This window comes from Aquimonas voraii (assembly GCF_900101825.1).
In the GTDB taxonomy this organism is placed as follows: domain Bacteria; phylum Pseudomonadota; class Gammaproteobacteria; order Xanthomonadales; family Xanthomonadaceae; genus Aquimonas; species Aquimonas voraii.
Window position 1 is genome coordinate 343,374 of the sequence record NZ_FNAG01000001.1, and the last position, 56,020, is coordinate 399,393.

General features: G+C 68.9%; 48 protein-coding genes and 3 tRNA genes (2 of these 51 only partly in view). 17 read left to right on the forward strand and 34 right to left on the reverse strand.

The features are described from left to right. Positions 1-275 carry the 5' portion of a bifunctional hydroxymethylpyrimidine kinase/phosphomethylpyrimidine kinase gene (gene thiD / locus BLP83_RS01435; RefSeq protein WP_091237951.1) on the reverse strand. 556 nt of this gene lie to the left of the window's left edge, so 275 of the gene's 831 nt are visible here — the first part of the coding sequence; the start codon lies at positions 273-275; its stop codon lies off the left edge, out of view. Positions 276-560: 285 nt separating this feature from the next. On the opposite strand from thiD, the gene BLP83_RS01440 reads away from it, so the two are divergent. Further along, entirely contained in the window at positions 561-1,676 is a 1,116-nt protein-coding gene (locus BLP83_RS01440) for a hypothetical protein (protein WP_091237952.1), read from the forward strand. 133 nt (positions 1,677-1,809) lie between these two features. On the opposite strand, the gene rnt is transcribed toward BLP83_RS01440, so the two are convergent. Next, positions 1,810-2,484 carry a ribonuclease T gene (gene rnt, locus BLP83_RS01445; RefSeq protein WP_091237954.1) on the reverse strand — a complete coding sequence of 225 codons (675 nt, stop codon included), beginning with the start codon at positions 2,482-2,484 and terminating at the stop codon, positions 1,810-1,812. 133 nt (positions 2,485-2,617) lie between these two features. Between rnt and BLP83_RS01450 the strand changes: the two genes are divergently transcribed. Continuing rightward, positions 2,618-3,301: a M24 family metallopeptidase gene (locus tag BLP83_RS01450; protein WP_091237956.1), complete on the forward strand. Its 684-nt coding sequence runs from the start codon at positions 2,618-2,620 to the stop codon at positions 3,299-3,301. Between the two features lie 187 nt (positions 3,302-3,488). On the opposite strand, the gene BLP83_RS01455 is transcribed toward BLP83_RS01450, so the two are convergent. Continuing rightward, the gene (locus tag BLP83_RS01455) at positions 3,489-4,190 is read right to left on the reverse strand and encodes a PP2C family protein-serine/threonine phosphatase (RefSeq protein WP_091237958.1); all 702 of its coding nucleotides are present in this window, start codon (positions 4,188-4,190) and stop codon (positions 3,489-3,491) included. Between the two features lie 256 nt (positions 4,191-4,446). Here BLP83_RS01455 and BLP83_RS01460 point away from each other — a divergent pair. Continuing rightward, positions 4,447-4,537, forward strand: a tRNA-Ser gene (locus BLP83_RS01460). A gap of 102 nt (positions 4,538-4,639) precedes the next feature. Here BLP83_RS01460 and BLP83_RS01465 read toward each other — a convergent pair. From BLP83_RS01465 to BLP83_RS01475, 3 genes are all read right to left on the reverse strand, one after another. Further along, positions 4,640-5,176 (reverse strand): DUF2062 domain-containing protein, encoded by a 537-nt coding sequence (locus BLP83_RS01465; RefSeq protein WP_091237960.1) that lies wholly within the window; start codon positions 5,174-5,176, stop codon positions 4,640-4,642. Positions 5,177-5,345: 169 nt separating this feature from the next. Continuing rightward, positions 5,346-5,972 (reverse strand): thioredoxin family protein, encoded by a 627-nt coding sequence (locus tag BLP83_RS01470; protein ID WP_091237962.1) that lies wholly within the window; start codon positions 5,970-5,972, stop codon positions 5,346-5,348. 31 nt (positions 5,973-6,003) lie between these two features. Further along, a complete protein-coding gene (locus BLP83_RS01475; protein WP_176763960.1) occupies positions 6,004-8,163 on the reverse strand; it encodes a protein-disulfide reductase DsbD family protein in 2,160 nt (719 codons plus the stop codon). Between the two features lie 232 nt (positions 8,164-8,395). Between BLP83_RS01475 and pdxH the strand changes: the two genes are divergently transcribed. The 4 genes from pdxH (at position 8,396) to BLP83_RS01495 (ending at position 12,843) form a co-directional block, all read left to right on the forward strand. Then, complete coding sequence (pdxH, locus tag BLP83_RS01480; RefSeq protein ID WP_091237965.1) at positions 8,396-8,989, forward strand: pyridoxamine 5'-phosphate oxidase; 594 nt, start codon at positions 8,396-8,398, stop codon at positions 8,987-8,989. After that, entirely contained in the window at positions 8,986-9,801 is an 816-nt protein-coding gene (locus BLP83_RS01485; protein ID WP_091237967.1) for a cobalamin-binding protein, read from the forward strand. The genes pdxH and BLP83_RS01485 overlap by 4 nt, the downstream gene beginning before the upstream one ends. A 230-nt stretch (positions 9,802-10,031) precedes the next feature. Further along, positions 10,032-11,315 (forward strand): polyhydroxyalkanoate depolymerase, encoded by a 1,284-nt coding sequence (locus tag BLP83_RS01490; RefSeq protein WP_091237969.1) that lies wholly within the window; start codon positions 10,032-10,034, stop codon positions 11,313-11,315. Between the two features lie 64 nt (positions 11,316-11,379). After that, entirely contained in the window at positions 11,380-12,843 is a 1,464-nt protein-coding gene (locus tag BLP83_RS01495; RefSeq protein WP_091237970.1) for a hypothetical protein, read from the forward strand. A gap of 75 nt (positions 12,844-12,918) precedes the next feature. Here the strand turns inward: BLP83_RS01495 and dnaE are convergent, their stop codons facing one another. Continuing rightward, positions 12,919-16,458: a DNA polymerase III subunit alpha gene (dnaE, locus tag BLP83_RS01500; RefSeq protein ID WP_091237971.1), complete on the reverse strand. Its 3,540-nt coding sequence runs from the start codon at positions 16,456-16,458 to the stop codon at positions 12,919-12,921. Between the two features lie 142 nt (positions 16,459-16,600). On the opposite strand from dnaE, the gene proB reads away from it, so the two are divergent. The 4 genes from proB to BLP83_RS01520 all read left to right on the forward strand — a co-directional run bounded on the left by proB (position 16,601) and on the right by BLP83_RS01520 (position 23,476). Continuing rightward, on the forward strand, positions 16,601-17,722 hold the full coding sequence (gene proB / locus BLP83_RS01505; protein WP_091237973.1) for a glutamate 5-kinase: 1,122 nt from the start codon (positions 16,601-16,603) through the stop codon (positions 17,720-17,722). After that, a complete protein-coding gene (locus BLP83_RS01510; protein WP_091237974.1) occupies positions 17,719-18,999 on the forward strand; it encodes a glutamate-5-semialdehyde dehydrogenase in 1,281 nt (426 codons plus the stop codon). The genes proB and BLP83_RS01510 overlap by 4 nt, the downstream gene beginning before the upstream one ends. 236 nt (positions 19,000-19,235) lie before the next feature. Continuing rightward, the gene (locus tag BLP83_RS01515) at positions 19,236-21,251 is read left to right on the forward strand and encodes a diguanylate cyclase domain-containing protein (protein ID WP_091237976.1); all 2,016 of its coding nucleotides are present in this window, start codon (positions 19,236-19,238) and stop codon (positions 21,249-21,251) included. After that, positions 21,248-23,476 (forward strand): GGDEF domain-containing protein, encoded by a 2,229-nt coding sequence (locus BLP83_RS01520; RefSeq protein ID WP_091237977.1) that lies wholly within the window; start codon positions 21,248-21,250, stop codon positions 23,474-23,476. The genes BLP83_RS01515 and BLP83_RS01520 overlap by 4 nt, the downstream gene beginning before the upstream one ends. A 211-nt stretch (positions 23,477-23,687) precedes the next feature. Here BLP83_RS01520 and BLP83_RS01525 read toward each other — a convergent pair whose 3' ends face one another. From BLP83_RS01525 to yjgA, 18 genes are all read right to left on the reverse strand, one after another. Next, positions 23,688-24,446, reverse strand: a complete 759-nt coding sequence (locus BLP83_RS01525) for a GGDEF domain-containing protein (protein ID WP_176763961.1) — start codon at positions 24,444-24,446, stop codon at positions 23,688-23,690. Positions 24,447-24,705: 259 nt separating this feature from the next. Then, positions 24,706-25,347 carry a ribonuclease HII gene (gene rnhB, locus BLP83_RS01530; protein WP_091237981.1) on the reverse strand — a complete coding sequence of 214 codons (642 nt, stop codon included), beginning with the start codon at positions 25,345-25,347 and terminating at the stop codon, positions 24,706-24,708. After that, positions 25,337-26,500: a lipid-A-disaccharide synthase gene (gene lpxB / locus BLP83_RS01535; protein ID WP_091237982.1), complete on the reverse strand. Its 1,164-nt coding sequence runs from the start codon at positions 26,498-26,500 to the stop codon at positions 25,337-25,339. The genes rnhB and lpxB overlap by 11 nt, the downstream gene beginning before the upstream one ends. Then, on the reverse strand, positions 26,500-27,273 hold the full coding sequence (gene lpxA, locus BLP83_RS01540; RefSeq protein ID WP_091237984.1) for an acyl-ACP--UDP-N-acetylglucosamine O-acyltransferase: 774 nt from the start codon (positions 27,271-27,273) through the stop codon (positions 26,500-26,502). The genes lpxB and lpxA overlap by 1 nt, the downstream gene beginning before the upstream one ends. Continuing rightward, positions 27,270-27,737, reverse strand: a complete 468-nt coding sequence (gene fabZ / locus BLP83_RS01545; RefSeq protein ID WP_091237985.1) for a 3-hydroxyacyl-ACP dehydratase FabZ — start codon at positions 27,735-27,737, stop codon at positions 27,270-27,272. Before fabZ ends, lpxA begins: the two co-directional genes overlap by 4 nt. Next, a complete protein-coding gene (gene lpxD / locus BLP83_RS01550) occupies positions 27,734-28,780 on the reverse strand; it encodes a UDP-3-O-(3-hydroxymyristoyl)glucosamine N-acyltransferase (RefSeq protein ID WP_091237987.1) in 1,047 nt (348 codons plus the stop codon). Before lpxD ends, fabZ begins: the two co-directional genes overlap by 4 nt. After that, positions 28,777-29,349 (reverse strand): OmpH/Skp family outer membrane protein, encoded by a 573-nt coding sequence (locus tag BLP83_RS01555; RefSeq protein WP_091237988.1) that lies wholly within the window; start codon positions 29,347-29,349, stop codon positions 28,777-28,779. The genes lpxD and BLP83_RS01555 overlap by 4 nt, the downstream gene beginning before the upstream one ends. 34 nt (positions 29,350-29,383) lie before the next feature. Next, complete coding sequence (gene bamA / locus BLP83_RS01560; RefSeq protein WP_091237990.1) at positions 29,384-31,759, reverse strand: outer membrane protein assembly factor BamA; 2,376 nt, start codon at positions 31,757-31,759, stop codon at positions 29,384-29,386. Between the two features lie 157 nt (positions 31,760-31,916). After that, a complete protein-coding gene (rseP, locus tag BLP83_RS01565; protein WP_091237992.1) occupies positions 31,917-33,272 on the reverse strand; it encodes an RIP metalloprotease RseP in 1,356 nt (451 codons plus the stop codon). 29 nt (positions 33,273-33,301) lie between these two features. Then, positions 33,302-34,471: a 1-deoxy-D-xylulose-5-phosphate reductoisomerase gene (locus BLP83_RS01570; protein WP_091237993.1), complete on the reverse strand. Its 1,170-nt coding sequence runs from the start codon at positions 34,469-34,471 to the stop codon at positions 33,302-33,304. Beyond that, positions 34,468-35,289, reverse strand: a complete 822-nt coding sequence (locus BLP83_RS01575) for a phosphatidate cytidylyltransferase (RefSeq protein WP_091237995.1) — start codon at positions 35,287-35,289, stop codon at positions 34,468-34,470. The genes BLP83_RS01570 and BLP83_RS01575 overlap by 4 nt, the downstream gene beginning before the upstream one ends. Then, the gene (uppS, locus tag BLP83_RS01580) at positions 35,286-36,044 is read right to left on the reverse strand and encodes a polyprenyl diphosphate synthase (protein ID WP_091237997.1); all 759 of its coding nucleotides are present in this window, start codon (positions 36,042-36,044) and stop codon (positions 35,286-35,288) included. The genes BLP83_RS01575 and uppS overlap by 4 nt, the downstream gene beginning before the upstream one ends. Positions 36,045-36,070: 26 nt before the next feature. Then, a complete protein-coding gene (frr, locus tag BLP83_RS01585) occupies positions 36,071-36,628 on the reverse strand; it encodes a ribosome recycling factor (RefSeq protein ID WP_091237998.1) in 558 nt (185 codons plus the stop codon). A gap of 106 nt (positions 36,629-36,734) precedes the next feature. Continuing rightward, positions 36,735-37,463, reverse strand: a complete 729-nt coding sequence (pyrH, locus tag BLP83_RS01590) for a UMP kinase (protein ID WP_091238000.1) — start codon at positions 37,461-37,463, stop codon at positions 36,735-36,737. Between the two features lie 355 nt (positions 37,464-37,818). Further along, positions 37,819-38,238, reverse strand: coding sequence for an RNA-binding S4 domain-containing protein (locus tag BLP83_RS01595; protein ID WP_245679928.1), 420 nt, complete (start codon positions 38,236-38,238; stop codon positions 37,819-37,821). Next, a complete protein-coding gene (gene htpG / locus BLP83_RS01600; RefSeq protein ID WP_091238002.1) occupies positions 38,235-40,124 on the reverse strand; it encodes a molecular chaperone HtpG in 1,890 nt (629 codons plus the stop codon). Before htpG ends, BLP83_RS01595 begins: the two co-directional genes overlap by 4 nt. A 77-nt stretch (positions 40,125-40,201) precedes the next feature. Further along, entirely contained in the window at positions 40,202-41,359 is a 1,158-nt protein-coding gene (locus BLP83_RS01605) for a methyltransferase domain-containing protein (RefSeq protein WP_218121164.1), read from the reverse strand. A 45-nt stretch (positions 41,360-41,404) separates the two neighbouring features. Beyond that, positions 41,405-41,989, reverse strand: a complete 585-nt coding sequence (yjgA, locus tag BLP83_RS01610; RefSeq protein WP_091238004.1) for a ribosome biogenesis factor YjgA — start codon at positions 41,987-41,989, stop codon at positions 41,405-41,407. A gap of 73 nt (positions 41,990-42,062) precedes the next feature. Here yjgA and pmbA point away from each other — a divergent pair, with 73 nt between their 5' ends. The 6 genes from pmbA (at position 42,063) to BLP83_RS01640 (ending at position 45,358) form a co-directional block, all read left to right on the forward strand. Then, positions 42,063-43,388, forward strand: coding sequence for a metalloprotease PmbA (pmbA, locus tag BLP83_RS01615; protein WP_091238006.1), 1,326 nt, complete (start codon positions 42,063-42,065; stop codon positions 43,386-43,388). A 92-nt stretch (positions 43,389-43,480) separates the two neighbouring features. Further along, positions 43,481-43,906, forward strand: a complete 426-nt coding sequence (locus BLP83_RS01620) for a DUF4870 domain-containing protein (protein ID WP_091238008.1) — start codon at positions 43,481-43,483, stop codon at positions 43,904-43,906. Between the two features lie 111 nt (positions 43,907-44,017). Next, positions 44,018-44,506, forward strand: coding sequence for an NUDIX hydrolase (locus tag BLP83_RS01625; RefSeq protein ID WP_091239387.1), 489 nt, complete (start codon positions 44,018-44,020; stop codon positions 44,504-44,506). Positions 44,507-44,716: 210 nt separating this feature from the next. Next, positions 44,717-44,926, forward strand: a complete 210-nt coding sequence (csrA, locus tag BLP83_RS01630; RefSeq protein WP_091238009.1) for a carbon storage regulator CsrA — start codon at positions 44,717-44,719, stop codon at positions 44,924-44,926. 81 nt (positions 44,927-45,007) lie between these two features. Then, a tRNA-Ser gene (locus BLP83_RS01635) sits at positions 45,008-45,100 on the forward strand. Between the two features lie 181 nt (positions 45,101-45,281). Beyond that, positions 45,282-45,358: transfer RNA gene (locus BLP83_RS01640), tRNA-Arg, on the forward strand. Between the two features lie 290 nt (positions 45,359-45,648). On the opposite strand, the gene BLP83_RS01645 is transcribed toward BLP83_RS01640, so the two are convergent. The 9 genes from BLP83_RS01645 to purB all read right to left on the reverse strand — a co-directional run. Then, entirely contained in the window at positions 45,649-46,323 is a 675-nt protein-coding gene (locus BLP83_RS01645; protein ID WP_091238011.1) for a LuxR C-terminal-related transcriptional regulator, read from the reverse strand. After that, positions 46,320-47,024, reverse strand: coding sequence for a sensor histidine kinase (locus BLP83_RS01650; RefSeq protein WP_218121165.1), 705 nt, complete (start codon positions 47,022-47,024; stop codon positions 46,320-46,322). Before BLP83_RS01650 ends, BLP83_RS01645 begins: the two co-directional genes overlap by 4 nt. Positions 47,025-47,045: 21 nt before the next feature. Further along, on the reverse strand, positions 47,046-49,445 hold the full coding sequence (locus tag BLP83_RS01655; protein WP_091238014.1) for a serine/threonine-protein kinase: 2,400 nt from the start codon (positions 49,443-49,445) through the stop codon (positions 47,046-47,048). A 24-nt stretch (positions 49,446-49,469) separates the two neighbouring features. Beyond that, entirely contained in the window at positions 49,470-50,369 is a 900-nt protein-coding gene (locus BLP83_RS01660; RefSeq protein ID WP_091238015.1) for a hydroxymethylglutaryl-CoA lyase, read from the reverse strand. Positions 50,370-50,384: 15 nt separating this feature from the next. Beyond that, a complete protein-coding gene (locus tag BLP83_RS01665; protein ID WP_091238017.1) occupies positions 50,385-51,008 on the reverse strand; it encodes a hypothetical protein in 624 nt (207 codons plus the stop codon). Continuing rightward, positions 51,008-53,014, reverse strand: a complete 2,007-nt coding sequence (locus BLP83_RS01670) for an acetyl/propionyl/methylcrotonyl-CoA carboxylase subunit alpha (protein ID WP_091238019.1) — start codon at positions 53,012-53,014, stop codon at positions 51,008-51,010. Before BLP83_RS01670 ends, BLP83_RS01665 begins: the two co-directional genes overlap by 1 nt. A gap of 115 nt (positions 53,015-53,129) precedes the next feature. Continuing rightward, positions 53,130-54,080, reverse strand: a complete 951-nt coding sequence (locus BLP83_RS01675; RefSeq protein WP_091238020.1) for a GNAT family N-acetyltransferase — start codon at positions 54,078-54,080, stop codon at positions 53,130-53,132. Positions 54,081-54,128: 48 nt separating this feature from the next. Beyond that, positions 54,129-55,355, reverse strand: coding sequence for a cupin domain-containing protein (locus tag BLP83_RS01680; protein WP_091238022.1), 1,227 nt, complete (start codon positions 55,353-55,355; stop codon positions 54,129-54,131). Between the two features lies 1 nt (position 55,356). Then, on the reverse strand, positions 55,357-56,020 hold the end of the coding sequence (gene purB, locus BLP83_RS01685; protein ID WP_091238024.1) for an adenylosuccinate lyase. The gene runs 710 nt beyond the window's last position; the window shows 664 of its 1,374 coding nt (coding positions 711-1,374); the start codon falls outside the window, past its right edge; it ends in the stop codon at positions 55,357-55,359.

Below are 56,020 nucleotides of genomic sequence, written 5' to 3' on the forward strand. Positions count from 1 at the left end.
TCCGCCAACATGCCGATCTTGATCGCCCGCACATCGAAGTCCTCCAGCAGGCAGCGGATCTGCTCATGCAGGAAGCCGAGCGAGGGGAGCTCCACCGCGCTCACGCCTCGTGTCGTCTGCGCGGTCAGGGCGGCGATCGCCGTGAGTCCGTGCACGCCCAGCGCGGCAAAGGTCTTGAGGTCGGCCTGGATACCCGCGCCGCCGCCGGAGTCCGAGCCAGCGATGCTCAGCACGGAGGGGGGGCGTTCGAGGAGGGTGTTGTGGATATGAGACATCGTTGCTGGCTCAGGCATGCGTGGAGGCGGCGTTGGCGTTCCAGGGGCGTCCCCTGAGCGAAGGCGCAGCAGCTCAGGGGCGGGTCTGGAGGTCGGATCGCTGGTGGAACGGGGAGGGGAGGATCGGGTGTTGCGTGCGCGCTGCGGGTGCTTGTGCGGCTGTTGTGTTTTGTCCATACTGCGGCGGCCGCCCTGCAGCCGGGTGGTTCTCACAGGGGAATTCCAACGGTGCACCGCCGCCACGCAACGCAATCCGGATCGCTACGCCCGCGGGCGCTGTCGGCCTTGGTCGTTCCGCTGCTGCTGGTTGCGCCGTTCGCCGTCGCGAGCGAAGCGTCCTCCGAATCTCAGGGCTGGCGCGAGTATGCCCGACTGAGCCTGCAGGGCGATCTGCAGCAGAGCTTGGGCCGCATCGACGAAGCCTCGGGCCCACCCCAGCCGCGCGCGGACACTGCGCTGCTCAGCGAGGCGGTCGGTCGCCTCACGCTTTCTGTGCAGGCCGCGTTCGCGCCCGCGCCCTTGGCATCGGCCTTGGGCGGACACAAGCCCACGTACGCCATGGAAGCGCCGCTGACTCGATTCGCTGTCGAAACCTCGCGCTTCAGCACGACCTCCTTCTCGCCGCAGGTACAGACCCGGATTGGTTCCACCTCCGAGCTCCGCTTCGGCCTCACCGTGGCCAGCCAGCGCTTCGCGACGCCGGGCTTCGGCGAAGTGCGGGCCTCCAGCCAGTGGCTGCCGCAGATGGGCATGCGTTCCTCGGCGGGAGCGACCGAGCAGTCCTACGGGCAGGGTGTGCATTTCGGCTTCGACTCGGATCTCGGTGAGCGACTCGTTGTCGGCCTCAACCTGCAGTCGCGGGTCGACATGGACGCCTTCAAGACCTACCGCGGCCTGTTCTCGGAGCCTGGCGATTTCGACATGCCCGCGCGCACCGGGCTGAGCCTCGGGCTCAAGCCCGTGCAGGGCCTCGCACTGCACATCGGTGCCGAGCGGGTGTTCTACAGTGAGGTTGCAGCCTTCACTACCTATGCTCTGCCGAGCCAGCTGCTGGCCCTGCTGGGAGACGGCTCCGCGCCGGTGTTCGCTTGGCGCGACCTGAACGTGTACTCGGCGCGGGCCGAACTTGCCGATGCCACAGGCGGTCAGTGGGGTCTGGAAGTCACCACCCGTCAGCAGCCCTCGCCAACCTCCGCACTGTTTGACCTCGCGCTCCGCGAGCTTTACTCGGGCAATCACGTCGCCGCGCGCTACCAGCGGCAGGTCGGTGAAGACAGCTCTTTCAGCATCGGCGCGAGCTATGCGCCGGCGCAGTACATCTTGGGGCCCAACCCCTTCCGCAACCGCTATCGCGAGGGATCGCAGGTGGAGGTGGAGCTCAACTGGTCGGTCGCTTTCTAGTTTTCCACCCTGCCTCTGGCAGGGCACTCCTGAGGACTCAAGTTAACAGGGCTTGATCTCGAAGGGCTCCACGCAGGTGGGGCCCTCTTTTTTTGTTTGCTCGACTGGGCCGAGCAATCCGCTTCGGATCTGCTCAGGGGGCCCCATCGTCGCCGGCCAGCAGGGCTTCATCGACGCTGCCGGCGTCGAGGCTGGACAGCGTGCGCCAGCGGTTCACGATCGTGCAGAACAACTCGGCCGTGCGCTCGGTGTCGTAGACCGCGGAGTGGGCTTCCGCGCTGTTCCAGGCAATGCCGGCCGCTTGCACCGCGCGGCTCAATACCGTCTGCCCGAAAGCGAGCCCCGCGAGTGTGGCCGTGTCGAAACAACTGAAGGGGTGGAAGGGATTGCGCTTGTGGCCGGTGCGCCGCACTGCCGCGTTGAGGAAGCCCAGGTCGAAGGCCGCGTTGTGGCCCACCAGCACCGCGCGCTGGCAGCCGTAGCGCTTCACCGCTGCGCGGATGGGAATGAACAGGTGGTCCAGCGCCGCACGCTCGTTGAGCGCGCCGCGAAAGGGATGGTCGACATCGATGCCGGTGACTTCGAGCGCCTTGGGGTCGATCTCGGCGCCCGGGAATGGGATCACGTGGGTGGACACCACGCTGCCCGGAAAGACCCGGCCCTCCGCGTCCATTTCGATGGGCGAGGCGGCGATTTCGAGCAGCGCATGGCGCTCCGCATCGAAGCCACCGGTCTCGACATCGACGACGACGGGCAGGAAGCCGCGGAATCGCGCGGCCATGGAGCGTGCGGGCTGGGGCGTGGTCATGCGGGGCCCGGCCCGCCGCGCGTGCGATCGTGTTTCATCGCGCGGCAGGATAACAGCTTGGGTCGGCGGCGCCGGCTTGACTGCGGCGGGCGGGCTGCACAAGGTGCGCGCTCATCCAATGCGTGGAGTGTCGATGATTTCGATCCAGCCCTGGGGCGCCGGCCCCCATCCCGGTGAAGGTGTGGGACCGGGTTTCGACGCCGCTCGTCTGCTGGCGGCGCGCGAGCGTTCCCTTGAGGCCACGCGCCGCATCGCCGCACGACTGTGTCCCGGGATGCGCGAGGACCAAGCCAATCGCGTCGCCGATCAGGTCTTCGAGGAACTCGGCTTCGAGCGGATCTGGCATCCGACCCACATCCGTTTTGGCCGCAACACTCTGAAGCTGTACAAGGAGGCCTCGGACCCGGAGGTGGTGCTCGGTGAGAATGATCTGTTCTTCATCGACATCGGCCCGGTCTGGGACGGCCACGAGGGCGACTACGGCGATACCTTCGTGCTCGGCGATGACCCAGCGCATCACGACATTGCCGCCGCGGCCCGCGAGCTGTTCGAGGTGGTGGCCGAGCAGTGGCGCAGCGGCTGCAGCGGTCGCGAGCTCTATGCTTTCGCTGAGCGTGCGGCCGAACAGCGCGGCTATGCACTCAATCTCGGTGCGCCGGGGCATCGGCTCGGGGACTTCCCGCACGCCGTGCACAAGGCCTGCAAGCTCGCAGCCGCCGAGTTCGCGCCGGCGCCCGGCCTGTGGGTGCTGGAGATCCAGATCCGCCACCCGACCCGCCCGATTGGTGCCTTCTTCGAGGACCTGCTGCTGGCCTGAGCGGGGAGCGCCTGCGGGACCGGGGCGGGCCTCGGCAGCCTGTTGAAAAACAGCCTGCTAGCCCGGCCAGGGATGGCCGGGACGAGAAAGCAAGCGCGTAAGCGATTGACGTGTCGTGAGGCGGTGCGGACCTGCGCCGGACCGCCGACTTGAAGAACTCCCCGGAAGGGAGCTTTTCAACAAGCTGTTAGTGCCGGCGCACCAGCACCACGGTGACATTGTCCGAGCCGCCACCGTCCAGGGCGGCGACGATCAGCTGGTCGACGCACTCCTGTGCGCTGAGGTCGCTGCGCGCCAGCGTGCGTTCGATCTCACCGTCGTCGACCTCTTCGGTGAGGCCGTCGCTGCACAGCAGCAGCTGCATGCCCGGCTTGAGTTCGCCGCTGATGGTCTCGACGCGCAGGTTGTCGGGGTCGGTGACGCCCAGCGCCTGCGTCACGACATTGCGGTGCGGGTGGCTGCGCGCCTGCTCGGCGGTGATCGCGCCCTGTTCGATCAGCTCCTGCACGTAGCTGTGGTCCTGCGAGAGTTGCTGCAGACGGCCGTTCCACAGGTAGGCGCGGCTGTCGCCGACCCAGGCGACCTCGAAGCGATCGCGCTGCACCCGCACGGCAGCCACGGTGGTGCCCATGGGCAGGGCATCGCTGCGCTGGCGGCTGTGGTCGATCAGCTCCTCGTCGGCGCGTTGGATCGCGGTGCTCAGCGACGCCCCGCCACGCACCTCGCGGACGATCGCATCGCGCGCCATTGCGCTGGCGACTTCGCCGAACTCGTGCCCACCCATGCCGTCAGCCACCAGCCAGAGGCCGAGCTCGCTGTCACCGTAGAAGGTGTCCTCGTTGTGTTCGCGACGCAGCCCGACGTGACTGAGCAGCCCGAATTCGATCATGCGTGCAGACCTGGAGTTGCGGATGTGGATGCGGGGCGCGCGTCTGCGCCGGCATCGCGAAGTGTCTGCAATCCTATACGGAGAAAGCCGCCGATGTCCGTCAGTGCCGCGGTGGCCTGCAAGCCGCGCTGGATACGTGCCCGGAAGGTCGCGGGGGGCGGAGGCCTTGCCGCGCTGCTCGGGCTTGTGCGGATCGAACGCGGTCCGTATTATGCGCGGCCTTGCAGCGCGGCCAGCCGCGCCGTGGGAACCACCTGGAGAGGTGGCAGAGTGGTCGAATGCGCCGGACTCGAAATCCGGTATACGCCTCCGGCGTATCGAGGGTTCGAATCCCTCCCTCTCCGCCAGATATGTACAAAGGCCACCGAGAGAAACTCGGTGGCCTTTGTCGTTTCCGGGCCTTGGCTCGAGTTTGAACGCGGTGGCGCGGGCGATGGCCCACTGGCGAATCAGGCGAGCGCCCGCTTGGCCGCGCGCGCCACGCGCTGGCGGCGACGCCGGCGCAGCACCGCGAACTTCCACAGCCAGCGCACTCCGAAATAGGCCAACGCGCTACCGATGCAGGCGAACAGGGCCAGCCCGGTGATGAGCGGTGCGCCGACCCCGTCAAACCAATGCAACCAGCCGCTGGCCGCCTCGGCCGCGGCGAGCGCGCCATGCACCTCGGCCTCACTCGGAGCACTGCCAAGCACCCAGCTGCCGACGAGATAGGCCGCGTAATAGACCGGGCCGAAGGTGAAGGGGTTGGTGACCAGAGTGCTGACCAGCGCCGTGGGCACGTTGGCGCGCAGCAGGATCGCCAGCGCACCGGCGAACAGGAACTGACCCAGCGGGATCAGGAAGCCGAAGAAGACGCCCACCGCCACGCCGAGGGCCACGCTGCGGCGCCGCCGCGTCCACAGCTTGCTGTCAGCGAGACGCGGCCCGAACAGGCGGCCCAGCTGGCCGCTGCGGATCTGCTCGGGGGTCGGGGCGCGGAAGGCCATGCGGGCGAATCACCGATGAGGGAGTGCGCGGCAGTCTAGTGTGGCCTGCGCCAACGCAGGCTGACGCAGCCGGCACTTTCGCCGAAGGTCGTGCAAGCCTTGGGCCAAGGCTGTTCTGGCGCACCCATGCCAAGGGAGGGCGGCGGCTGCCGCCCTCCGTTCGCCCGACTCAGGAGTCGGCGTACTTGATGCTGCAGCCGTAGGGCTGGGTCACCGCCGTGCTGATGCTGCCGCCCGCCGCGAGCTCGGACAGGCCGGTCGGCACGTATTGGGTCGCCTTCGGGATGTCGGCGACATCGGCGCTGGGGATGCTGTCGATGGCGCCGTTGTAGCGCAGCACGCCCTCGCCATCGATCACGTACATGTGCGGAGTCGTCTTGGCGGCATAGGCGCGGCCGACCGTGCCGTCGGCGTCGAACAGGTAGGCGGCGTTGGCGGCATTCCAGCCAGCGGCGATCTGCTTGGCCTGGTCGGCGCTGACGTGGCCCTGTTTGCCGGGGGCGGAGGAGTTGACGGTCAGCCAGACCACGCCGGATTCAGCGGCCTCACGCTGCTGCTTCTGCATGTTTTCGCCGTTGTAGTGCTTCTTGACGAAGGGGCAGTCGTGGTTGGTCCACTCCAGCACCACGGTCTTGCCGCGGAAATCCTCCAGCGAATGGGTCTTGCCGTCGGCGTCGGTCAGGGTGAACGAAGGTGCGGCGGCGCCGATCTCGGGTGCGGCGGAGGCGCTGCCGACAGTGAGGCCGAAAGCGGCGAGGCTGGCGAAGGCGAGGCGGGACAGGGCGATGCGGTTCATGCGGGTCTCCTGCTGCGTTGCTTGGGAAGGTTCAGCCGTCGGCGCGGGCCGGCGGCAGGGCTTCGAGCGCCTCGCGTACGATCGCGGGCGTCAGAAGTTGCGGCAGGACGATCGGCTCGCCCCGCGCGGGATACAGCACGTACAGCGGCACGCCGCTGCGGCCGAAGGATTCGAGATAGGCCGTGATGCCGGCGTCCTGACGGGTCCAGTCGCCTTTCAGATAGACCACCCCGCGCGTTCTCAGCGCGTCCGCGAACTCGGTCGAGGACAGGGCCACTCGCTCGTTGGCGAGGCAGGTGATGCACCAGTCCGCGGTCATGTTGACCAGCACCGGTCGGCCTTCGTCGCGCAGGGCCGCGAAGCGCGCGGGCGTCCAGGGCTCGTGCAGGGCGCCTGTTTCGGCCGCGCCTGCAGGGCCGACTTCGCGCGGCGCGAGCAGAGGCAGTGCCAGCGCGGAGACCATCGCCATGGCCGCGAGCGCACGCAAGGGCAGGGCGCCGCGCTCGCGCCCCTGCGCGCGCCGCAGCAGCCACAGGGCGAAGGCGATGGCGATGAAGCCGCCGCCGAGCGCGGTCAGCGCCAGCATGCCGGTCTGCCGGCCGAACACCCAGGCCAGCCAGAGCACGGTCAGGTACAGGGGAAACGCCAGCAGCTCGCGGAAGGTCTGCATCCAGGCACCTGGCCGCGGCAGCAGCCGCGCCAACGCGGGCACATAGCCCAGCAGCAACATCGGAAAGGCGAGGCCCAGCGCGAGGAAGGTGAACACCAGCAGGGCTTCGTGCGTCGGCAGCACCAGGGCTGCGCCCAGCGCCGTGCCCATGAAGGGCGCGGTGCAGGGGCTTGCGACTACGCAGGCCAGCACCCCGGTGAAGAAAGCGCCGCGACGGCCGCCGCCCTCGGTGAGCTGCTGGCCCATGCCGGTCATGCCGGCGCCGAACTCGTAGAGGCCCGAGAATGACAGGCCCATGGCGAACAGCAGCAGAGCGATGGCGGCGACGAAACCGGGCTCCTGCAGCTGGAAGCCCCAGCCGATGGCCTCACCGCCGGCGCGCAGGGCGAGCAGAAGGCCGGCCACGAGCAGCACGCTGGCGAGCACGCCCAGCGTGTACCACAGGCCATGCCGCCGCATTTCCGCCGCATCGTGCGCGGATTCGACGGCACCCAGCGCCTTCAGGCTCAGCACCGGGAACACGCAGGGCATCAGGTTCAGCACCAGGCCGCCGGCGAAGGCCAGCAGCAGGGCCAGCCACAGGCCGACGGGCGCGCCGGCCGTGTTCGAATCATTGAACCCGCTGCTTGCCTCGGTCGCCTCCTGACCGCTCGCTGCCGCTGCCGCTGAAACGGATGCGGCTTGGTGGCGCGCGAGCACCGTGTAGCCGCGATCGCCATTGCTCAGCAGCAGTTCGATCCGTTCGGGGGCGCTGGCAAAGAACTCGGAGCGCGCAACCTCGACGCGGAGTTCGTCCTGCGCGATCGAGAAGCGCGGCGGATCGGCATTGGCCAGTATCTGCGGCGTGGCCGGCATCAGGGTCCAGCCGTCGGCGCCTGTCGCGAAGGCCGCGGCCAGCGGTCCGTCGAGCCGGATTTCGATGGCCACGCCGCTGTTCTCGGCGCTGTACTGGGCTTCGACATCGACCCGCTGCGCCTGTCTTGCAGCGGCACGCTCGAAGGTGGCGGCCTGCGCGCTGCGCTGGGCGCGTTGCGCGACCGGCAGCGCCAGACGGTACTCGCCGCTGCCGGGGATGCACTCCAGCTCGCAGATCAGCCAGCTCGCCTTGAGCGTGATCGTGATCGAGTCCGCGGCGAAGTCCGCAGGCACCGCCACGCTGACCGGCAGCAGCTCGGTATGGCTGTAACCGAAGTTGACCAGCCCACCCGCGGGCTGGCGTTCCGGCAGCGGCCACTCGATTTCGCCTGCGACCAGCCCGTCGGGTAGCGTGAATTCCATCCGCGTGGGCAGGCCGGAGTCGCCGGGATTCTTCCAATAGGTGTGCCAGCCCGGGTCGTGCTCCAACAGCAGGCCGAGCTTGAGTGTCTGCCCGGGCACGGCCGCGTCGGCGGCGGCGACCAGGCGCGAGCGCAGGTGGTCGGTGAGCAGGGGCTCGGACTCGGCGGCGCTGCTCGCAGCGCCGACTAACGCCGTCGACAGGCCGAGCAGCAGGAGCAGAAAAGATCTGAACGATGCGAGCACGCGACAGTCCTTGGGGAAGTGTTGCGGGAGGCCTTGCCCCGGCAGCATGCGAGTGCCGCGCGTGACTCCCTGATCACCGGTGCAGGTTGCACAGGGCGCTACACTGCGCGCCTCCCCCGTTGGTACTGGCCGCGCGCACCTTGCGCGAACTCAAGTGCGCGCTTTCGCGCTGCCTCGACACTGTCTGCACGGTCTTTACACATCCCCAGCGATCCGTCACCCGGAGCCCCGCATGAGCGACCTCTACGCCGAAGCCTTGATCACGTTCCGCGACCTGCTGGACGAAGCCAGGTCCGTTGGTGACCCCGAGCCCACCGCGATGACGGTGGCGACTTGCGATGCCGCCGGCCGGCCCTCCGCGCGCACCGTGCTGCTCAAGGACTTCGACGAGCGCGGCTTCGTGTTCTACACCAACTTCAACAGCCGCAAGGGCCAGCAGCTGCAGGCCAATCCGCAGGCCGCCCTGCTGTTCCTGTGGAAGACCCTGCGCTACCAGGTGCAGGCCAAGATCGAAGGCGCCGTGCAACCCGTCAGCGCAGCCGAGGCCGACGCCTATTTCGCCTCGCGTCCGCGCGCCAGCCAGATCGGTGCCTGGGCCTCGCTGCAGTCGGAAACGCTGGACAGCCGCGCCACGCTGGATGCGCGCATCGCCGATATCGAGCGCGAGTTCGAGGGTCGCGAGGTCGCGCGACCGCCGCACTGGTCGGGTTTCCGCGTGGTGCCCGACATGATCGAGTTCTGGTACGGCGTGCCAGCGCGTCTGCACGACCGCCACCGCTACGAGCGCGTCGACGGCGAGTGGACCAAGCGCCTGCTGTATCCGTGAGCGCGCAGGCCCCGCGCGGACCGCGCCGCATCGTCTGCCTCACCGAGGAACCCACCGAAACGCTCTACCTGCTCGGCGAGCAGGACCGCATCGTGGGCATCAGCGGCTTTACCGTGCGGCCGAAGCAGGCGCGGCGAGACAAGCCGAAGGTGTCCGCCTTCACCTCGGCCAAGATCGAAGCGATCCTCGCGCTCAAGCCGGACCTCGCCATTGGTTTTTCCGACATCCAGGCCGACATCGCCGCCGAGCTGATCCGCCGCGGCGTCGAGGTGTGGATCGCCAACCACCGCAGCGTGGGCGAGATTCTCGACTACATCCGCCGACTGGGGGCGCTGGTCGGTGCGTCCGCCCGAGCCGAGGCGCTGGCCGACCGGCTTGCCGCCGGTCTGGACGCACTGGCGAGCACAGCCGCGAAGCTGCCGATGCGCCCCCGCGTCTACTTCGAAGAGTGGGACGAGCCGCGCATCAGCGGCATCCGTTGGGTTTCCGAGCTGATCGGCATCGCCGGTGGCGATGACATCTTTCCCGAGCTGGCTGCGGAATCCTTGGCCAAGCACCGCATCCTCGCCAGCGACGATCCGATCCTCGAGCGCGCGCCGCAGATTGTGTTCGGCTCCTGGTGCGGCAAGAAGTTCAGGCCCGAACAGGTGGCAGCACGTCCGGGCTGGAGCAGCGTGCCCGCCGTGCGCGATGGCTTCCTGATCGAGGTGAAGTCGCCGCTGATCCTGCAGCCCGGTCCTGCGGCGCTGACCGATGGCGTGGCCGAGATGGCGCGTCACATCCAGCGCTGGTCCGCTTTGCAGAATGCGTGAGTCTCGAGAGGCCGGGAATCGGACCATGGTCCGGTGCTTCCGTGACCGTCTGCACACGGTTTGACTCGGGCGAGCGTGGCATGATTGCTGCATCGCAGCAGTTACTGCGTGACCCATCGCCCGCCCGGCCCCCAAGGCTGGCTGCTACGCGACCACGCCCACGCCCCGACCAGAGGGCCACTGAGAGGGCGCACCGCGCGCGGGCCCGCTGCAGCACGAGGAGGCACCCAATGCTTTACCACCTGCACGAATTCCAACGCTCATTGCTGAGCCCGCTGGTCGCGTATTCCGAGGCCACCGCGCGCCTGTATTCCGACCACGGCAGCTGGATGTCCAAGCTGCCCGGCGCCGACCGTATGGCCGCCGGCTTCGAACTGATGTACCGCCTGGGCAAGGACTACGAAAAGCCCGAGTTCGGCATCCGCAGCGTGGTCGCACATGGGCACGAGATCCCGATCGTCGAGTACTGCGTGCTGGCCAAGCCCTTCTGCAAGCTGATCCGCTTCAAGCGCTTCAGCGACGACGCGGATGTGGTCAATGACCTCAAAGACGATCCGATCGTGCTGGTGGTGGCACCGCTGTCCGGCCACCACTCGACCCTGCTGCGCGACACCGTCAAGACCCTGCTGCAGGACCACAAGGTCTATATCACCGACTGGATCGACGCCCGCATGGTGCCGTTGTCGGCGGGCCCCTTCCATCTCGATGATTACATCGCCTACATCGAGGAGTTCATTCGCCACATTGGCGCCAAGAACCTGCATGTGATTTCGGTCTGCCAGCCCACCGTGCCGGTGCTGGCGGCGGTCTCGCTGATGGCCAGCCGGGGCGAGACGCTGCCGCGCAGCCTGACCATGATGGGCGGGCCGATTGATCCGCGCGAATCGCCGACCAAGGTCAATGATCTGGCGGTGAACAAGCCGCACAGCTGGTTCCAGAACACCGTCATCCACACCGTGCCGCCGAACTATCCCGGTGCCGGTCGCCGCGTCTATCCGGGCTTCCTGCAACATGCCGGCTTCATCGCCATGAACCCCGGCCGGCACATGAGCTCGCACTGGGATTTCTACGAAGACCTGGTGCGCGGCGATCTGGAAGACGCGGAGGGCCACCGCCGCTTCTACGACGAGTACAACGCCGTGCTCGACATGCCCGCCGAGTATTACCTGGACACCATCCGCGTCGTCTTCCAGCAGCACCTGCTGCCCAAGGGCGAGTGGGACGTGTCCGGCGAGCGCGTGCGCCCGCAGGACATCCAGGGCGTGGCGCTGATGACCATCGAGGGCGAACTCGACGACATCAGCGGCATCGGCCAGACCCGCGCCGCGCATCGCCTGTGTACCGGCGTGCCGGAAACGATGCGTGAGCACTACGAAGTGCCGGGTGCCGGCCACTACGGCATCTTCAGCGGCCGGCGTTGGCGCGAGACGGTCTACCCAAAGCTGCGGGACTTCATCCGTCGGCATGTGGCCAAGCCCGCTGACGAGTCGGGCGCCTCCCGCACCAAGCGTTGAGGCGCGAGCGAGTGTTTCGCCTCGGGCAGGTGCCCGGGGCTGTGCGCATATCCACGCTTGCCGCATGATCGCGCCCTCAACGCAGGAGAGCGACATGGTGGAGCAGCAGCAAAGCAGGGAAGACACTCGACCCGGGGCGGAGACGGTCGCGCTTTCACCTTTTCGGCTGCCCAGAGAAACCGCGCCGACCTGGGAGGTCGAGCTGCTGCTGTCGGGCGCGACTTTCTTCGCGCTCATGCAGGTGCCTGCCTGGCTCAGCGCCCAGCTCGCGTTCTGGGATTACCGCGTCACCGGCAGCCTGCAGGATGTCCTCAGCTTGGTCGGGGTGTTCGCCAAGGTCATCGCCTACATCCTGATCCTGACCCTGCTCGCTCACCTGATGACTCGCGCCCTGTGGGTGGCGGCCCTGGGCCTGCGTTCGGTCTACCCCACCGGGATCCGCTGGCGGAGTCTGCGCTACGGACCGCGCTTCCGCGCCGTCGCGAGGCGTGAACTTCCGACCCTGCAGCGACTGATCGACCGCAGCGACGATGTCGCCAGCCAGATGTTTGCGGTGGCGGCGCTGATGGTGGTGATGACACTGTTCTCGGTCGTTACCACGGCGGCCATGGCCTTGCTGGCCTGGCTGCTGGCTCTGCCCTTCGGGGGGCAGCATGTGGACTGGATCATGCTGGGCTTGGTCGCCCTCTGGCTGGGCCTGCATCTGCTCGCCAATCAGCTCGACAAGCGCATGTCGACGCGCTCTCCCCACTGGCGCTGGGCCCACTGGATCATCTGGGTGCAGCGCCTGCAGCTGCGCCTGCCGCTGGGGCGGATGACCACCGGCCTCATGCTGGTGTTTACCAGCCGCTTCGGCGTGGTTCGGGGCACCGTGGGCTTGATGATCCTGCTGTACGCCCTGATCGCGATGGCCTTCGTCGACATGCTGTGGGATCGGGCCCACCTCTCGGCCGGGGCCGCGCGCCTCATCACGCAGCTCGACGGCGCCCACGTGATCGAGAATGCGCACTACGCGGATCAGCGCGATCCGGTGGTGCATGCATCCACCCCGTACATCGGCAGTCTACGCGCGCGTGGTCCCTACCTGGAGCTGGTGATTCCTTATCAGGTGCAACAGCACCCGGCAGCGATTGAAGCGCTCTGCCCGGGCGCGGAGCAGGGCCTGCAGGCAGCCGCCGAAGATTCCCGAAGCGCGACGAAGTCCTTGAGCATGGAGGCCGAGACTGCCGAGCGTCTGGCGCGAGCAAAGGCCGCCGAAGCTGAAGCCGCCGAGCGCGTGCTCGCCTGCGTCGCGCGCCTGCACGCGCTGCGCCTGAACGGCATCCCGCTTGAGGTGCCCTACAGTTTCCATGTGGGCCCGGACTCCGAACTGCCGGGCTTTCTGGTGATGGTGCCAGTTGCCGATCTGCCTCCGGGCCGGCATGTTCTGGAACTGTCCCGGCTGCCCTATGCCGAGCGCGACACGCTTCTCGTGCATACCGAACAGCGGCCGGCGGGCGCGCCGCGTCAGATCGTGTTCTGGAAGTAGCACGGGCTCAGCGGGTCCAGACCCAGTGCGCCGCCGCTGACCCAAGCCGTGCCCGGCAGCGGGTGCCCCTGGGACTCAGCCCGCGGCGCGCCGCTCCGGCATCGGGGTGGGTTCGGGCTTCTGCAGGCGCAGCTCGACTTCGACGCCGGGAATCTCGCGCAGCATTCGGGGCAACAGCGGGGTGGGGCGCACGGCGAAGCCGCCGTCGCCGTACAGGCGCCCGCGTGCGCCGGGGATCATCAGCTCGATCTGCACCCCGGTGTGACCGGGACGGTGGCTGGCGAGCAGCTCTTCGACTCTGCTCAGCGCGTCCTGCGTACGGTTGTCGACTTTGAGCAGCAGGTGGCGGCTGTGCTTCGCACACAGCTCCTCCAGCGTCAGCAGGCGGCGCAGACGCAGGCTGTAGCCGTCGCCCATGCGGTCTTCCTGAAGGCTGCCCTCGACCAGCACGATCTCGCGGCTCTTGATCAGCGGCGCGTACTGCGCGCAGGCCTCGGAGAACAGGGCCGCCTCGATCTGCCCGCGGCCGTCCTGCAGCTGCACGAAGGCGCGGCTCTCGCCGCTGCGGCGCACATCGCCGACCACGCCGGCCAGCAGCACGCTGGCTTCGGTGCCACGGGCGAACTTGCGCTCCGAGTAGGCCTTGTCGAGACCGCCGAGATCGCAGGTGATGACCTGGCCCAACAAGTCACGCCAGGGGTCGATGGGGTGGCCGCTGATGTAGTGGCCGAGCACGCGGTACTCGTCCTCCAGCAGCTTCTCCAGGGGAAATTCTGGCACGCTCGGCAGTTCGGGCAGCACCGGCTCCGGCGCGCTGCCGCCCAGGTCGAACAGCGAGACCTGACCGACCTCGCGGGCCTTGGCCTGCTGATCACAGGCGCGCAGCACGTCGGGCAGCTGCTCCATCAGGCTGGCGCGGTTGGGGCCGAGACCATCCAGCGCGCCGGCGGCAATCAGGGTCTCCAGGCTGCGGCGGTTGCGGCGCAGGACTTCGACCCGTGAGCACAGGTCGTACAGGCTGGTGAACTCGCCCTTGCCGCGCGCTTCGACGATGGCCTCGCAGGCCTGGCGCCCCATGCCCTTGATCGCGCCGAGGCCATAGACGATCGAGCGCGGGGTGTCAGCCTCGAAGGCGTAGCTGCTGCGGTTCACGTGCGGCAGGGCGACGTCGAGCTTCATCACCCGGCATTCGGCCAGGAAGGTCACCACCTTGTCGGTCTTGTCCATGTCGGACGAGAGCACAGCGGCCATGAACTCGGCCGGGTAGTGCACCTTCAGCCAGGCCGTCTGGTAGGCGACCAGCGCGTACGCCGCCGAGTGCGACTTGTTGAAGCCGTACTCGGCGAACTTCTCCATCAGGTCGAAGATCGAGGTCGCGGTCTGCGGATCGATCTGCCGTTCGGCGCAGCCAGCTTCGAACTTGGCGCGCTCCTTGGCCATCTCCTCGGGCTTCTTCTTGCCCATCGCGCGGCGCAGCATGTCGGCGCCGCCCAGCGTATAGCCGGCCAGCACCTGCGCGATCTGCATCACCTGTTCCTGGTAGACGATGACGCCATAGGTCGGCGACAGCACCGGTTCCAGCAGCGGATGCGGGTAGGTCACGGCGGTCTCGCCGTGCTTGCGGTCGCACCATTCCTTGTCCATCCCCGAGCCCAGCGGGCCGGGCCGGAACAGGGCGGCGAGCGCGATGATGTCTTCGAAGCGGTCGGGGCGCGCGCGCTTCAGCAGCTCGCGCATGCCGCGCGATTCGAACTGGAACACGGCCACGGTGTCGCCGCGCGCGAACAGCTCGTAGCTGGGCTTGTCGTCCAGCGGCAGCGCGGTGATGTCCAGCAGCTCGCGGCCCTCGCGCTTGAGGCGCCGGTTGATGGCCTTCACCGCCCAGTCGATGATGGTCAGCGTGCGCAGGCCAAGGAAGTCGAATTTCACGAGACCTGCGGCCTCGACATCGTCCTTGTCGTACTGGGTCACCACGCTGCGCAGCGCGCCGGGTTCTTTCGGCGGCGGTTCGGCGAACAGCGGGCTGAACTCGGTCAGCGGTTCGGGCGCGATCACCACGCCGCCAGCGTGCTTGCCGGCATTGCGGGTCAGGTCTTCGAGCTTGAGCGCCAGGTCCATCAGATCGCGGACTTCGTCCTCGTGCTGGTAGCGGTCGATCAGCTCGGCCGAGCACAGCTCCTTGTCCTCCTGCGCCGCCTTGCTGCGGCCCAGCGCGTCGTCCAGCGAGATGCCCAGCGTGTTGGGGATGAGCTTGGCGACGCCGTCGACGGCGGGGAAGGGCAGGCCCTGCACGCGGCCACAGTCGCGCACGGCGGCCTTCGCCGCCATGGTGCCGAAGGTGATGATCTGGCTGACCCGGTCGCGGCCGTACTTGCGGGCGACGTAGTCGATGACTTCGTCGCGACGGTCCATGCAGAAGTCGATGTCGAAGTCGGGCATCGACACGCGCTCGGGGTTCAGGAAGCGCTCGAACAGCAGGTCGTAGGGGATCGGGTCCAGATCGGTGATGCCCAGCGCCCAGGCCACCAGCGAGCCCGCGCCCGAGCCGCGGCCGGGGCCGACCGGGATGTCGTTCTGCTTGGCCCAGTTGATGAAGTCGGCCACGATCAGGAAGTAGCCGGGAAAGCCCATCTTGCAGATCACGCCCAGCTCGACGTCCAGCCGCTCGAAGTAGCTCTGGCGCGTATGGCCCGGTGCGATCGGCGCCTTCTCAAGACGCTTGTTCAAGCCTTCGTGCGCGGTGCTGCGGATCCAGCTGTCGAGGGTGTGTTCGTCCGGCACCGGGAAGGCCGGCAGGAAGTAGGTGCCCAGCCGCAGTTCGAGGTTGCAGCGGCGGGCGAGCTCCAGCGAATTCTCGAGCGCGGCCGGAATGTCGGCGAACAGCGCGGACATCTCGTCCGAGGACTTCAGGTACTGCTGGTCGGAGTACTCGCGCGGACGTCGCGGATCACCCAGCACACGGCCCGTCGAGATGCAGACGCGGGCCTCGTGGGCCTCGTAGTCCTCGGCCTCCAGAAAGCGCACGTCATTGCTGGCGACCACGCCCAGGCCGCGGCGGATGGCGAGATCGCAGGCGCCGGCGATGAAGTCTTCCTCGCCCTCGCGCCGCGTGCGCACCAGCTCGAGGTACAGGCGGTCGTCGAACTGCTGCTGCAGCTCTCGCAAGCGCGCCTCGGCTGGCTCGGACTTGCCCTCGCGAAGCAGCTGGCCGATGTCGCTGCCCGGACCGGCCAGCGCGAACAGCCCGCCCGCATGCTCGGACACCCAATCGGGGCGAACGCAGACGAAATCCCCCTGGTGGCCATCGAGGAAAGCCCGCGACAGCAGGCGCGACAAGTTGAGGTAGCCCTCGCGATTGCGGCACAGCAGGGTCAGGCGCGAGAGGCTGCCGTCGGCCGCCTGCACGATCACGTCGCTGCCGGCGATCGGCTTGATGCCGGCCTTCTGCGCTTCCTTGTAGAACTTGATCAGGCCGAACAGGTTGGACAGGTCGGTGACCGCCACCGCAGGCAGCTCGAGGGCCGCGCAGCGCTTGATCAGCTGTGGCAGTCGGATCGTGGAATCGACCAGCGAGAATTCGCTGTGCAGGTGCAGATGGACGAAGCGCGCGGGCATGGCAGGGCAATCCGGCAGGTCGGCCAGCCTACGGCCGCGCCCCAAGCCGAACAAGCCTTGACAGCATATGGGCCGTCGCAGGGGCGTGGCCGTGCTTCACATCCGGTAGCATCCGCCGCTGTTTTCGCAGCGCAGCACGCCCATGTCGCGACAGCGCATCGTCGTCAAATTCGGCACCTCCACGGTCACCGCCGGCGGTCCGGGCCCGGACCTGCCGCGGCTCGCCGAGCTGTGTCGGCAGCTGGCCGCGCTGCGTGCGGCCGGCCACGACCTGGTGCTGGTCAGCTCCGGTGCGGTCGCCACCGGCCGCAGCGCCCTGAACGCAGCACCCGCGCGCGATGTGCCGGTCAAGCAGATGCATGCCGCGGTGGGTCAGCCGCGCCTGCACGCGCTCTATCAGCGCCTGTTCGGCGAACACGCCATCGAGGTCGCGCAGGTGCTGCTGACCCGCAGCGACGTCGAGAACCGCCGGCGCTACCTCAATGCCCGCGAGGCCCTGCTGACCATGCTGGCGCACGGCGTGCTGCCCATCGTCAACGAGAACGACACCGTGGCCACCGAGGAAATCCGCCTCGGCGACAACGACATGCTGTCGGCCCTGGTGTGCAGCCTGGTCGATGCCGACCGCCTCGTCCTGTTGACCGACCAGGCGGGCCTGTACGACAGCGACCCGCGCAGCAACCCGGCCGCGCAGCTGATCCGCGAGGTCGGCCCGGGCGCCTTGCCGGAGCAGCTGCGCGCGGCGGCCGGCGGCAGCGGCAAGCTCGGCACCGGCGGCATGGCGACCAAGCTCGGCGCCGCGGAACTCGCGCGTCGCGGCGGCGCCGTGGCGCATATCGCCGCCGGCAGCGAGCCCGATGTGCTGACGCGGCTGCTGGCGGGCCAGGCGATCGGCACGCGCTTCGCCCCGCAGGGCGAGCGTCTGGCCGCGCGCAAGCGCTACATCACCGGCGGTACTGCCCGCGGCGCGCTGGGCATTGACGACGGCGCGGCGGCGGCACTGCTGCGCGGCGGTAGCTTGCTGCCCGTGGGACTGGTCACGGTTTCAGGCAGCTTCGATCGCGGCGATGCGGTGCAGGTGCTGGATGCAACCGGCGTCGAGGTGGCGCGCGGCATCGCTGCTTACAGCGCGACGGATCTGGCGCGGCTGTGCCGACGGAAGTCCGAGGACATCGAAAGCCTGCTCGGCTATCGCTACGGCGACGAGGTCATCCACCGCAACGACCTGGTGCTGGCCCCGCGCGCTGCGGAGAACCTGACATGAACGAACCCACCTCGCGCGTCGAGCGCCTTGCCGCCCAGGCCCGCGCCGCCCGCGCCGCCCAGCCTGCGTTCGCCCGGCTCCAGGGCCCCGCGCGTGATGCCCTGCTGCGGGAGATCGCGCAGCGTCTGTCCAACCAGCGCGCGCCGCTGATCGAGGCCAACGTCCGCGACCTCGAAGCCGGGGCCGCCGCGGGTCTTGGACCGGCCCTGCTCGATCGCCTGCGTCTGGACGGCCCGCGCCTCGACGGACTCGCCGCCGATGTCCGCACCGTGGCCGCCTTGGCCGATCCGCTGGCCGGTGAATTCGATCGGCGCGAACTGCCGAACGGGCTGCACCTCGCGCGTCGACGCGTGCCCATCGGCGTGGTGGGCGTGATCTACGAGGCCCGGCCGAATGTCACCGTCGACATCGCCGCGGCTGCGCTCAAGTCGGGCAACGCGGTGGTGCTGCGCGGCGGCCGCGAGGCGCGGCAGACCAATCTCGCCCTGGTCGCGTTGCTGCACGAGGCACTGCGCGCGGCTGGTCTGCCCGAGGCCTTGGTCAGCTTCATCGATGCACCCGAGCGCGAGGCGGTGTCCGAGCTGCTGCAGCTGGCGGATTGCATCGATGTGATGGTGCCGCGCGGCGGTCATGGCCTGATCGACCTGTGCCGGCGCGAGAGCCGCATCCCGCTGATTGCCGGTGGCGTCGGCGTGGTCCACATCTACGTCGACGCCAGCGCTGATCCTGAGCGCGCCCTGGCCGTGATCGAGAACGCCAAGGTGCAGCGGCCGGCCGTCTGCAATGCCTTGGACACGCTGCTGGTGCAGGCCAGTGCCGCCGAGCGCCTGCTGCCGATGCTGGCCCAGCGTCTGTCGGCCTACGCCGTGCTGTTCCACGCGGATGGAAAAGCCGCCAGCCTGCTGGCGGCCGGTGGCGCCCGCGTCGAGCCCTTGGCGCCTGGCGATTTCGATCGCGAATGGCTGGGACTGGAGCTGGGGGTGACCCTGGTCGACGACGTCGATGCTGCGATCGCGCACATCGCGGTCCATGGCAGCGGGCACTCCGAAGCCATCCTCAGCGAGGACCCCGAGGCCGTCGCGCACTTCCTCAACGCGGTCGATGCTTCGGCGGTCTACCACAACGCCAGCACCCGCTTCACCGACGGCGGCCAGTTCGGCATGGGCGTCGAGGTGGCGGTGGCCACGGGGCGCCTGGCGCCGCGCGGGCCGGTCGGCCCGGCCGAGCTGACCAGCTGGAAATGGGTCGGCCGCGGCGATTATCTGGCGCGGGCCTGAGCCTGATCCTGCGCCATCGGGCTCGGCTGTGGCGGCGTTTTTGCGGTGCCTGCAGGCCCTGGCCCGAGAGCGGGCCCGTGGCGCGCCCGCTCTCGACCTGGTCGCGGGCTTCGCGTCGACCATCGCCAGCGCGCGGCACGCGGTTTGCCTAAGGTCGGGCGTTACTCCCTGAGAGCCGAGCTCTGGACGTCCGCTCGCTGACACTGTCGATCTGCCTGCTGAGCCTGCTTCCGAGCTTGGGTCGGGCTTCGACGGCCGCCCTGGAACAGGCCCCGCCGGAGAGCGCTGGCGTCGCCGCTCCGGGCCCGCAGAACCTGAGCCCGGATGAGCTGCGCATCCTTGAGCTCTCGCTGGAGATCGAGGACCGCGACTGGATGCGCCCGGCCGAGGCGGCGGAAAAGCTTCGCGCTGCCCTGCCGGCGTTGCCCGCGGCCTCGGCCCTGCGCCGTGAATTGCTGGGCATGCTCGGGCGCATGTACGCCAATGCCGACATGAAGGAGGCCGCGGAGGCCACCGCCCGCGAGCTCGATGCGCGGCAGGCCACCTGGGCCGATGGCAGCGATCTCGCCGCGGCGATGATCCGCCTGCGCGTCAGGCTGCGCGAAGGAGGCGCGGCAGCAGTGATTCCCGAGCTGCAGGCCCTGGTGCCCCGCGTCGAGGCTGAGCTGGGCCTGCGCGAGCGGCTGCGCTTCTGGTTCCATCTCGCCTCCGCGCTCAGTGGTCAGGCCGAGTTTGGCGAGGCCGTGCGCGCCTTCCAGACCGCGAGCGACTTGGCCGATGAGCTTGGCCGCCCCGGTTGGCGCTCCAGCATCCGCTCCTCGCATGCCAGCGTGCTCTCGCAGCTGGGCCAGCATGAGCGCGCGGTGGCAATGGCGCGCGAAGCACTGGAGCTCGCCCATGAGCTGGGCGACGACACCCTGTTGAGCGAGGCCTACACCACGCTCGGCGTGGTGCAGGATTCGGCGGGCGACTCCGAGGGCCTGTTGCAGTCGATGCAGTCGGCGATCCACCACGCTCGCCGGGCCGGTGACGGCGATGGACTCTCCGTGCTGCTCGGCAATGTCGCCCACTACCACCTCGTCAACGGCCAGTACGCCGAGGCCGAGCGCATCTCGCAGGAAGCGCTGGATACGGCCGAGGCCTCGGAGGATCCGCGCGGCCGGGCGCTGGCGCTGGCCAATCTGGGCCTGGCCCGGATCGGCCTTGGCCGGATCGAGGAGGGTAAGGCGCTGGTAGCGGAGGGCATCGAGTACGACCGCCTGCAGGGCCTGCGCAACGAGCTGGCACTGACCTATGCCGAACTGGGGGCCGCGCTGGAACGCGCTGGCGATCTCGGTGGTGCGATCGAGGCCCTGCACGCGGCGCGCGCGCTGCAGGACGAGATTTTCCGCGAGGACCAGCAGCGGGCCGTGCTCGCGCTGCAGGAGAAGGTCGAGGCCAAGCGTCGCGAGAAAGCCATCGAACAGCTGGAGGCCGAAAACGCCCGCAGCCTGGCCGAGTTCGAGCGCAAGCGCCTGCAGCAGTGGGTGTGGCGACTGCTCGCCGTGCTGCTAGTGCTGGGCCTGGCGCTGGTGGTGATCGGTGTCCGTCGCCTGCGCGCGAGCAATCGCCACCTCGATGGCATCAACGCCCAGCTGCGCATGCAGAGCGAACGCGACCCCCTAACCGGGCTGGCCAACCGTCGCCATGTACAGGCGGTGCTGCGGCATGCCGGAGGCGAGCGCGCCTACACCGGCACGCTGCTGCTGATCGACCTCGACCACTTCAAGCTCATCAATGATCGCCACGGCCATGCTGTGGGCGACGCCCTGCTCGTCGAAACCGCGCGCCGGCTGCGCGCCGTCTGCCGTGGCCAGGACCTTGCCGCGCGCTGGGGCGGCGAGGAGTTCCTGCTGGCGGTCGACTGGCTGGCGCCGGCGGATGCCGCGCACCTGGCCGAGCGCCTGCTGGCCGAGCTGTCGCAACCGGTCGACATCGACGGGGCGCGTATCCCGGTCAGCGCCTCGATCGGCTTCGCCGCGCTGCCGCTGCCTCCGGCAGGCCTGAGCCTGCCCTTCGAGCAGGCGCTGCGCCTGGTGGATGCCGCCCTCTACCTCGCCAAGCTGCGCGGGCGCCATCGCGCCTGCGGCGTCAGCTGGCTGCGCGAGGGCGCGGCGGCCAACCTGGAGGCGGTCATTGCCGATATCGAGCACGCTGAAGCCCTAGGCCGGATCGGCCTGCAGGTGGTGGTCGGTGCGGAGGGCTCCGCATGAGCGGTGCGATCGAGGGAGCGGCATCGCCGCGTGACCCGGGCGGCGGCAGGCTGCCCGCCCTGCTGCTGTTGCTCGTCTGCGGCGCCGCGCCCGCAGCCTTCGCCGCCCGGCAGATGACCGAGTCGCCCGAGCCTGTCGAATCGGGTCTGGGCCTGAACAGTGCCGCGCCCGGGCTGCCAGCCGCGCGCCTCGATGCGGCCGTGCGCCTGGCGGCCGAAGACCCTGCGCGAGCGCGCGCGGCTCTGGACGCGCTGGCGGCCGAGTGGCGGATCGAAGCCGCATCTTCCGACCCGCGGGCGCGGCTGCTGCAGCGCGCGCGCCTGCAGCTGCTCGTCGAAGCGCGCGATGCCAAGGGGCTGGCCGCGGCCCTGCGCGCGGCCGCATTCGACGGGGCCGTCGCGAGCCCCGCCCCGGGCGCCGGCGCGGTGCCATCAGACTCCGCGGCGGCAGCCGATCTCGCGCTGATGGAGGCGCAGCTGGCCGAACTCGAGAATCGACCAAGCGTGGCTGCCGAACGCGCCCGCGCCGCCTTGGACTTCCATCGTTCGGCCTGCCCCTTGCCGTCGGCGCTGCGGGTGGACTCGGTGCTGCAGGACGACCCCGAGGCGCGTGAGCGTAGTCACGCTCTGGGCGCCTTCGCCGATTGCGACTACCGCGCGGTCTGGCAGGCCGAGCGCGTGCTGGAGCGGCAGGCACTTGCCAACGGCGTGGTCGCGCAGGCGCGATCCTCCGCGCAGGGCCGGCTGGCCTTGGCGCTGGCCGCAGGCGATGCCTACCGGGCGGCGCAGACCTGGTCGCTGCTGGGCTTCCTGGCCTCGCAGGCGGGTGAACCCAAGGAGACCGTCCTGGGCCTGCTGGCACAGGCCCGGCGCACGGCCGAGCGGGTCGGCGAACCTGAGCTGCGCATCCGCACCCTGGTCAACGAGGCCGCAGTGGCCATCGATGCCGGCGATGCGCGCACCTCGATCGCCCGCCTGCGCAGCGCGCTGGCGCTGGCGCGTTCGGCTGGCCTGCAGCGGCCGCAGGTGATGCTGCTCAACAACCTGGCCGACACCCAGCTGCGCCTGCGTCAGCCGCGGCAGGCCCTGCGCACGGTGCAGGAGGCCCTGCCGCTCGCCGAACGCCTGCAGGAGCAGCGCGTGCTGCAGGCGTTGCACAACAACGCCGGGCTCGCCCACATCGGCCTGGGCCAGATCGAGGCCGGCAAGCAGCAGCTGGCGCTGGCCGAGACCCTGCTGGGCGAAGAGGGCAACGAGGGCCAGCGGGTGCAGATGCTGCGCGAGTTCGGCGAGGCGCTGGCGGCGGCCGGCGACGCCGGCGCCGCGCTTGAGCTCTACCATCGCGAACGCGAGCTGTCGGCGCGGATCAGCCGCGAGAACCTCGATGCCGCGCTGCGCGATATCCAGGCGAGTTTCGACGCCGAGGTCCGCCAGCGCGACATGCAGCTCCTGGAAGACCAGCTCGCCACCCGCAGCGATGAGATCGCCAGCCAGGACCTGACCCTGCGCATCTGGCTGCTGCTGCTGGCCGTGCTCGGCGTCCTGCTGCTGCTGGGTGCGCTGCTCTACGGGCGCCTGCGCGGGCGCGAGCGGCTGCTGAGCGAGCGCCGCGAACGCCTGCGGCGCGAGAGCGAGCAGGACACCCTGACCGGGCTCGGCAACCGCCGTGCCTTCGAACTGCGCATGCAGGGGCTGGTCGCGCGGCCGGGCGCGCCCGGCGCCCTGCTGCTGCTCGACGTCGATCACTTCAAGCGCATCAACGATCGCTACGGCCACGCCTCGGGCGATGCCGTGCTGGTCGAGGTCGCTCGCCGCATCCAGGCCTGCCTGCGCCGCGAGGACCTGGTGGTGCGCTGGGGCGGCGAGGAGTTTCTCGTGCATGTCTCCGGTATGGGCAGCGCGCAGGCGATCGCGCTTGGCCGACGCATCCTCGAGCGCATCGCCGGCGAACCGGTCGAGATGCCGAACGGCAGCCTCCGGGTCAGCGCCTCGATGGGCCTCTGTCTTGACCTGCTGCCCAGCTGCAGCGCCGAGCTAGGCTGGGAGGAACGGCTGCGGCTGGCCGATCTCGCCTTGTACGCAGCGAAGAGCCGCGGTCGCAGTCGCGCCGTGGCGGTGGTCGACAGCAGCGGCGAGGCCGAGGCTCTGCGCGCGCCGGAAATCGATTTCGAGGCGGCCGAGCGCAGCGGTCTGCTGCGAACCCAGAGTGCGGTGGTGCTGGGCTGAGCCGCGTCGCTGGCGTCGATGCGGGAACTGAGAGCATGTGAGAACCATCCGCCTACTGCGGCCGCCTCTGGCCGCCCGTGGCGGCAGCGCGCTACGCGAATTCCGCGGTCACTCGCTCGCCAAACTCCCTTGAATTCACCTATCGCGCTTTGCCACGAACACCCAGAGGCGCTCTCGCTACGGCGTCTGGGCTTTTTCACACGCTCCGAGGTCAATCCGCGGCGATGGCTGCGCCGCGGCGCGCCTGCGGTGTGACTGGCGCCCCCGGCGGATCGGATTCGACCCGATTGCGGCCCGCGGCCTTGGCCGCGTAGAGCGCGCGATCGGCGCGTGCGAGCAGGGCGGGCTCGTCGCCATCAAGCTTGGGCTCGAAGCTGGCCACGCCGAGGCTGACGCGGATCCGTGAATCCGCCTCGACGGCCCGGCGCAGGCGTTCGGCCAGACCGACCGCTTCGGCGAGGCCACTTGGCGTGATCACTGCGAATTCCTCGCCGCCGTAGCGGGCCACCACGGTGTCGCTGCGCACCGCCCGCTGCAGCAGCTGGCCCAGCTGGCGCAGCACTTCATCGCCGGCGAGATGGCCTTCGCGGTCGTTGACCTGCTTGAAGTGATCGACGTCGATCAGCAGCACCGACAGCCGGCGGCCGGTCAGCAGGGCGCGTTCGACGCCTTCGCGCAGCAGGCGGTCGAAATGCCGGCGGTTGGACACCCCGGTCAGGGCATCGGTGTCGGCAAGATCGCGCAGCGTGCGGTTGGCATTCACCAGATCCGCCGTGCGCCGCGCCACCACCTGGTCGAGCTCTTTTTGGCGTTGCTCCGCCAGTGCGTGCTGCTGGCGGCGATGGGCGCGGCGCTGTCCGAGCAGGGCCAGTGCGCCGAGCGCGGCGGCGCTGGCGAAGCCGGTCCAGAAACCGGCGCTGAAACCGGAGGCGGCCGGCTGCGACGGAACCGTTGATGCGAAGCCGGCCACGGGGGCGGCAAGGGCGGCGAGGGCAACCCGGAGTGGAGTGGGTCGAGACGGGCGGGTCGGCCGCATGCAGGGCGGAGATCGAAAGCCGGGGGCGGCGGGCAAGGGCCCGATGCTACGACGGACTCTGCGGCCTGACCATGCGGCCTTGGCAGCACCGGATTCGGCGCTCGGGAATTCAAGCCAGCGTGGCGTCCCGGCTCGACGCACACAGACCCTGCAGCGACGGAGCGCGCAGGGGCGAGGCGGGCAGTGCTCGGCCTCAATCGGCCAGCAGGCGGCCCTGCGCTGGCTGCGTCGCGGCGGCCTCGCGCACCGGCGCGAAGCTGCGGCGATGGGCGGGGCAGGGCCCGAAGGCGCGCAGCGCCTCGAAATGCCCGGGCACCGGGTAGCCCTTGTGGGCGGCGAATCCGTACTCGGGGAAGCGCTCGGCCAGGGTGAGCATGGCGCGATCGCGGCTGACCTTGGCGAGGATCGAGGCCGCGCCGATGGCCGGATCGCGGGCATCGCCCTTGACCCAGGCTTCGGCTGGGCAGGGCAGGCCGGGCGGGATCGCATTGCCATCGATCCGCGCCAGCACGGGGGGGATGGGCAGGCCGCAGACCGCGCGACGCATGCCTTCCAGGGTGGCGCGGTAGATGTTGAGCGCGTCGATCTCGGCCGGCTCGATGTGCACGATCTGCCAGGCCATGGAACGCTCGATGATCTGATCGAACAGGGCCTCGCGGCGCTTCTCGCTGAGCCGCTTGGAGTCGCCCAGCCCGTCGATCGGTCGCATGGGATCGAGGACCACCGCGGCCACCACCAGCGGGCCCGCCAGCGGGCCGCGTCCGGCCTCGTCGACGCCGGCGATGCCGGGCGTGCGCGCGCTGCACGGCGGGTCACCGACGGGCTCAGTGCGCATCGATCAACTCGGCGATCGCGGTCGCGGCGCTCGCGCTGGCGCCCTGCTTCAGCTCGGCGTGGAGGCGGGCGAAGGCCTCGGTCTGCGCCGCGGCCGCGGCGGGCGAATCCAGCAGCGGCGCCAGCGCGCGCTCCAGCACCTCTGGCCGGCAGTCGTCTTGCATGCACTCCGGCACCAGCGCGCCGCCGGCGAGCGCATTGGGCAGGCTGAAGTGGCTCACCTTGAGCAGGCCGAAGCTCCGCACGATCCAGTGGGTCAGCGCGCTGATGCGGTAGCCCACCACCATCGGCGTGCCGGCCAGCAGGGCTTCGAGGGCGGCCGTGCCCGAGGCCAGCAACACCACATCGGCCGCGCGCAGGGCCAGCGAAGACTGTCCGTCGAGCAGGCGGATGCGCGGCGACGCGCTGGCGCTCGCGAGCTGCGCCTCGAAGGCGGCCCGACAGGCCGCATTCGCCATCGGCGCGATGATCTGCAAATGCGGGCGCGTGGCCTGCAGGCGCGCGGCGGTGGCGATGAAGTCGGCGCCGATGCGGCCGATCTCGCCGAGCCGGCTGCCGGGCAGCAGGGCGAGCAGTCGGGCATCGGCAGCGATTCCGAGTGCCGCTCGCGCCGCAGCCCGATCATGTGGAAGCGGGTACTGCTCGGCCAGCGGATGGCCGATGAAACGGGCGTCCACGCCGTACTCGGCGTAGATCGGCGGCTCCATCGGGAACAGGCAGAGCACGCGGTCGGCCGAGTGGCCGAGCTTGGCCGCGCGCTCGCGCCGCCAGGCCCAGACCGAGGGGCTGACGTAGTGGACGGTGCGCAGGCCCGCCTGCTTCAGGCGGCGCTCAAGGCCCAGGTTGAAGTCGGGCGCGTCGATGCCGACGAAGACATCGGGCCGCAGACGCAGCAGGCGCGCGCGCAGCTGGTGGCGCAGCCTCAGCAGGCGCGGCAGGTGGCGCAGCACTTCGGTGAGGCCCATCACTGCGAGCTCGCTGCAGTCCCACCAGCTCTCGAAGCCTTCGGCGCGCATCTGCGGGCCGCCGACGCCGACGAAGCGGGCCTGCGGGTAGCGCTGGCGCAGGGCGCGGATCAGATCGGCGCCGAGCAGGTCGCCGGAGGCCTCGCCCGCCACCAGCGCGATGACCGGCGCGGGCCGCGCTGCGTCCATCAGCGGATCAGGCTGCGCGTGCTGCCGTCGATGAAGTCGAGCAGCAGCTTGAGATCCTCCGAGGCCTGGGCCTCGTCGGCGATCTTGGCGCGCGCTTCGGCCAGCGGCAGGCCGGCCATATAGAGGGTGCGGTAGCTGCGCTTGATCGCGGCGATGCGCTCCGCGCTGAAACCGCGACGCTTCAGGCCCTCGGCGTTGATGCCGCGCGGCTGCGCGTACTCGCCGGCGACCATGACATAGGGCGGCACGTCGCGGTTGACCGAGGCGCCCATCGCGGTGAAGGCGTGGTCGCCGACCTTGCAGAACTGGTGGATCAGGCTGAAGCCGCCGAGGATCACCTGGTTGCCGATGTGCACATGGCCGGCCATCGAGGCGGCGTTGGCGAAGGTGTTGTTGTTGCCGATTCGGCAGTCGTGCGCGATGTGCACGTAGGCCATGATCCAGTTGTCGTCGCCGATCGAGGTGATGCCCTCGTCATCGGCGGTGCCACGGTTGATGGTGACGAACTCGCGGATCAGGTTGCGGTCGCCAATCACCAGCTCGCAGCGCTCGCCGCGGAACTTCTTGTCCTGCGGCTCGCCGCCGATCGCGGCGAAGCTGTGAATGCGGTTGTCGCGGCCGAGGCGGGTGGGGCCGTGGATCACCACGTGCGAGTCGATGCGGGTGCCGGCGCCGATTTCGACCTCGTCGCCGATCACGCAGAAGGGGCCGATCTCGACGCCTTCGCCGAGCTTCGCCCCCGGATGGATGACGGCGCTCGGATGCACGCTCATGCCGCGCGCTCCGCGCAGAGCAGCTCGCAGCAGGCCACCTCGCGGCCGTCGACCGTGGCCACGCACTCGTACTGGCCCATGCCCATGCGCATGCGCTTCTGCACCGACTCCAGCACCAGCTGGTCGCCGGGAACGACGGTGCGCGCGAAGCGCGCCTTGTCGACGCGCACCAGGTAGAAGATCGGCTCCTCGCCGGCCGGCTTGGGCGGCTCGGACAGCTGGGTCAAGAGGCCCGAGGCCTGGGCCAGGGCCTCGACCACCAGCACGCCGGGCATAACAGGATGACCCGGGAAGTGACCCTGGAAGAAGGGCTCGTTGATCGTCACGTTCTTGATCGCGCGGATGCGCTGACGCGGCTCCAGTTCGAGCACGCGGTCGACCAGCAGAAAGGGGTAGCGGTGCGGCAGGATGCCCATGATCCGGGTCACGTCGACCGGCAGTTCGGGCAGGTAGGGCTCGCTCATGAGCTCGATGGGTCCTTGTCGTTGTTGTTCTCGCGGCCTTCGCGCAGCACGCGGCGCGCGAGCTGGTCGAGCTGGCGGAAGCGGGCGGCGTTTCGACGCCACAGCCGGCTCTCCTGCAGCGGCACGCCGGAGGAGTACTGGCCCGGTTGATCGATGCTGCTGCTCACCAGCGAGCGCGCGGTCAGGGTCACTTTGTCGCAGATGCTGAGGTGGCCAACGATGCCCACGCCGCCGCCGATCAGGCAGTAGCGGCCGATTTTCGCCGATCCGGCGATCGCCGCGCACCCTGCCACCGCCGTATGGTCGCCGATCACCACGTTGTGGCCGATCTGCACGAGGTTGTCGATGCGCACGTCCACGCCGAGCCGGGTGTCCTCCAGCGCGCCGCGGTCGATGCAGGTGTTGGCGCCAATCTCGCAGTCATCGCCGATCTCGACGCCGCCCAACTGCGGCACTTTGATCCAGTGGCCGGCCTTCATGGCCAGACCAAAGCCGTCCGCGCCGAGCACGGCACCCGGGTGGATGCGCACGCGCTGGCCGAGGCGCACGCGGGTCACCAGGGTCACCCGCGCGACCAGCACGCTGCCGGCGCCGATGCTGCAGTCCTCGCCGATCACACAGCCCGGACCGAGCATGACGCCGGCTCCGATGCGCGAGCGTGCACCCACGCTGCAGTGCGGACCGATGCTGGCGTCAGCGGCGATCTCCGCGCTCGGATCGATCACGGCGGTCGGATGTACGCCGGCGGCGTAGGCCGGCTGCGGCTCGAACAGGGCGGCGATTTCGGCGAAGGCCACATAGGGGTCGCGGGCGACCAGCACCGCACAGGGCGCCGAATCGGCCGCATCGGCGCGCAGCACGACGGCCGAGGCGCCGGTGTGGGCGAGCTCCTTGCGATAGCTCGGGTTGGCCAGGAAGCTGAGCTGGCCAGAGTAGGCATTGGCGAGTGTGCCCACGCCCTCGATGCGCAGCTCGCCGGCGCCACGCAGCTCCAGCCCGAAGCGCTCGGCCAGCTCCGCCAGCGTGAATCCCGGGATGCTCACGGGCGTTCGTCCACTGCCCGTTCGCGTTCGAGCAGGTCGAGCACGCGATCGGTGATGTCGACGCGTCCTGAGACATACAGAGCGCCGCTGGAGATCACCAGATCCAGGCCGTTGTCTCGCGCGTAGTTGGCGATCGCCTCGTTCAGCACCGGCCAGGCGCGCTGGACCTCCTGTTCGCTGCGCGTCTCCAGCTCGTTGCGCAGGCGTTCGCGGGTGCGCTCCACCGAGCGGCGCAGGGGATCGGCCTCGGCGCGCAGGCGCGTGGCTTCGTCGCCATTCGCTGCCTGCAGGCGCTGGTCGAGACCTGCGAGCCGGCGCTCGTCCTCGCGCAGCAAGGCCACGCTGGCGTCGAACTCCCTTTGCAGTCGGGCGCGCGCCTCGCGCACCTGTGGCGAGTCATCGATCAGCCGCTTCATGTCCACATAGGCGATGCGCGTGGGCGCCGCGTCCTGCGTTGAGGCGATGTCCGGCCCGCCGAGCAGCAGTGCGCCAAGCGCCAGCGCGCCCAGCCACGCCCGACCCGCACCCGTGGTGACGGGCGGCCGAAGGGCGCGCGGGTGGCGGGGCATGGGGGCGCGGTCCGTCAGTGCGTTCCGGTCATCCTCAGAACAGCGTGCCGAAGGTGAACTGAAGCTTCTCGACGCGATCAATCTCGCGGTCGTACTTCAGCGGCTGCGCCCAGCTGATCACGATCGGCCCGATCGGCGCCTGCCATTGCAGGGCGATGCCCGCGCTGGCGCGCACATCGCTGCTGCTGAAGTTCTCAGTGCCGGCGAAGACGTTGCCGAAGTCGACAAAAGCGGAGACGCGGGCGCTGTTGGAGTCGAGCAGGGTCGGGAAGATGAACTCCAGGCTGCCCACGGTCTTCAAGGAGCCGCCCAGCGGCTGACGGGTGGTGGGCGCGAGCGTGCCGAAGCCGACCGGCCCCAGAGTGTTGGTCTCGAAGCCGCGGATCGAGCGCTCGCCGCCTGCGTAGAAATTCTCGAAGAAGGGGAGGCCGTCGGCCACGATCAGACGCTGGGACGTATTTCCCTGTCCATCGACGACATCGAGGAGCCGTTCCTTCCTGTCACCGTAGCTGTCGCCATAGCCGATGTCGGCGCGAGTCAGCAGCACCAGGTGACGACTGAGCGGCCAGTAGCGGTTGAACTCGTAGCTGAGCTTGTAGTACTCGACCGTCGAGCCCGGCAGGGTGACTTCGGCCGCCACGCGCTGGAAGGTGCCACGGGTCGGGTTGAAGAAAGCGTTGGTCGAATTGCGTGACCACGACAGCTCGGTGCGCCATGAATTGAAGGTGCGGCGCTCCAAGGCGTTGATGTAGTCAATGATGGACTGCGGCGTGAACCCCTCGGACGGGAAGATCGTGTTCCGATCAATGCCAAAGGACAGGCCCACCGTGTCGGTTTCGGTGATGGGCAGGCCGAAGATGGCGCGGAAGCTGCCGGAGTCGGAGCGGAAATTGGCGAGGTTGGCGTCGACCTGGTCGAGCTCGCGGTAGCTCATGTTGTAGCCCACCGAGACGCCGTCTTCGGTGAAGTACGGGTCGAAGTAGGAGAAGTCCATGCGCTTGACGAAGCTGTTGTTCTGCACCGTCACGCCGATCTGGTTGCCGGTGCCGAAGAAGTTGTTCTGCTGCACGGCGACGGTGGTGATCAGGCCGCTGAACTGCGAGTAGCCCAGACCGAACTGGAAGCTGCCCGAAGTGCGCTCGGTCACGCTGATCTCGATATCCACCTGGTCGTCGGTGCCCGGCACCTGCGGGGTGTCGATGGTGACGTCGTCGAAAAAGCCGAGGCGCTGCAGGCGGATCTTGCTGCGGTCGATGGCCGCCTGCGAGAACCACATGCCCTCGAACTGGCGCATCTCCCGTCGAAGCACCTCGTCCGAGGTGCGGGTATTGCCCTTGAACACGATGCGGCGGACGTTGACGCGCTTGCCGGGATCGACCACGAAGTTGATCGAGACCTTGCGGTTCTCGCGGTCGATCGTGGGCACCGGGTTCACGCTGGCGAAGGCGTAGCCGATGTTCGACAGGGTGTTGGTCATCGCGTCCGAGGTGAACTCGAGCAGGCGCCGCGAGAAGGTCTGGCCTTCGGCGATGAACACCAGCTTCTCCATGTCCTCGACGGGGATGATGGTGTCGCCGGACACTTTGACGTCATCGACCGTGTAAACCTCACCTTCGGTGACGCTGGCGGTGATGTACATGTCGCGGCGATCGGGGCTGATCGAGACCTGGCTGGATTCGATGTTGAAATCGACGTAGCCGCGGTCGAGGTAGAACGAGGTCAGCTTCTCCAGGTCGCCCGAGAGCTTCTCGCGGGAGTACTGGTCATCCTGGCGGTACCAGGACAGCCAGTTGGTGGTGCCGGACTCCCACTCGTCCAGGATCTCCTCGGTGCTGAAGGTCTTGTTGCCGACCAGGTTCAGGTGCTTGATCTTGGCGGCGCGGCCTTCCTTCACGTCGATCTTGATGTCGACGCGGTTGCGGTCGAGCTGACTCACCGTCGGGCTGATCGAAACGTTGTACTTGCCGCGGTTGTTGTACTGCCGGGTCAGCTCCTGGGTGACCTTGTCCAGCTGCAGCTGGTTGAAGGTCTCGCCCTCGGACAGGCCAATGCCCGAGAGGCCCTTCATCAGCTCCTCGGTCTTTATGTCCTTGTTGCCCGACAGCGTGATCGTGTTGATCGCCGGTCGCTCGGTGACCGTCACCACCAGGATGCCGTTGCCCTGGCGGTCGAGGCGCACGTCGCTGAAGAAGCCGGTGCGGAACAGCGCGCGGATGGCGTCGGCGGCTTCGCCGCGGCCGACGCGGTCGCCCAACTCCAGCGGCAGGTAGGTGAAAACGGTGCCGGCCGAGATCCGCTGCAGTCCGTCGATGCGGATGTCGGTGATGACGAAGGGCTCGAAGCTCTGGGCCTGCACGGGCGCGGCGATCATGAAAGCCAGCAGGGGGAGCGCGGTGTATCTGTTGCTCATCGGGTCCGTTTCCGTTCAAGGCCGCCCGTCCGCGATTGCAGCGCAGCAGCAGGCATACATACCCCATGGGAGAGACCCGTCGTACGGGCTCCCCGGCAGGGGGCGGTGGGGTGCCGGGCGGGTAGGGCGGCCCGTTCGGCGGAGGCGTCTTTCCGGCTCAAGAACTGAACAGGCGCAGGATGTCGTTGTAGAACGCGAGGGCCATGAGGCCGCCCAGCATTGCCAAGCCGACATACTGGCCGAGGATCAGGGACTTCTCGCTGACCGGCGCGCCTTTGATCGCTTCGATAAGGTAATACAGCAGGTGACCCCCGTCCAAGATCGGTATGGGCAGGAGGTTCATGATGCACAGGCTCAGCGAGAGCACGCCGAGGAAGAACAGGAACCAGGCCAAGCCGCGCTGGGCCGAGTCGTTGGCGTACTGGGCGATCGAGATCGGGCCGGACAGGTTCTGCAGCGAGGCCGCACCCGTCACCATGCGATAGAGCATGCCGAAGGTCGCCGTGGTCAGGCGCCAGGTTTCGCTGAAGGCGGCACCCACCGCTTCGACCGGGCCGTAGCGCAGCAGCGCGTCATGCTGGGCCGTTGTCGCCGCCGCACCCACGCCGATCCGCCAGGTGCGCGCTTCTCCTTCGCCGCTGGCTTCCGGGCGCAGGCTGACCTCGAAGAAACCCCCCTCGCGCTCGATCGAGGCGATCACCGCCCGCCCGGCTTCACCCGCGGCCCGCACCTTGGGGGCCACCTCGTCGAAGCCACGGAGTGCTGCACCGTCGAGGCTGCGGATGCGGTCGCCGGGTTTGAGTCCGGCCGCTTCGGCGGGCGAGCCCGGGGCGACCAGGCCGATCACCGGCGGCAGCAGGATCTGCTGAGGTACCAGGCCGATCTCGCGCATCAGCTCGGTTTCCTTGAGCTCAGCCGGCAGGCGGCCCAGTTCGAGCTGGCGGATCTGCGCCTGGCCGTCCGCATCGGTGACTTCGATGGCGATGGTGCGGCGGTCCAGGGCGGCGCCCATCAGGCTCATGGCGACATGGGTCCAGGTCTGCGCCGCTTGGTCGCCAATGCGCAGGATGCGGTCACCCGGAGCGAAACCGGCTTCGGCGGCGATGCCGTCCGCGCGACCGACCAGCGGCTGATAGTCGCCCTTGCCGACCAGGAACATGCCCCACAGCAGCAGCAGGCACAGCAGCAGATTGAAGATCGGGCCGGCGGCGACGATGGCGATGCGCTGGGCCACCGACTTGCGGTTGAAGGCCTGGTCGAGCTGGTCGACAGGCACGTCGGCCTCGCGCTCGTCCAGCATCTTGACGTAGCCCCCCAGGGGCAGGGCGGCGATCACGTACTCGGTGCCGTCCCGGCCGATGCGCTTCCAGAGTGGCTTGCCGAAGCCGACCGAGAAGCGCAGGACGCGCACGCCGCAGCGGCGCGCCACCCAGTAGTGTCCGAATTCGTGGAAGGTCACCAGAATTCCGAGGCTGACGATCAGCCACCAGATGGAACCGACGATGTCCTGCATGAGCGGTCTTCGCTTCCTTGGTGAGGGCTTCAGCGGAGCTGCTTGCGCGCATGCGCGCGCACCCGGGTGTCCAGATCAAGCAGGGCGGGCAGGCTGTCGGCACGCTCGCCGCCGAACCTCTGCAGGCTGGCATCGATCAGCTCGGGGATGCCTAGAAAGCCCAAGCGGCCCTGAAGAAAGCCTGAAACCGCCTCTTCATTGGCCGCGTTCAGGCAGGTCGTGGCGGCCGGACCGGCGCGCAGGGCCTCGAAGGCCAGGCGCAGGCAGGGGAAGGCCTCAGTGTCCGGGGCCTCGAAGTCGAGCCGGCCCATCTTCACGAGATCCAGCGCGGAGACGCCGGCCTCGACGCGCTCGGGCCAGGCCAGCGCGCAGGCGATGGCGGTGCGCATGTCGGGCGGGCCGAGCTGGGCGAGCAGGGAGCCGTCAAGGTACTCGACCAGGGAGTGCACGATGCTCTGCGGGTGCACCACGACTTCAATGCGCTCGGCCGGAGCGCCGAACAGCCAGTGGGCCTCGATGACTTCCAGACCTTTGTTCATCAGGCTGGCCGAGTCGACCGAGATCTTGCGGCCCATGCTCCAGTTCGGGTGCGCGCAGGCCTGCTCCGGCGTGATCTGAGCAAGCTCCGCGCGCTTGCGGCCGCGGAAGGGACCGCCCGAGGCCGTCAGCACAAGCCGGCGCAGGCGCCCATCGAAGCCTCGGCCCACCGCCGGCTGTGGCAGGCACTGGAACAGCGCGCTGTGCTCGGAGTCGACCGGGATCAGCTCGGCGCCCGAGCGCCGGACCGCGTCCATCAGCAGGGCACCGGCGACCACGATGCTTTCCTTGTTGGCCAGCAGCAGGCGCTTGCCGGCCTCGGCCGCGGCCAAGGTCGAGGGCAGGCCGGCGGCACCGACGATCGCTGCCAGCACGGTGTCGCAGAGCCCGGAGCGGGCGGCGGCTTCCAAGGCCTCGGTGCCAGCGGCGGCCTCCGTGGCGATGCCGCGGGCCTTCAGTCCAGACGCCAATGCGGGCAAGCCCGCCGGGTCGGCGATGATGGCGAGTTCCGGTCGATGCCGTTCGCACAGCGCCAGCAGCGCGTCGACCTGGCTGTGGGCGCTGAGTACCGTCGCCTGGAAGCGTTCGGGATGGCGGCCGATCACATCGAGGGCGCTGCCGCCGATCGAGCCGGTGGCGCCGAACACGGCAACCCGCCTCATAGGCCCAACCAGACCTTGCCAACCGCGAACACCGGCAGCGCTGCCACCACGCTGTCGACACGGTCGAACACGCCGCCGTGACCGGGGATCAGGTGGCCCGAATCCTTGGCGCCGCCCTGGCGCTTGATCACGCTCTCGAACAGATCGCCCAGCACGGAGGCCAGCGCGGTGACCAAGGTCAGCAGCAGCAGCGCCGGCAGTTGACTCACGCCAAGTCCGAGCAGGGCGAAGCAGAGGATCGACAGCAGCAGGGCCGCGGCCAGGCCGCCCCAGAATCCGGCCCAGGTCTTGCCCGGGCTGATCGACGGACACAGTTTGCGGCCGCCAAGCCGGGTGCCGGCGTAGAAGGCGCCCGTGTCGGCCGCCCAGACGAGGGCCACCGCGAACAGGGCCCAGCGCGGGCCCACGGGTTCGTCGGCATGCAGCAGGGCGAGGCCGGTCCAGGCCGGTACGATCAGCAGCAGCAGGATCACCAGCTTGGCGCCGCGCTTCGCCGGCGCATCGCCGGCCAGCAGACGGGGGCGCGCCAGCCACAGCGTGGCGAGCAGCCACCAGACGCAGCCGATCAGGGCGACCAGCGGGTACAGGTTGTGCAGGTGGCTGCTCTGGTGTGAGAGCCAGGCCATCAGCGCGGCCGGCGGCAGCAGTACCGCAGCGCGCCCGGCCGCGCCTTCAATGCCGATCAGAGCGGCCCATTCCCAAGCGGCCACGAGAAAGATCACCGCCACCAGCGGCATGAGAATGGACGTGGGCAGCCAAAGCACGGCGCTGATCGCCAGCGGCGCCATCAGCAGCGCGGTGGTGACGCGCTGGTTCATTGGAAGGTCTCCTTCAGCTGTTCGCTGGTGCGGCCGAAGCGGCGCTCGCGGCTGGCATAGACGGCCAGGGCCTCGTCCAGCACCTCGCGGCTGAGGTCGGGCCACAGGGTCTCGGTGAAATACAGCTCGGTGTAGGCCAACTGCCAGAGCAGGAAGTTGCTGATCCGCTGATCGCCGCCGGTGCGCAGGAACAGGTCTGGTGGCGGCAGTTCTGCGAGGCAGGTTTCGGCGTGCAGCAGGGCTTCGTCGATCTGCCCGGGCTCCAACTCGCCGTTCGCCACCCGATCGGCCAGGCGCCGGGCCGCACGAGCGATGTCCCAACGGCCGCCGTAGCTGGCGGCGATGCTGAGCTGCAGTCCGGCGTTGCCGGCCGTCAGCGCTTCCGCGCGGTCCATGCGGGCCTGCAGCTCGGGCTTGAAATGGCCGCGTTCGCCGATGAAGCGCAGGCGCACGCTGCGCCGGTGCAGCTCCTCGACCTCGCGATCCAGGGCGCGCAGGAACAGACCCATGAGCGCCGAGACCTCCTCGGCCGGGCGCTGCCAGTTCTCGCTGGAGAAGGCGAACAGGGTGAGCGCAGCGATGCCGCGCTCGATGCACCAGTCGATACACAGGTTGACTGCGCGCGCGCCGGCGCGATGGCCCAGCGTGCGCGGGCGGCCACGCAGCTTCGCCCAGCGACCGTTGCCGTCCATGATGACAGCGAGGTGGCGGGGCACCGATGCGGCGGTGGCCTCGTTCGATGGGGCGGCGAACATGCCGGCGGGAGCCTTGGGGCGCCCGCTCAGACCGCCATCAGCTCGTCTTCCTTGGCCTTGACCACGCCGTCGACGTCCTTGACGAAGCGGTCGGTCAGGGTCTGGATGTCGGTCTCGGCGCGACGCTCCTCGTCCTCGCTGATGGTCTTGGCCTTGAGCAGCTCCTTGACCTGCTGGATCGCGTCGCGGCGGATGTTGCGGATCGCCACCTTGGTGTTCTCGCCCTCGCCGGCCACGTGCTTGGAAAGCTCTTTGCGGCGCTCTTCGGTGAGCGGCGGCAGGTTGATGCGGATGACCGTGCCGGCGGTGTTCGGGGTCAGGCCGAGGTCGGAGGCGTGGATGGCCTTCTCGATCGGGCCGACCATGGCTTTTTCCCAGGGGGTGATCGTGATCGAACGGGCGTCGGCGATGGCCACCGAGGCGACCTGCGACAGCGGCATGTCCGAGCCGTAGTAGTTGACCTTGAGGTGGTCGACCAGGGCCGTGGATGCGCGGCCGGTGCGCAGCTTGGTCAGTTCGAAGCGCAGCGCCTCGACACTCTTCTGCATGCGGTCCTGGGCGTTTTTCTTGATGTCGTTCAGCATGGCGGTGGCCTCGGTCGGCGGGCGGCAGGGCGCCGGCCTGTTCAAATGGGGTGGTGGTTTATAGGCGCAGCCCGGCGCACTGGCAATCCGCAGTGCAACCAGCGCCTCAGGCGCCGCGATCGACCAGGGTGCCGATCGGCTCGCCGCGCAGGATGCGCATCAGGTTGCCGGGCACGCCCATGTCGTAGACCCGCATCGGCATGCCGTAGTCGCGGCAGAGGGCGATGGCGGCGGTGTCCATCACCTGCAAATTGCGGGTGATGACGTCCTCGTAGCTCAGGCGCTCGTAGCGCTTGGCTTCGGGGTTCTTCTTCGGGTCCGAGTCGTAGACGCCGTCGACTTTGGTCGCCTTCAGCATCAGGTTGGCGCCGATCTCGACCGCGCGCAGGGCGGCGGCGGAGTCGGTGGTGAAGAAGGGGTTGCCGGTGCCGGCGGCGAAGATCGCGATCCGGCCTTTCTCGATGTGGCGCACCGCCCGGCGGCGGATGTAGTCCTCGGCCACGGCATTGATCTTGATGGCGCTCATCACGCGGGCGTATCCGCCGATCTTCTCGATCGCGTCCTGCATGGCCAGCGCGTTCATGATCGTCGCCAGCATGCCCATGTGGTCGCCGGTGACGCGGTCCATGCCGGCGGCGGCCAGACCCGCGCCGCGGAAGATGTTGCCGCCGCCGATGACGAGTCCGATTTCGGCGCCGGCCCGGCTCGCGTCCAGCACCTCCTGCGCGAGCCCACGGATGACCTCGGGGTCGATGCCGTAATCGAATCGGCCCATCAGGGCTTCACCGGAGAGCTTGAGCAGGACGCGTCGATACTTCAGGGGGGCGCTGTTCACTGGGGCTCTCCGGCGGCACAAAACCGCCGCATTCTAGCGGTTCGCGACGATCTCTGCTGCACAGCGGTGCAGGGAATGCGAAGAAATCGGGCGGAGATCGGGCGTTTCGAGGGAGTCGTGAGCGGCGCGTATTGGATCGCCGGCGTGCGGCACGGTCGCGTCGACTCACAGGATGGGCCCTGGCCCACCATGGCCTCGACCATGCTTCAGGCATGGCTCCGTCGTCGGTGGTTGGCTGCGCCGCCGCGGCTCTGGACCAGGGATGTGCAGCGAAACGGCCCCACGTGCCGCGCGCGCGAGGCGTGGTGACTCAAGGGTGGGGCGGTGTGGAGCTTATGGTGGGCCAGGGCCCACCCTATAGCATCTCGATATCGCCCAGCGCGCGGATCAGGCGGCGGGCTTTCTTGTTCGGGCGCGTTTCCGGCGCCTGGTAGCCGGCGCGCTCAGCGGCGCGCAGTGCGGCCTGTTCGAGGCGGCGTGCCTTCGAGGCCTCGGATTCGAGGTACAGAGCCTGCGCCACCGGGGCCGGCCCGCGGGTGTCGGAGATCCCAAGAACTTGGACCTCGTAGCGCTCTCCAGCGCGTTCGATCGCGAGTCTGGTGCCGATACGCACGCCGCGCGAGGGCTTGGCCGGTTGGCCGTCGACCTCGATCCGGTGCGCCTCGATCTGTGCCTTGGCGAGCGCCCGGGTCTTGAACCAGCGCGCCGCCCACAGCCAAACGTCGAGGCGGACGCTGTCCGCCTCGATCGAGCCTGTCGAACCGGGTCCGCTCACGCCGCGAGCAGCAGGCGATTGACGCGACGGATGAAGCCGGCCGGATCCTCCAGCGGCGCGCCCTCGGCCAGCTGGGCCTGCTCGAACAGGACCAGGGCCAGCTCCTCGCGACGCTCGCCTTCGCTCTCGCTCTCGAAGCGCTTGAGCAGGGCGTGCTGCGGATTGATCTCGAGGATCGGCTTGGGCGTGGGCACGTCGTGGCCGGCGGCGCGCATCATCCGCTGCAGGTGCAGGGCCATGTCGTATTCCTCCAGCACCAGGCAGGACGGCGACTCGGTGAGGCGCTGCGACACCCGCACCTCGCGCACGCGCTCGCCCAGCGCGGCTTTCAGGCCTTCCAGCAGCGGCGCCGCCGCCTTGCTGGCTTCCTCATGCTGTTTCTTCACTTCCGCGGCATCGGGCAGGTCGCCGAGGTCGAGTTCGCCCTTGGCGATGTTCTTCATCGGCTTGCCGTCGAACTCGCGCAGATAGCCGCTCATCCACTCGTCGATGCGCTCGTGCATCAGCAGCACCTCGATGCCGCGTGCCTTCAGCGCCTCCAGCTGCGGGCTGTTCGCAGCCGCCGTCCAGCCATCGGCGGTGAGATAGTAGATCGCCTTCTGCCCGGTCGGCATGCGCGCCACGTAGTCCTCCAGCGAATGCAGCTGGTCGGCCGAGGCGCTCTTGGTACTGGCGAAGCGCAGCAGCTTGGCGATGCGCTCGGCGTTGGCGGTGTCCTCGCTGACGCCTTCCTTGAGCACGCTGCCGAAGGCGTTCCAGAACTTCAGATACTTGTCGCCGTCCTCGCGGGCCAGTCGATCCAGCAGGTCGAGGACGCGGCGGGAAACGGCCGACTTCAGCTTCTCGATCTGGCGGTTGTTCTGCAGCAGCTCGCGCGAAACGTTCAGCGGCAGGTCGTCGGAGTCGACCACGCCGCGCACGAAGCGCAGGTAGCTGGGCAGCATCTGCTCCGAGGCATCCATGATGAAGACGCGCTTGACGTAGAGCTTCAGCCCCTTGCGCTGGTCGCGGTCGAACTGGAAATCGAAGGGCGCGCGCTCGGGCACATACAGCAGACTGGTGAAGTTCTGATTGCCCTCGACCCGGTTGTGGGTCCAGGCCAGCGCATCGGCGAAGTCGTGGCTGATGTGCTTGTAGAAGGCCTGGTAGTCCTCGTCCTTGATCTCGGCCTTGGGCAGGGTCCACAGGGCCTTGGCCTCGTTGAGGGTTTCCAGCTCGGGCGCTGCAGCTTCCTCGCCCTCCTTGGCCTCGACCGGCTTGGCCATGCGGATCGGAAACGCGATGTGGTCGCTGTAGCGGCGCACCAGCGATTTCAGTGTCCAGGCCTGCAGGAACTCATCTTCCTCAGGCTTCAGGTGCAGGATCACCGAGCTGCCGCGCTGGGCGCGTTCGGCCGGCTCCAGGGTGAACTCGCCGCTGCCGTCCGAGCTCCAGCGCCAGGCTTCGTCGCTGCCGGCGCGGCGGCTGACGACATCGACGCGGTCGGCGACGATGAAGGCGGAATAGAATCCGACGCCGAACTGGCCGATCAGCTGGGCATCGCCCTTCTGCGCTTCCGAAAGCTGGGCCATGAAGGCGCGGGTGCCCGAGCGGGCGATGGTGCCGAGGTGCTCGATCAGCTCCTGCCGGCTCATGCCGATGCCGGTGTCGCGGATCTCCAGCGTGCGCGCCTGCGCATCCACCACCAGCTCGATCGCCGGATCACCGTCGCCGCCCAGTAGGCTGGCATCGGTGACCGCTTCGAAGCGCAGCTTGTCGCAGGCGTCCGAGGCGTTGGAGATCAGCTCGCGCAGGAAGATCTCCTTGTGCGAGTACAGCGAGTGGATGACGAGCTTCAGGACCTCGCGGGTCTCGGCCTGGAAGGCATGGGTCTCGACCTGGCTCATGGGGCCTCCGGGTTCAGGTGGGGATCAAGGGTGCGTGAGCACCAGCCGCCCCGGAATGGGGCGGGGCGGGGCGGTTTTCAAGCCGCTTGTCGCCGCAGCAAGACCAGAGTTTCGAAGTGGCTGGTGTGCGGGAACAGGTCCAGCACCTGCGCCTCGACGGGCGCGAACGAAGGCAGGCGTGCCAGATCCGCAGCCAGACTGTCGACATTGCAGCTCGAATAGATGAGCGTCTGCGCCGTGCTGGCCTCGATCGCCGCGCACAGCTCCGCGCCGATGCCGCGGCGCGGCGGATTGACCACAATGGCGTCGACCGTGCCGGCTACGGCGGCCCCGGCACTGGCGTCGGCGACTTCGAAACGTGCGTTGGACAGGCCCAGTTCGTCAGCCGAGCGCTGCGCGCTGGCGATGGCCTCGGGGCTGATTTCCCGGCCGATGACCGCGATGGCATGCGGCGCGCAGTGCAGGCCGAAGCCGCCCACCCCACAGTACAGGTCCAGCAGGCGGTCCGGTTTGAGATCGGCGACCCAGCGTGCGGCCTGCGCGTACAGCGCTGCGGCCAGCGCGGTGTGGGTCTGGAAAAAGCTGCGCGGCTTCAAGTGCAGCGGAATGCCGTTCAGGACCATGCGCAGGCTGTCCGGCCCGGGCAGCAGGATCTCGGTCTCGCCTTCCAGCACGGCCTTGTGTTCGGGCTGCAGGTTCACCGAGACCGGGCACAGCAAGGGCAGGGCAAGCCTGAGCGACGGCAGGTGCTTCTCGATGCGCGACAGCGGCTCTCTGGAGCGCAGCACGAAGCGCAGGCCGAGCTCGCCCGAGGGCGCGATCGTCAGCAGCAGGTACTTCAGCTCGCCGCGGCGCTCCGCCAGCGAGTAGGGCGTGATGCGGGCCGCGCGTATGAAGTCGCGGAGCGGCTCGAAGGCGGCGTGCAGGGCGGGTGGATAAAGCAAGCAGTCAGCGAGATCGACCGCGTGGTCCCCGAGATCCACCAGACCCAGGATGGGCGACTCGATGCTGCCGCCCACCGCCATCTTGGCCTTGTTGCGGAAGCCGCTGAGCGCGCTGGCTTGGGGCGGCAGCCAGCGCAGACGGGAGCCGCGGATGCGCGCCTCGGCCAGCGCCTGCTTGTCCGCCAGCTGCTCCGCGTAGCCGCGCTGGATCCAGCCGCAGGAGCGGCAGCGGGCCGCGGCGAAGTGCGGGCAGTGGAGGCCGGGATTCGGGATTGGGGAGTGGGGATTCACAGCCTGCAGGTTCGAGCGCGAGGTGGGGCCAGCCTCGGGCTGGGATCAGTCGCGGCCGTCCTCGTCGTCTTCGGACTCGTGACCCGCGTCGGCTTGGTTCGCCTTGAGCTGCGCGTCATCCAGGCCGCGCAGCAGCTTGAACAGCTCGCGGTAGGCGGCCGGTGGGCGGTCGGCGGCGCGTTCGTCGCGGGCCTTGCGGATCAGCTGACGCAGCTGCTGGCGGTCAGCCTCGGGATAGGTCTCGATCACTTCGGTCAGGGCGGACTCGTCGTCGATCAGCCGGTCGCGCAGGGCTTCGAGGCGATGAAAGCGCGCGTTCTCGCGGCGCTGCGCATCGCGGTCGATCTCCAGATGCGCGCGGATCGCGTCGACGGCATCCTCGTCGCGGCGCAGCAGCTTGGCCAAGTACTGGGTCTCGCGCTTGCGGGCGATGTGCTGGGTGATGCGTCGCGTATGCTGCACGGCTGCGCGCAGGGCGTCGTCCAACGGCACCTTTTTCAGCTGGGTGTCGGACAATGCCACCAGCCGCTCGGCCAGCTCGAACACGGCCAGGGCGTCGCGGCGCTGCTGGCTGCGGCTGGGGCCGCGGTCTTCGAAATCAAATTCTTCGCTGTCGTCGTGGCGGTTCATGGCGGGCGCCGGCGGGGTCCAAACCAGCAAGGATACGTGAGTGGGCGCACAAGCTCTTTCCATCGATGCATCCATGGCCCGTCTGGCCGAGCTGGCCGAGGATGCGCTGAAGCGCTGCAGGGCGCTCGGCGCCGATCAGGCCGAGGTTGGCGTCAACGAAGACTCGGGCCTTTCCGTCAACGTGCGCATGGGTGAAGTCGAGACCGTCGAGCACACCCGCGACCGAGGGTTGTCGATCACCGTCTTCTTCGGCGGCCGCAAGGGCAGCGCGAGCACGGCCGACCTCGACCTCGGCTCGATCGAGACCAGCGTGCAGCAGGCCTGCGCCATCGCCCGCCATACGGAAGCCGACCCCTGCGCGGGCTTGGCCGACGCCGAGCGCATGGCTCGCGAATTCCCTGATCTGGACCTCTGGCACCCCTGGGGGCTCAGTGCAGATGCCGCGGTCGAGCTCGCGCTGGCCTGCGAGGCGGCCGGCAGGTCCGTGGATCCGAGGCTGTCCAACTCCGACGGCGCCTCGGTGAGCAGCGGCACGAGCTTGGGCATCTACGCCAATTCGCATGGTTTCTTCGGGGCGGAGCGCAGCACCAGCCATTCGATCAGCTGCTCGCTGATCGCCGGCCAGGGTGAAGGCATGCAGCGCGACTACTGGTACAGCAGCGCTTGCGCCGCGGAGGACCTCGAAGCCGCGGAAAGCATCGGCCGCCGTGCGGCCGAGCGCGCTCTGCGTCGGCTCGATCCGCGCGAGGCGCCGACCGGCGAATTCCCGGTGCTGTTCGCGCCCGAAGTGGCCCGCAGCCTGATCGGCCATCTGCTGTCGGCGGCCTCGGGCGGTGCCCTTTACCGGCGGGCCTCCTTCCTGCTGGATGCCTGCGGTCAGCAGGTCCTGCCGACCTGGATGCAGCTGCGCGAGCGTCCGCGCATCCCGCGCGGACTGCGCTCGGCGAACTTCGATGCGGAAGGCGTCGCGACCGTGGACTCCGACCTGGTGCGTGATGGCGTGCTCGCGCGCTACATCCTCGGCAGCTACAGCGCGCGCAAGCTGGGCCTTTCCAGCACAGGCAATGCCGGCGGCGTACACAACCTCATCGTCGAAGGCCGTGGCGAACCTTTCGAGGATCTGCTGGGCGGTATCCGTCGCGGCCTGCTGGTGACCGAGCTGATGGGGCAGGGCGTCAGCACGATCACCGGCGATTATTCCCGTGGTGCGGCTGGCTTCTGGATCGAGAACGGCGAGATCGCCTGGCCTGTGGACGAGTTCACCATCGCGGGCAACCTGAAGATCATGTACCGCGATATCGAGGCGGTCGGTGGCGACATCGACCCGCGGTCACATATCCGCACTGGCTCCATCCTGATCGGGCGCATGACGGTTGCGGGTGGCGGCGAAGGCTCTTGAGCGTTCCTTGACATCCTTGGCCGACAGCGCGACAACGTGCGGGCTGTAGGGATACCGCCCCGGTTGAATCCACTTCTTGCAAGGAGCTGAAGATGAGCGACACGCCCGAAACCCCGAACGTTCCGTTCAATCAGCCGCCGGAGCCGCCGGCCGGTCTCAGCCCGGATAACAGCGAGAAGCAGTTCGCTCTGTTCGTGCATCTCTCGGCCCTCATCGGCTTCTTCATTCCGCTCGGCAACATCATCGCGCCGCTGGTGATGTGGCAGATCAAGAAGAACGAATCGGCCTTCATCGACGACCAGGGCAAGGAAGCGGTGAACTTCAACCTGACCCTTCTTCTGGTCGGTCTGGCCCTCATCGTGCTGACCCTGATCACGTTTGGGCTCGCCATCTTCCTGACCGCGCCTCTGGGCCTGGTGTTGTGTGTCGCCTGGCTGATCTTCGCCATTCTTGCGGGCATCAAGGCCAATGAGGGAGTCGCGTACCGCTACCCCTTCATCCTGCGCCTGATCAAGTAAGGAGTTCGCTCGACTGACTCCAGACGCCCCGCCTGGTGCGGGGCGTCTGCGTTTCTGCAGCGCGCTGCTGCCGCTATCCTTGCCGGCTCTGCCGCCAAGGTGCACGCCAGCATGCCCTATACGCCCATCGTCGCCACGCTCGGCTATGTGCTCTCGCCCGACAGTCAGCGCGTGCTGATGGTTCACCGCAACGCGCGCGCCGACGACCAGCACCTCGGCAAGTACAACGGCCTCGGCGGCAAGCTCGAACCGATGGAGGACATCGCCGCCGGCATGCGCCGCGAGATCCTTGAAGAAGCCGGCATCGAATGCCTGTCCATGCAGCTGCGCGGCACCTTGAACTGGCCGGGCTTCGGCAAGCGCGGCGAGGACTGGCTGGGTTTCATCTTCCTGATCGACCGCTTCTCGGGCGAGGTGCCGCAGCGCAACGCCGAGGGTGATCTCGTCTGGGTCGAGCGCACGCGGCTGATGGAGCTGCCGATGTGGGAAGGTGACCGGCACTTCCTGCCGCTGGTCTTCGACGCCGACCCTCGCCCCTTCCACGGGGTCATGCCTTACCGCGAAGGGCGTATGCAGAGCTGGAGCTACAGCCGCCTGTAGCGTGCTTTGGCGAGCCCCGTTCAGGAATTGCTAAGCCTGGAACGCTTGGCTATAGTCGCTCGGACATGTCACACGCGCTGCGTGTGCACTAAGGAAGGCCGGCATGGCCGTGGGGCGACGCAAGGCACCGCGCTTGCTGCAAGCGCCGAGAGTGTCGCGTCGGGGGTAAGGCGCCCAAGGCCCTGCGAAACAGGCGCAAGGAGAGGTGGCATGCTGATTCTGACTCGCCGCGTAGGCGAAACCCTGATGATCGGTGATTCGATCACCGTGACCGTGCTGGGCGTGAAGGGCAACCAGGTGCGCATCGGCATCGGGGCACCGAAGGATGTTGCCGTGCATCGCGAAGAGATCTACCAGCGAATCCGCTCGGAAAGCACGGAAGCCACCAAGGCGCCTGCCGAGGGCGAACCGTCTGCGTGATCAGGCTTTACCAGTGCGAGCGGCTCGTCTATAGTTGCGCGCTCTGCGGTGTTGGGCTGATGGCCCGGCGCCTGCAAAACCGGAGAGATGCCCGAGAGGCCGAAGGGGCTCCCCTGCTAAGGGAGTATAGGGTCAAAAGCTCTATCGAGGGTTCGAATCCCTCTCTCTCCGCCAGATGCACATCGAGGGGGCCGCGAGGCCCCTTTCGATTTGAGCCAAGAGCATCCGGCAGTGGTCGGTTGTTCCACGGCTGAAGCATCGGGGTGTAGTGCGTTTCGTGTTCGCACAGCGATGCAAAAAACGGCATCGCGGGGCTTGACGAAATGGCGGTTGCCCCGCATAATTTCGCTTCTAGGCGCCCGTAGCTCAGTTGGATAGAGCACCAGGCTACGAACTTGGGGGTCGGAGGTTCGAATCCTTCCGGGCGCGCCACACAGGGAAAGCCGATCGAGCAATCGATCGGCTTTTTTCTTGCCCTGAGTCCGGGCAGTGCGTGGTACTCGCGGCAGAGTCGGGATCGCTCCTGCGATTGCGGATGGAATCCTGCGGCGCTTGCTTGAGTCCATGGTCTGCGGGGCTCCGAGCTTGGCCACGCTCTCAAGTGCTCGCGTGAGATCCACGGTCTCCGACGCGCGGTGCTGATCTCGCCAAGGTGATCGGACGCGCGCGGTGCGCGCCCTTGGACACGCCTTGCGCGGAGCTTCGTGTGAACCTCAAGAGCGCTACACGAGGCCCATCTTCGCGGCCTCCAGCGTGGCTTCGGCGCGCGAATTGACCCGAAGCTTGCGGTAGATGTCCTTCACGTAACCCGAGGTGGTGTGGGGCGACAGCCCCAGTGCGGCTGCAGTCTGCTGCACCGTGTAGCCCTTGGCGATGAGCTGCAGCACCTCGGCCTCGCGGGCAGTAAGCGCTTCCGAGGCAGTCGTGTTCGCCGGGGTCTCCGGCCGCTGGAACTGCCGCAGCAGTCGGCGAGCGATGCTGGGCGAAAGCGGCGGTTGGCCGTCGAGAATGCCACGCAGCATGCGCGCGAGTTCGCGTGCGGGCAGGTCCTTCAGCACATAGCCCTGGGCGCCCGCGCGCAGCGCCGGAAACACATGGGCATCGTCATCGAACACGGTGCTGACCACGCACAGCGTGGCCGCACCGCTGCGCTGCAGACTTTCGATGATGCGCGTGCCGTTGCCATCGGGCAGCCCCAGATCGATCAGCGCAAGCGCGGGCGGCGCCGGCAGGCGAGCAAGCACGCGGTTGGCCTCGGCGATATCGCCGGCCTCATGGATGTCGATGCCCGCGAACGCTTCGCTCAGGGCAGCGCGCAACCACGCCCGCGCGGGCGCGAGGTCATCGACCAGCAGCGCGCTGCGCGGCGATGTCGAACCGGGTTCCTGCACGCTCATGGCCCGCCCTCGGGCAGCGGGAAGCGCAGCACGATCTTGGTTCCGCCCTGGGTGCCCGGTGTCCAGTCGATCTGGCCCTTCAGTTCGGCGGCGCGACTGCGCATGCTGTCCATGCCGCGTCCTTCACGCAGGTCCGCGGGCGTGCCGAAGCCATCGTCGGTCACATCCAGCAGCAGATGTGCGCCGTCAGGGCGGGCCCGCAGGCGAAGGCGGCGCACCTTGGCATGACGTATCGCATTGCTGATGCCCTCGCGAACGATGCGATGCAGATGCAGCGCCTGACCGGAATCCAGCTGCGGGTCGGGCAAGCCGTCGGCCTGCTCCCAGACGAGTTCCGCTTCGACCGCCCACAGCCGCTGTCGCGCTTCTGCCTCGATGTCGGCAAGCACATCCGACAGCCTGCCCGGCTCGCCGCGCGAACGGCTGACGACGTCGCGCAGGTTCTGCAGCGCGGCGCGAGCCTGATCGGCATGCTCGGGGCTTGGCGCGGTGTAGATCATCTGCAGCAGATGCGAGCCGAGATCGTCGTGCAGATCACGATGAATGCGCTCCCGCTCTTCCAGGGCTGTCTGCTGGCGGACGCGCGCGCGCTCGGCCCGGGACTGTTCGGCGAACAGGGCCTGCTGGGCGGCAAGCCGCGCCAGGAGCCGCTGGCGCTCCCGCCACAGCCATCCACAGACGGCCAGGGCGATGAGTGCCAACGCAGAAAGCACCGCAGCCACTCAGCGCTCCCCGAGGATCGCTTCGTACTGGTTCAGGACCCGCTGCGTCCGCGGGTGATCTTCGCCCAAAGTCGCACGCAGGACGGCCAGACTGGTCTCGAAGCCCTCGCGCGCTTCGATGAAGCGCCCGAGTTCGGCCATGCACTGCGCGCGGTTGCCCATGAACATCCCGGTGTAGACATGCTCGGCGCCCAGCGACTGGCGTGCGCGTTCGACCAGGGTGTCGAAATGGCGCAGGGCTTGGTCCAGCTGCCGCGCATCCATGCGCAGCATGGCGAGATTGTTCAGCACGCCCAGCGCTTCCGGCGCCTCGAGTCGGCCCAGCGAGCGGTAGAGCTCGAGGGTCGCGGCATGCAGGTCGGCGGCCTCGTCGATCCGACCTTGCTTTTCCAGCGCCAGGGCAAGGGTGTCGCGGGCATTCAGCGCGAGACGGTGATCGGGTCCGAAGCGGTCGCTCAGGCCCTCCAGCGCGGAGCGTGCAAGGTCCTCGCTGCGCTTGGCCTCGCCCTGGTTGACCAGGGCGGTGGCCAGGTTCAATCCGCTGCTGAGGGTGGAGGGGTGGGTCTCGCCGAGCATGCGGCGTCGCGCCGTGTACACGTCCTCGAGATCAGCCAAGGCGCCTGTCTCGTCGCCCAAGCGGAACTTGAGCGTGGCGGCGAGGTTGCGGGCGTACAGCGTTTGCGGATGGTCTGCTCCGTAGCGCAGCAGATAGGCGCTGACCGAGGCGGCATTGACCTCGGCGGCTTCGGCGAAGCGTCCCAGCAGCTGCAGCACGGATGCCAGATCGTGGCGCAGGGCGAGAGTGATCCGGTGGCTGGCGCCGAGGCTCGTGTCGGCGCGCTGCAGCGCTGTCTGCAGGTCGGCAAGCGCGCTCTCGCGCTCCCCCTTTTCGATGCGGGCACGCAGGCGGATCTGTTCGATGTCCAGCTGCTGCTCGGCGGGTATCGCGTCGTCGAACTGCTTGAGCAGTGCCTCGGCTCGCGGATCGATGGCATCGAACTGGCCGCTGACGAGATCGGCATTGAGTCGCTGGATCGCAAGCCGCAGGCGGAGATCCGCCATCGTTTCGCCTTCGGGCAGCGCCAAAGCCGCTTCCAGCAGCTCCGCCGCGCGCTGGCCGTCGGACAGGCCCAGGTGGGCATCGGCCAGCGCGCCGAGCAGTCGGGCCCGGGTCACGACGGGCATGCTGGCATCGGCCTGCAGGGCCTCGCCTGCGCCGAACAGCAGTTCATTGACCCGCAACTCCCTGCCCAGGCTGCGCTCGGGGTCAGCGGACTGCAGCATGCTGGTGAGGAAGTCGCCAATCGCCTGCGCCTCGGTGGCGCGCGCCTCGGCTTCGGCGCGGGCCTTGTTCTCGGACCACGCGAAGCGCAGCGAAACGGCAGTCGCCGCGACGAGCACACAGGCGATACCCGCCACAGCGATGCTCAGCGCGCGATGGCGCCGGGTGAAGCGGCCAATCAGATAGGCCGGTGTGGGCGCGCGTGCGCTGACGGGGCGGCTTTCCAGCACCGCGTGCAGATCGGCCGCGAGCGCATCGACGCTGGCATAGCGACGCCCTCGCTCGGGCGCGATCGCCTTCATCACGACCTCGCCCAGGTCACCCTGCGCGTGTCGGCTCAGGGACGCCAGCGGCGGCGGATCGCCCGCGCGGACGATGTCGAGCGCCTCGAAAGCGGAGGCCGTGCGCAGACGCGGATAGGGCAGCTGGCCGCCGAGCAGTTCGTAGGCGATCACGCCCAGCGCGTAGACGTCGCCGCGCACGTCCACCGGTTCGCCGGCCAGCTGCTCCGGCGCCATGTAGGGCAGGGTGCCGAGGATCTGGCCGGCGACGGTCAGCGTCGGGTCACGGCTCTCCCCGGTTTGCAGGAGGCGGGCGATGCCGAAGTCGAGCACGCGCGTACTGCCGTCCGGCGCCACGAACACGTTCGAGGGTTTGAGATCGCGATGCAGCACGCCGCGGCCGTGGGCGTACTGCACGGCCGCGCAGATCGACAGCAGCACGCGCAGGAGCGTCTCGCGATCGGGCTGCGCACGCGCGACCCAGCGGGCGAGGTCCTCGCCGGGCACCAGCTCCATCGACAGCCAGGGAAGTCCGCTGTGCACGTCGACGCCGGTGGCGTAGAGGCGAGCGATACCGGGATGCTCCAGCTGCGCCAGCAGCTCGATCTCGCGCGCGAAGCGCTCCAGCGCCGCGCGCGTCGGCAGGCCGGCGACCTTCAGCGCGACTTCGCGCAGCGGCGCGTGCTCCAGCGCGCGATAGACGCGGCCCATGCCGCCCTCGCCGAGCAGGCCGAGAATCCGAAACGGGCCGATACGCTCCGGCAGGCCGTGGGCGGCCTCCACGCCGGGCTCGGAGTCGAGTGCGCGTGTCGTCGGGTCTTCCGGTCCTGCCGTCATCGCGTCCCCCGCGTGTGGTGTCGATCAGCCGGCGCGGCTGGCGATCCGCGCCCGTCCCGCCTTGCTGCCGTTTGGACGACCCAGCGCCTCGGCCAGCCACTGGCCGGTCCCGGCGAGGCCATCGGCATCGACGCCGTGCGTGAAGCCCAGGCCTTCCAGCAGATAGAGCACGTCCTCGCTGGCGACATTGCCTGAAGCGCCCTTGGCGTAAGGGCAACCGCCGGCGCCGCTGACGGCTGAATCCACCACGCGCACACCGGCCTCAAGGCAGGCGGCGATGTTGGCGATGGCTTGCCCATAGGTGTCGTGGAAATGCACGGCGAGCGCGGACATCGGAACGACGCTGGCCACGGCTTCGAGCATCGCTCGCGCCTTCCGCGGCGTGCCGACGCCGATGGTGTCGCCCAGCGAGATCTCGTAGCAGCCCATCGCGTGCAGACGCTGCGCGACGCGCACGACCTCCGCCACCGGCACCTCGCCCTGGTAAGGGCAGCCGAGCACGGTCGAGACATAGCCGCGCACGGCGATGCCGTCGGCGCGGGCGGCCTCGATCACCGGCGCGAAGCGCTGCAGGCTCTCTTCGATGCCGGCGTTGATGTTCTTCTGCGAGAAGGCTTCCGAGGCCGCGCCAAACACCGCGATCTCTTCGACGCCGACCGCCTTGGCGCGCTCATAGCCCTGCAGGTTCGGCACCAGCACCGGATAGCGCACGCCGGGCCGGCGCGCGATCGCGCTGAACACCTCGGCGGCATCGGCCAGCTGCGGCACCCACTTCGGGCTGACGAAGCTGGTGGCTTCGACCGTCTGCAGGCCGGTGGCGGCCAGGCGCTCGATCAGCTCGATCTTGAGTGCGGCCGGCAGCAGGGTCTTCTCGTTCTGCAGGCCATCGCGCGGGCCGACTTCGACGATGCGTACGTGGTCCATGGATGTTCCTTGGTGTCAGCGCCGCGCGCGCATCAGTTCGGCTTCGATCTCGGCCAGCGTGCGCCGACTGCGCTCCAGCACGATGGAGGCCTTGCGCTCGAACAGGCCGGGGGTGTCGACGATGCGCAGCATGTCTTCGCGGGTGCCGCGCACGTAGACGTGCAGCTCGTTGAGCGTGGACGAGACCGTGCCTTCGAGGACGCCGTCGATGATCATCCGTGCGGCGGCGCGGTCGTCGACCTTGTGGATCTCGAGCTTCGCGCCGCGCAGGCGGTAGCGGGCGATGAAGAAGTTGCGCGTCGGCACCGGCGTGACGCCGTGCACGGGCGGCAGGCTCACCAGATCCTGCAGGGCGGCATCCGCCACCACCACGTAGCGCTGGCCGCGGTGCTCGACGTAGTTCAGCGGAACCGGCGCCTGCCGCAGGGGGCCGCCGTCTTCGAGCTGGGAGAGCAGAAAGCTGCGGCACTGATCGTCAACCAGAAGCCCGGCGACCTGGCTGTCTTCGGAACGGTCCAGCCACACGCCTTTCCACGCTTCATCGCAGCGCTGAATGCGCTCGCCCGGCGGCGACTCGAAGCGGGTCTCGACGCAGCCCGCGAGCATCAGCGCACACAGCGCGAGCAGCAGCGGGCGCATCACTCGGCGGACTCCAGCCGCAGCAGCACCGCATCGGCTTCGACGAAGTCACCCGCCTTGACCTGCACGGCTTCGACCACGCCGGCGCGCGGCGCGCGCAGGCTCAGCTCCATCTTCATCGCTTCCATCACCAGCAGCACCTGCTCGGCCTCGACGCGATCACCCGCCGCCACGTTGACCAGGACGATGCGGCCCGGCATCGGCGCGCGCAGGCGGTCGGCATCGCCGCTGCTTGCCTCGCCCTCGAACTCGAAGGAGGGCCGCTGCTGCAGGCTCCAGCGTTCGGCGCCGTCATGCAGCAGGGCGCGGGTGCCGTCGAGCTGGCAGAGAAAGCGGCGCAGCCGGCCGTTGATGCGCAGGCTCAGGCTGTCGGCGCCGAGCTGGGCGTCGCGGACTTCGACGCGGCGGTCACCGATGCGGATCTCGTAGTTGCCCGCGCTGCCGGCGACGTGAAGCTCGGCGCGCCCGCCGGGCGCATCCAGCACCAGCAGGCGATCACCGGTATGGCCGCCGCGCCAGCTGTCGGCCAGCGCCCAGGGCGAATCCGGCTCGGCGCTGCGCGCGGCCTCGGCGTGTACTTGTGCGTGCTCGCCCAGCAGCAGGGCGGCGGCGCCCGCAGCCAGCAGCTCGGGAGAGGCCTCACGCGCGCCGGGAAGCACCTGGTCCAGATGACGATCGAGGTAGCCGGTGTCGATGGTGGCATCGACCACCGCGGGATGGCGGATCAGCCGCTCCAGGAACTCGATGTTCGATTTCGGACCTTCGATGCGCGAGCGCGCCAGCGCATCGGCCAGCCGCGCCAGCGCCTGCGGACGATCCGGCGCGTGCACGATGAGCTTGGCGATCATAGGGTCGTAGAACACGCTGACGGTATCGCCCTCGATCACGCCGCCGTCGATGCGCACGCCGGGCAGGCCCTGCGGCAGCTGCAGACGTTCGATGCGGCCGGAGCCTGGCAGGAAGCCGGCTTCGGGGTCTTCGGCATACAGCCGCACTTCGATGGCGTGGCCGCGGCTTTCGATCTGCTCCTGCGACTTCGGCAGGCGCTCGCCGGCGGCGACGCGCAGCTGCCATTCGACCAGATCCAGGCCGGTCACTTCCTCGGTGACCGGATGCTCGACCTGCAGGCGGGTGTTGATCTCCATGAAGTAGAAGTCGCCGGCCGGGCCGACGATGAACTCCACGGTGCCGGCGTTGACGTAGTCGATGGCGCGCGCGGCCAGCACGGCGGCGGCGCCCATCTCGGCGCGGCGCTCGGCGGTGAGGAAGGGCGAGGGCGATTCCTCGATCACCTTCTGGTAGCGGCGCTGCGCCGAGCACTCGCGTTCGTTCAGATGGATCACGTCGCCGTGGCTGTCACCGAAGACCTGGATCTCGATGTGGCGCGGGGTTTCGACGTAGCGCTCCAGCAGCACGCGGTCGCGGCCGAAGGCGTTGGCCGCCTCGCGCTGGCAGCTTTCCAGATTCGGCAGGAACTCGGCCGTTGAGCGCACGATGCGCATGCCCTTGCCGCCGCCGCCGTGGGCGGCCTTGATCATCAGCGGGTAGCCGATGCGCTCGGCCTCGGCGGCGAGGCGGTCGCGCGACTGGTCCTCGCCGGTGTAGCCCGGCACCACCGGCACGCCGGCCGCGGCCATCAGCTCCTTGGCGCCGGCCTTCGAGCCCATCTTGCGCATCGAAGCGCCCGAGGGGCCGATGAAGACCAGGCCGGCGGCGGCGACGGCGTCGGCGAAGTCGGCGTTCTCGGACAGAAAACCGTAGCCGGGATGGATGGCTTCGGCGCCGGTGGCGCGCGCGGCCTCCAGAATCGCCTCGGGCCGCAGATAGCTCTCGCGCGGAGCGGAGCCGCCGATGTGCACGGCGACGTCGGCCAGCCGTGCATGCTGGGCGCCCGCATCGGCGTCGGAATAGACGGCGACGGTACGGATGCCCAAGCGGCGGCAGGTGCGGATGATGCGGCAGGCGATCTCGCCGCGGTTGGCGATCAGGACGGAAGCGAAGGGCATGCGGGAGCGTCTCGCACGGCCCGCGGGGCTGGGGGCCGCTTCAAGGCCCGCTAGTTTCGGGGATTCGCCCGCGCTTGGCTATGTGTCGCAGGGCGGTGGCGCAGGCCTGCGGAGACTACAGCCCGCTCAGCGCACGCAGCTCGGTGCAGGGCTGGCCGCGCTCCCACAGTTCGTCGAATTCGTTCTGCAGCTGGCGACGGCGGCCTTCCGCCTGCAGGCTGGCGCTGCCCTCGAAGCGGCTGGCCAGCGGGCGCAGGAAGAAGCCGCCGGCATCGTTCAGCAGCAGGGCCATCGGGTTCTGCTGGTCGATGGGCTCGCTGACCTGGCGAACGTGGATGAGGCTGGTCAAGCGCTGCATCAGCGGCAGCCAGGGGTGCTGGGCGCGCTGCAGGCTGGCAGGTTCCTGCAGCAGCAGGCGCACCTCGACGCCGCGGCCGCGGGCCAGCAGCTGGCGCAGGGCTTCGACCGCTTCCGGCGTGCCCAGCAGCACCGGGTCGAGGTCGCGGGCGAACACGCACAGCCGGTGCCGAGCGCGCCGCACGAGCTGCAGGCTGATTTCGCGGGCCTCGTGCTCGCTGTCGATGGTGAGCAGTTCGGGGCCGGCGCTGCGCGGGATTTCGTCTTCGCTCAAGCCACGCCGCATGTGCACATGCTCGATGCCGGCCTCGAAGAAGTGCTCGCCGTAGGCTTCGAAACCGTGGCGCGCGTAGAACTCACGCGCATGCACCTGCGAGTGCAGCTCGACCTGCTGAAGGCCGCGCGCGCGGGCGATCTCGACCAGGCGCTCCAGCATCACCCCGCCGACGCCGCGCCCGCGCCACGCCTCGAGCACGGCCATGCGGCCGATGCGGCCGTCCGGCATCAGCCGGCCGGTGCCAATCGCCTCGCCCTCGGCGCTGCGCGCGAGCACGTGTTGGCACAGCGGATCGAGCGCGTCGAGTTCGATGTCCAGCGGAACGTTCTGGCCACGCACGAAGACCTCCTCGCGGATCGCGCGCAGGCTGTCGAAATCGCGGCGGTAGTCGGCGGGCTCGACGGTGAAGCCTTCGGGAATGGCTGCGCTCATGCGGAACTCGCGGAAGGAATCGGCTGGAAGGGCAGCGGCATGGGGCGCTCAGCGCGCGCGCGGCTTGCGCGCCGGCTGCAGGATCAGATGCCCGGCCTGCAGCAGCGCCCAGGCGCTGTCGCGGTCCTGCGGCTTGAGGGCGTTCCAGTCGGCGCCGACCAGCGCATCGCCCCGCGCCAGGCGCTTGGCGCCCGCCAGGCTGCAGGGATAGGCCTCGCCGTGCACGAACAGCAGCGCAGCGCGGCCCTGTCGCGCCCAGGCGCTACGGCTGAAGGGATGCCAGCCGAGCTGACCGCCGGCCGCGAGCGTGTCGTCAAGCTTGCTGCGGCTGGGCAGGCGCGGGCCGGGCTGCGGCGTGCCGGCGTTGCGGTAGGCGGTGATGAAGCGCCCGAACCAGCGGCCCAGCGCTTCGTCGTCCATCGCCAGCAGCGGGGCCAGCGCGTCGCGCACGCGGGCCAGCGCCTGGGCGTCGATCTCGGCACAGTCGCTGGCCGGGCTCAGGTCCGGATCGACATAGCGCAGCTCTTCGGTGAGCTGGGCGCCCAGCTCGTCCGCGAGATCGGTGACCAGCTCGTTGACGGACGGTGCGCGCATGCCCAGCGACAGGGTCAGGCAGGGCGTTTCGGCGACACCGTGGTGGGGTACGCCGGGCGGCAGGTAGAGCACGTCGCCGGGGCCGAGCACCCAGTCGTGGCTGGGCGTGAACTGCTGCAGCAGGCGCAGCTGCGCGCCCTCGCGGAAGGTCTTGGGTGCTGCAGGATCAACGTCGATCTGCCAGCGCCGCTCGCCCAGGCCCTGCATCAGAAACACGTCGTACTGGTCGACGTGCGGGCCGACCGAGCCTCCCGGCACCGCATAGCTGATCATGATGTCGTCGATGCGCCAGCGCGGCAGGAAGCCGTAGTGCTGCTTCAGCGCCGCGACATCGGCGTCCCACTTGTCGACGTCCTGCACCAGCAGGGTCCAGTCGCGCTCGCCGAGACTCGCGAAGCGTTCCTCGGGAAGCGGGCCGGTCTCCAGCGCGTACTGGTCCTTGCGGCGGTCGTGCAGGACCAGACGCGACAGCGCGCCGTCTTCGCAGGCGAGGCCGGCCAGATCCTCGGGCGTGATCGGACAGGCCAGATCGGCGAAGGCGCCGCGGATCAGCAGGGGGCGCTTCTGCCAGTAGTCGCGCAGGAAGGCCGCCGGGGCCATGCCGAGGCGCTGCTTGGCGCTGGCCTGCACTTCGATCGGCAGGGTCGACGCACTGGCGCGCTTGCGGGGAGCGATCGCCATCTCAGATCGCCTTCGCGAGCTTTGCCGCGAGGCCGGTGTAATCGCTCGGCGTCAGCATCAGGAGGCGCGACTTGTCGTGCTCGGGCAGGTCCAGCGAGGCGATGAAGGCGCGCATCGATTCCTGGGTGATGCCGTGGCCGCGGGTCAGCGCCTTCAGCTGCTCATAGGGGTTGGGCAGGCCGTGGCGGCGCATCACCGTTTGCACGGGTTCGGCCAGCACCTCCCAGGCCGCGTCGAGGTCGGCCGCCAGGCGATCCGGATCCGCCGAGAGTTTGTTCAGGCCGCGCATCAAGGCATCGATGGCGATCAGGCTGTGGGCGAAGGCAACGCCCAGGGCGCGCAGCACGGTGGAGTCGGTCAGGTCGCGCTGCCAGCGGCTGATCGGCAGCTTGGCCGCGAAGTGCTCGAGCAGGCCGTTGGCGATGCCGAAGTTGCCCTCCGCGTTCTCGAAGTCGATCGGGTTGACCTTGTGCGGCATGGTCGAGCTGCCGACTTCGCCGGCCTTCACTGCCTGCTTGAAATAGCCCAGCGAAATGTAGCCCCAGACATCGCGGCAGAAGTCGATGCCGATCGTGTTGATGCGGCGCTGCACGTCGCAGAGTTCGGCGATGCAGTCGTGCGGCTCGATCTGGGTGGTGTAGGGGTTGAAGTGCAGGCCCAGGCCT

What these genes read in the sequence shown, in the direction of transcription:
- pmbA (WP_091238006.1), top strand. Translation starts at nt 42,063, where the DNA reads ATGGCCCGTCTGGCCGAGCTGGCCGAGGATGCGCTGAAGCGCTGCAGG.
- csrA (WP_091238009.1), top strand. Translation starts at nt 44,717, where the DNA reads ATGCTGATTCTGACTCGCCGCGTAGGCGAAACCCTGATGATCGGTGAT.
- BLP83_RS01645 (WP_091238011.1), bottom strand. Translation starts at nt 46,323, where the DNA reads ATGAGCGTGCAGGAACCCGGTTCGACATCGCCGCGCAGCGCGCTGCTG.
- lpxB (WP_091237982.1), bottom strand. Translation starts at nt 26,500, where the DNA reads ATGGACGCAGCGCGGCCCGCGCCGGTCATCGCGCTGGTGGCGGGCGAG.
- bamA (WP_091237990.1), bottom strand. Translation starts at nt 31,759, where the DNA reads ATGAGCAACAGATACACCGCGCTCCCCCTGCTGGCTTTCATGATCGCC.
- BLP83_RS01665 (WP_091238017.1), bottom strand. Translation starts at nt 51,008, where the DNA reads ATGCGCCCGCTGCTGCTCGCGCTGTGTGCGCTGATGCTCGCGGGCTGC.
- BLP83_RS01465 (WP_091237960.1), bottom strand. Translation starts at nt 5,176, where the DNA reads ATGGCCTTCCGCGCCCCGACCCCCGAGCAGATCCGCAGCGGCCAGCTG.
- BLP83_RS01555 (WP_091237988.1), bottom strand. Translation starts at nt 29,349, where the DNA reads ATGCCCCGCCACCCGCGCGCCCTTCGGCCGCCCGTCACCACGGGTGCG.
- BLP83_RS01675 (WP_091238020.1), bottom strand. Translation starts at nt 54,080, where the DNA reads ATGAGCGCAGCCATTCCCGAAGGCTTCACCGTCGAGCCCGCCGACTAC.
- BLP83_RS01680 (WP_091238022.1), bottom strand. Translation starts at nt 55,355, where the DNA reads ATGGCGATCGCTCCCCGCAAGCGCGCCAGTGCGTCGACCCTGCCGATC.
- rnt (WP_091237954.1), bottom strand. Translation starts at nt 2,484, where the DNA reads ATGACCACGCCCCAGCCCGCACGCTCCATGGCCGCGCGATTCCGCGGC.
- rnhB (WP_091237981.1), bottom strand. Translation starts at nt 25,347, where the DNA reads ATGCGCACTGAGCCCGTCGGTGACCCGCCGTGCAGCGCGCGCACGCCC.
- BLP83_RS01575 (WP_091237995.1), bottom strand. Translation starts at nt 35,289, where the DNA reads ATGAACCAGCGCGTCACCACCGCGCTGCTGATGGCGCCGCTGGCGATC.
- fabZ (WP_091237985.1), bottom strand. Translation starts at nt 27,737, where the DNA reads ATGAGCGAGCCCTACCTGCCCGAACTGCCGGTCGACGTGACCCGGATC.
- lpxA (WP_091237984.1), bottom strand. Translation starts at nt 27,273, where the DNA reads ATGAGCGTGCATCCGAGCGCCGTCATCCATCCGGGGGCGAAGCTCGGC.
- yjgA (WP_091238004.1), bottom strand. Translation starts at nt 41,989, where the DNA reads ATGAACCGCCACGACGACAGCGAAGAATTTGATTTCGAAGACCGCGGC.
- uppS (WP_091237997.1), bottom strand. Translation starts at nt 36,044, where the DNA reads ATGTTCGCCGCCCCATCGAACGAGGCCACCGCCGCATCGGTGCCCCGC.
- frr (WP_091237998.1), bottom strand. Translation starts at nt 36,628, where the DNA reads ATGCTGAACGACATCAAGAAAAACGCCCAGGACCGCATGCAGAAGAGT.
- BLP83_RS01495 (WP_091237970.1), top strand. Translation starts at nt 11,380, where the DNA reads ATGATCGCGCCCTCAACGCAGGAGAGCGACATGGTGGAGCAGCAGCAA.
- BLP83_RS01620 (WP_091238008.1), top strand. Translation starts at nt 43,481, where the DNA reads ATGAGCGACACGCCCGAAACCCCGAACGTTCCGTTCAATCAGCCGCCG.
- BLP83_RS01625 (WP_091239387.1), top strand. Translation starts at nt 44,018, where the DNA reads ATGCCCTATACGCCCATCGTCGCCACGCTCGGCTATGTGCTCTCGCCC.
- pdxH (WP_091237965.1), top strand. Translation starts at nt 8,396, where the DNA reads ATGAGCGACCTCTACGCCGAAGCCTTGATCACGTTCCGCGACCTGCTG.
- rseP (WP_091237992.1), bottom strand. Translation starts at nt 33,272, where the DNA reads ATGCAGGACATCGTCGGTTCCATCTGGTGGCTGATCGTCAGCCTCGGA.
- BLP83_RS01510 (WP_091237974.1), top strand. Translation starts at nt 17,719, where the DNA reads ATGAACGAACCCACCTCGCGCGTCGAGCGCCTTGCCGCCCAGGCCCGC.
- BLP83_RS01490 (WP_091237969.1), top strand. Translation starts at nt 10,032, where the DNA reads ATGCTTTACCACCTGCACGAATTCCAACGCTCATTGCTGAGCCCGCTG.
- htpG (WP_091238002.1), bottom strand. Translation starts at nt 40,124, where the DNA reads ATGAGCCAGGTCGAGACCCATGCCTTCCAGGCCGAGACCCGCGAGGTC.
- proB (WP_091237973.1), top strand. Translation starts at nt 16,601, where the DNA reads ATGTCGCGACAGCGCATCGTCGTCAAATTCGGCACCTCCACGGTCACC.
- BLP83_RS01660 (WP_091238015.1), bottom strand. Translation starts at nt 50,369, where the DNA reads ATGGACCACGTACGCATCGTCGAAGTCGGCCCGCGCGATGGCCTGCAG.
- BLP83_RS01470 (WP_091237962.1), bottom strand. Translation starts at nt 5,972, where the DNA reads ATGAACCGCATCGCCCTGTCCCGCCTCGCCTTCGCCAGCCTCGCCGCT.
- BLP83_RS01670 (WP_091238019.1), bottom strand. Translation starts at nt 53,014, where the DNA reads ATGCCCTTCGCTTCCGTCCTGATCGCCAACCGCGGCGAGATCGCCTGC.
- BLP83_RS01520 (WP_091237977.1), top strand. Translation starts at nt 21,248, where the DNA reads ATGAGCGGTGCGATCGAGGGAGCGGCATCGCCGCGTGACCCGGGCGGC.
- dnaE (WP_091237971.1), bottom strand. Translation starts at nt 16,458, where the DNA reads ATGCCCGCGCGCTTCGTCCATCTGCACCTGCACAGCGAATTCTCGCTG.
- BLP83_RS01570 (WP_091237993.1), bottom strand. Translation starts at nt 34,471, where the DNA reads ATGAGGCGGGTTGCCGTGTTCGGCGCCACCGGCTCGATCGGCGGCAGC.
- BLP83_RS01455 (WP_091237958.1), bottom strand. Translation starts at nt 4,190, where the DNA reads ATGATCGAATTCGGGCTGCTCAGTCACGTCGGGCTGCGTCGCGAACAC.
- BLP83_RS01450 (WP_091237956.1), top strand. Translation starts at nt 2,618, where the DNA reads ATGATTTCGATCCAGCCCTGGGGCGCCGGCCCCCATCCCGGTGAAGGT.
- BLP83_RS01655 (WP_091238014.1), bottom strand. Translation starts at nt 49,445, where the DNA reads ATGACGGCAGGACCGGAAGACCCGACGACACGCGCACTCGACTCCGAG.